The sequence below is a fragment of the Bacillus sp. 22190 genome (assembly GCF_052045575.1).
Taxonomy (GTDB): Bacteria; Bacillota; Bacilli; order Bacillales; family Bacillaceae; genus Bacillus; species Bacillus altitudinis.
In genome coordinates this window covers 57,672-114,765 of record NZ_JBQEPF010000001.1, presented here as the reverse complement: position 1 = coordinate 114,765, position 57,094 = coordinate 57,672, and the positions used below count along the sequence as shown (strand labels likewise).

General features: G+C 41.6%; 63 protein-coding genes (2 of these 63 only partly in view). 22 read left to right on the top strand and 41 right to left on the bottom strand.

Annotated features, from left to right (window positions below; translation table 11 throughout):
- The 7 genes in view from ACTJKA_RS00595 to ACTJKA_RS00565 are tightly spaced (at most 21 nt apart) and all read right to left on the bottom strand, a layout consistent with a single transcriptional unit that may run on beyond the window.
- Positions 1-317 carry the start of a glycosyltransferase gene (locus ACTJKA_RS00595; RefSeq protein ID WP_322536084.1) on the bottom strand. Its footprint begins 712 nt before the window's first position, so the window shows 317 of its 1,029 coding nt (coding positions 1-317); the start codon lies at positions 315-317; the stop codon falls past the left edge of the window.
- Positions 314-1,054 carry a glycosyltransferase family protein gene (locus tag ACTJKA_RS00590; protein ID WP_171465888.1) on the bottom strand — a complete coding sequence of 247 codons (741 nt, stop codon included), beginning with the start codon at positions 1,052-1,054 and terminating at the stop codon, positions 314-316. The genes ACTJKA_RS00595 and ACTJKA_RS00590 overlap by 4 nt, the downstream gene beginning before the upstream one ends.
- A complete protein-coding gene (locus ACTJKA_RS00585; protein WP_017368267.1) occupies positions 1,044-2,168 on the bottom strand; it encodes an N-acetylneuraminate synthase family protein in 1,125 nt (374 codons plus the stop codon). Before ACTJKA_RS00585 ends, ACTJKA_RS00590 begins: the two co-directional genes overlap by 11 nt.
- Position 2,169: 1 nt before the next feature.
- On the bottom strand, positions 2,170-3,045 hold the full coding sequence (locus ACTJKA_RS00580; protein ID WP_265154594.1) for a GNAT family N-acetyltransferase: 876 nt from the start codon (positions 3,043-3,045) through the stop codon (positions 2,170-2,172).
- Positions 3,042-4,220, bottom strand: a complete 1,179-nt coding sequence (locus ACTJKA_RS00575) for a DegT/DnrJ/EryC1/StrS family aminotransferase (protein ID WP_171465890.1) — start codon at positions 4,218-4,220, stop codon at positions 3,042-3,044. The genes ACTJKA_RS00580 and ACTJKA_RS00575 overlap by 4 nt, the downstream gene beginning before the upstream one ends.
- Before the next feature lie 21 nt (positions 4,221-4,241).
- Positions 4,242-5,654 (bottom strand): capsular polysaccharide export protein, LipB/KpsS family, encoded by a 1,413-nt coding sequence (locus ACTJKA_RS00570; RefSeq protein ID WP_171465891.1) that lies wholly within the window; start codon positions 5,652-5,654, stop codon positions 4,242-4,244.
- A 6-nt stretch (positions 5,655-5,660) separates the two neighbouring features.
- On the bottom strand, positions 5,661-6,431 hold the full coding sequence (locus ACTJKA_RS00565) for a glycosyltransferase family 2 protein (protein WP_171465892.1): 771 nt from the start codon (positions 6,429-6,431) through the stop codon (positions 5,661-5,663).
- Between the two features lie 184 nt (positions 6,432-6,615).
- Between ACTJKA_RS00565 and ACTJKA_RS00560 the strand changes: the two genes are divergently transcribed.
- From ACTJKA_RS00560 to ACTJKA_RS00550, 3 genes are all read left to right on the top strand, one after another.
- Positions 6,616-7,281 carry a hypothetical protein gene (locus tag ACTJKA_RS00560; RefSeq protein WP_234900746.1) on the top strand — a complete coding sequence of 222 codons (666 nt, stop codon included), beginning with the start codon at positions 6,616-6,618 and terminating at the stop codon, positions 7,279-7,281.
- Between the two features lie 292 nt (positions 7,282-7,573).
- The gene (gene gerQ / locus ACTJKA_RS00555) at positions 7,574-8,116 is read left to right on the top strand and encodes a spore coat protein GerQ (RefSeq protein ID WP_007497781.1); all 543 of its coding nucleotides are present in this window, start codon (positions 7,574-7,576) and stop codon (positions 8,114-8,116) included.
- A 131-nt stretch (positions 8,117-8,247) separates the two neighbouring features.
- Entirely contained in the window at positions 8,248-8,865 is a 618-nt protein-coding gene (locus ACTJKA_RS00550) for a cupin domain-containing protein (RefSeq protein WP_007497783.1), read from the top strand.
- A gap of 42 nt (positions 8,866-8,907) precedes the next feature.
- On the opposite strand, the gene ACTJKA_RS00545 is transcribed toward ACTJKA_RS00550, so the two are convergent.
- The 3 genes from ACTJKA_RS00545 to ACTJKA_RS00535 form a co-directional block, all read right to left on the bottom strand.
- Complete coding sequence (locus tag ACTJKA_RS00545; protein WP_003215282.1) at positions 8,908-9,279, bottom strand: DUF423 domain-containing protein; 372 nt, start codon at positions 9,277-9,279, stop codon at positions 8,908-8,910.
- 67 nt (positions 9,280-9,346) lie between these two features.
- Entirely contained in the window at positions 9,347-10,657 is a 1,311-nt protein-coding gene (locus tag ACTJKA_RS00540; protein WP_007497786.1) for a purine/pyrimidine permease, read from the bottom strand.
- 33 nt (positions 10,658-10,690) lie between these two features.
- Complete coding sequence (locus ACTJKA_RS00535) at positions 10,691-11,023, bottom strand: YwdI family protein (protein ID WP_268358323.1); 333 nt, start codon at positions 11,021-11,023, stop codon at positions 10,691-10,693.
- Between the two features lie 172 nt (positions 11,024-11,195).
- On the opposite strand from ACTJKA_RS00535, the gene ACTJKA_RS00530 reads away from it, so the two are divergent.
- Positions 11,196-12,554 carry an aldehyde dehydrogenase gene (locus ACTJKA_RS00530; RefSeq protein WP_074041781.1) on the top strand — a complete coding sequence of 453 codons (1,359 nt, stop codon included), beginning with the start codon at positions 11,196-11,198 and terminating at the stop codon, positions 12,552-12,554.
- 26 nt (positions 12,555-12,580) lie between these two features.
- Here the strand turns inward: ACTJKA_RS00530 and ACTJKA_RS00525 are convergent, their stop codons facing one another.
- Both ACTJKA_RS00525 and ACTJKA_RS00520 read right to left on the bottom strand, forming a co-directional pair.
- Positions 12,581-13,267, bottom strand: a complete 687-nt coding sequence (locus ACTJKA_RS00525; protein WP_017360124.1) for a uracil-DNA glycosylase — start codon at positions 13,265-13,267, stop codon at positions 12,581-12,583.
- Complete coding sequence (locus tag ACTJKA_RS00520; protein WP_035702458.1) at positions 13,264-14,091, bottom strand: glycosyltransferase family 2 protein; 828 nt, start codon at positions 14,089-14,091, stop codon at positions 13,264-13,266. The genes ACTJKA_RS00525 and ACTJKA_RS00520 overlap by 4 nt, the downstream gene beginning before the upstream one ends.
- Positions 14,092-14,218: 127 nt before the next feature.
- Between ACTJKA_RS00520 and ACTJKA_RS00515 the strand changes: the two genes are divergently transcribed.
- The 3 genes from ACTJKA_RS00515 to ACTJKA_RS00505 all read left to right on the top strand — a co-directional run bounded on the left by ACTJKA_RS00515 (position 14,219) and on the right by ACTJKA_RS00505 (position 17,122).
- On the top strand, positions 14,219-14,524 hold the full coding sequence (locus ACTJKA_RS00515; RefSeq protein WP_025208177.1) for a general stress protein: 306 nt from the start codon (positions 14,219-14,221) through the stop codon (positions 14,522-14,524).
- A 126-nt stretch (positions 14,525-14,650) separates the two neighbouring features.
- On the top strand, positions 14,651-15,460 hold the full coding sequence (locus ACTJKA_RS00510) for a bifunctional hydroxymethylpyrimidine kinase/phosphomethylpyrimidine kinase (protein WP_008343648.1): 810 nt from the start codon (positions 14,651-14,653) through the stop codon (positions 15,458-15,460).
- Positions 15,461-16,267: 807 nt separating this feature from the next.
- Positions 16,268-17,122: a hypothetical protein gene (locus ACTJKA_RS00505; RefSeq protein WP_440607582.1), complete on the top strand. Its 855-nt coding sequence runs from the start codon at positions 16,268-16,270 to the stop codon at positions 17,120-17,122.
- A 378-nt stretch (positions 17,123-17,500) separates the two neighbouring features.
- On the opposite strand, the gene ACTJKA_RS00500 is transcribed toward ACTJKA_RS00505, so the two are convergent.
- From ACTJKA_RS00500 to ACTJKA_RS00480, 5 genes are all read right to left on the bottom strand, one after another.
- Positions 17,501-17,755 carry a hypothetical protein gene (locus tag ACTJKA_RS00500; RefSeq protein ID WP_008359596.1) on the bottom strand — a complete coding sequence of 85 codons (255 nt, stop codon included), beginning with the start codon at positions 17,753-17,755 and terminating at the stop codon, positions 17,501-17,503.
- A gap of 188 nt (positions 17,756-17,943) precedes the next feature.
- Positions 17,944-19,401 carry a sucrose-6-phosphate hydrolase gene (locus ACTJKA_RS00495; RefSeq protein ID WP_268358317.1) on the bottom strand — a complete coding sequence of 486 codons (1,458 nt, stop codon included), beginning with the start codon at positions 19,399-19,401 and terminating at the stop codon, positions 17,944-17,946.
- A 19-nt stretch (positions 19,402-19,420) separates the two neighbouring features.
- Positions 19,421-20,809 (bottom strand): sucrose-specific PTS transporter subunit IIBC, encoded by a 1,389-nt coding sequence (locus ACTJKA_RS00490; RefSeq protein WP_035702471.1) that lies wholly within the window; start codon positions 20,807-20,809, stop codon positions 19,421-19,423.
- Between the two features lie 255 nt (positions 20,810-21,064).
- On the bottom strand, positions 21,065-21,898 hold the full coding sequence (locus tag ACTJKA_RS00485) for a PRD domain-containing protein (protein ID WP_056704118.1): 834 nt from the start codon (positions 21,896-21,898) through the stop codon (positions 21,065-21,067).
- Positions 21,899-21,949: 51 nt separating this feature from the next.
- Positions 21,950-22,228 (bottom strand): hypothetical protein, encoded by a 279-nt coding sequence (locus tag ACTJKA_RS00480; protein WP_144716440.1) that lies wholly within the window; start codon positions 22,226-22,228, stop codon positions 21,950-21,952.
- Positions 22,229-22,729: 501 nt separating this feature from the next.
- Here ACTJKA_RS00480 and ACTJKA_RS00475 point away from each other — a divergent pair.
- Entirely contained in the window at positions 22,730-25,153 is a 2,424-nt protein-coding gene (locus ACTJKA_RS00475; RefSeq protein ID WP_048002997.1) for a S8 family peptidase, read from the top strand.
- A gap of 81 nt (positions 25,154-25,234) precedes the next feature.
- The gene (locus tag ACTJKA_RS00470; RefSeq protein WP_268358312.1) at positions 25,235-25,462 is read left to right on the top strand and encodes a hypothetical protein; all 228 of its coding nucleotides are present in this window, start codon (positions 25,235-25,237) and stop codon (positions 25,460-25,462) included.
- A gap of 11 nt (positions 25,463-25,473) precedes the next feature.
- Here ACTJKA_RS00470 and ACTJKA_RS00465 read toward each other — a convergent pair whose 3' ends face one another.
- The 3 genes from ACTJKA_RS00465 to ACTJKA_RS00455 all read right to left on the bottom strand — a co-directional run bounded on the left by ACTJKA_RS00465 (position 25,474) and on the right by ACTJKA_RS00455 (position 28,604).
- Positions 25,474-26,478 carry an LLM class flavin-dependent oxidoreductase gene (locus ACTJKA_RS00465; protein ID WP_322536449.1) on the bottom strand — a complete coding sequence of 335 codons (1,005 nt, stop codon included), beginning with the start codon at positions 26,476-26,478 and terminating at the stop codon, positions 25,474-25,476.
- A gap of 54 nt (positions 26,479-26,532) precedes the next feature.
- On the bottom strand, positions 26,533-27,282 hold the full coding sequence (gene nfsA, locus ACTJKA_RS00460) for an oxygen-insensitive NADPH nitroreductase (protein WP_017368283.1): 750 nt from the start codon (positions 27,280-27,282) through the stop codon (positions 26,533-26,535).
- Between the two features lie 110 nt (positions 27,283-27,392).
- Positions 27,393-28,604: an FtsW/RodA/SpoVE family cell cycle protein gene (locus ACTJKA_RS00455; protein ID WP_017368284.1), complete on the bottom strand. Its 1,212-nt coding sequence runs from the start codon at positions 28,602-28,604 to the stop codon at positions 27,393-27,395.
- A 472-nt stretch (positions 28,605-29,076) separates the two neighbouring features.
- Here ACTJKA_RS00455 and ACTJKA_RS00450 point away from each other — a divergent pair, with 472 nt between their 5' ends.
- On the top strand, positions 29,077-29,340 hold the full coding sequence (locus ACTJKA_RS00450; RefSeq protein WP_008345491.1) for a spore morphogenesis/germination protein YwcE: 264 nt from the start codon (positions 29,077-29,079) through the stop codon (positions 29,338-29,340).
- A gap of 77 nt (positions 29,341-29,417) precedes the next feature.
- Here ACTJKA_RS00450 and qoxD read toward each other — a convergent pair whose 3' ends face one another.
- The 8 genes from qoxD to ACTJKA_RS00410 all read right to left on the bottom strand — a co-directional run bounded on the left by qoxD (position 29,418) and on the right by ACTJKA_RS00410 (position 38,685).
- A complete protein-coding gene (qoxD, locus tag ACTJKA_RS00445) occupies positions 29,418-29,798 on the bottom strand; it encodes a cytochrome aa3 quinol oxidase subunit IV (protein ID WP_007497818.1) in 381 nt (126 codons plus the stop codon).
- A gap of 1 nt (position 29,799) precedes the next feature.
- Positions 29,800-30,417, bottom strand: coding sequence for a cytochrome aa3 quinol oxidase subunit III (gene qoxC / locus ACTJKA_RS00440; protein ID WP_007497820.1), 618 nt, complete (start codon positions 30,415-30,417; stop codon positions 29,800-29,802).
- The gene (gene qoxB / locus ACTJKA_RS00435) at positions 30,417-32,375 is read right to left on the bottom strand and encodes a cytochrome aa3 quinol oxidase subunit I (RefSeq protein ID WP_008345496.1); all 1,959 of its coding nucleotides are present in this window, start codon (positions 32,373-32,375) and stop codon (positions 30,417-30,419) included. Before qoxB ends, qoxC begins: the two co-directional genes overlap by 1 nt.
- Positions 32,376-32,402: 27 nt before the next feature.
- Positions 32,403-33,359 carry a cytochrome aa3 quinol oxidase subunit II gene (qoxA, locus tag ACTJKA_RS00430; RefSeq protein ID WP_089374137.1) on the bottom strand — a complete coding sequence of 319 codons (957 nt, stop codon included), beginning with the start codon at positions 33,357-33,359 and terminating at the stop codon, positions 32,403-32,405.
- 513 nt (positions 33,360-33,872) lie between these two features.
- Complete coding sequence (locus ACTJKA_RS00425) at positions 33,873-34,955, bottom strand: M24 family metallopeptidase (RefSeq protein WP_322536088.1); 1,083 nt, start codon at positions 34,953-34,955, stop codon at positions 33,873-33,875.
- Between the two features lie 7 nt (positions 34,956-34,962).
- The gene (gene galT / locus ACTJKA_RS00420) at positions 34,963-36,483 is read right to left on the bottom strand and encodes a UDP-glucose--hexose-1-phosphate uridylyltransferase (protein WP_322536089.1); all 1,521 of its coding nucleotides are present in this window, start codon (positions 36,481-36,483) and stop codon (positions 34,963-34,965) included.
- 31 nt (positions 36,484-36,514) lie between these two features.
- On the bottom strand, positions 36,515-37,507 hold the full coding sequence (galE, locus tag ACTJKA_RS00415) for a UDP-glucose 4-epimerase GalE (RefSeq protein WP_017368288.1): 993 nt from the start codon (positions 37,505-37,507) through the stop codon (positions 36,515-36,517).
- Positions 37,507-38,685: a galactokinase gene (locus ACTJKA_RS00410; protein ID WP_419715772.1), complete on the bottom strand. Its 1,179-nt coding sequence runs from the start codon at positions 38,683-38,685 to the stop codon at positions 37,507-37,509. Before ACTJKA_RS00410 ends, galE begins: the two co-directional genes overlap by 1 nt.
- A 181-nt stretch (positions 38,686-38,866) precedes the next feature.
- Between ACTJKA_RS00410 and ACTJKA_RS00405 the strand changes: the two genes are divergently transcribed.
- Entirely contained in the window at positions 38,867-39,712 is an 846-nt protein-coding gene (locus ACTJKA_RS00405; RefSeq protein WP_007497828.1) for an AraC family transcriptional regulator, read from the top strand.
- Between the two features lie 34 nt (positions 39,713-39,746).
- Here ACTJKA_RS00405 and ACTJKA_RS00400 read toward each other — a convergent pair whose 3' ends face one another.
- The gene (locus tag ACTJKA_RS00400) at positions 39,747-40,004 is read right to left on the bottom strand and encodes a hypothetical protein (protein WP_008345502.1); all 258 of its coding nucleotides are present in this window, start codon (positions 40,002-40,004) and stop codon (positions 39,747-39,749) included.
- Positions 40,005-40,030: 26 nt separating this feature from the next.
- Complete coding sequence (locus ACTJKA_RS00395) at positions 40,031-40,414, bottom strand: GtrA family protein (RefSeq protein ID WP_024719496.1); 384 nt, start codon at positions 40,412-40,414, stop codon at positions 40,031-40,033.
- 458 nt (positions 40,415-40,872) lie between these two features.
- On the opposite strand from ACTJKA_RS00395, the gene ACTJKA_RS00390 reads away from it, so the two are divergent.
- From ACTJKA_RS00390 to ACTJKA_RS00380, 3 genes are all read left to right on the top strand, one after another.
- Positions 40,873-41,013, top strand: coding sequence for an anti-repressor SinI family protein (locus ACTJKA_RS00390; RefSeq protein WP_008345506.1), 141 nt, complete (start codon positions 40,873-40,875; stop codon positions 41,011-41,013).
- Positions 41,014-41,311: 298 nt separating this feature from the next.
- Positions 41,312-42,001: a class I SAM-dependent methyltransferase gene (locus ACTJKA_RS00385; protein WP_017368290.1), complete on the top strand. Its 690-nt coding sequence runs from the start codon at positions 41,312-41,314 to the stop codon at positions 41,999-42,001.
- Positions 41,994-42,662 carry a glycosyltransferase family protein gene (locus ACTJKA_RS00380; RefSeq protein ID WP_336750239.1) on the top strand — a complete coding sequence of 223 codons (669 nt, stop codon included), beginning with the start codon at positions 41,994-41,996 and terminating at the stop codon, positions 42,660-42,662. Before ACTJKA_RS00385 ends, ACTJKA_RS00380 begins: the two co-directional genes overlap by 8 nt.
- A gap of 342 nt (positions 42,663-43,004) precedes the next feature.
- Here ACTJKA_RS00380 and ACTJKA_RS00375 read toward each other — a convergent pair whose 3' ends face one another.
- The 3 genes from ACTJKA_RS00375 to ACTJKA_RS00365 form a co-directional block, all read right to left on the bottom strand.
- The gene (locus ACTJKA_RS00375) at positions 43,005-43,289 is read right to left on the bottom strand and encodes a hypothetical protein (RefSeq protein ID WP_048003004.1); all 285 of its coding nucleotides are present in this window, start codon (positions 43,287-43,289) and stop codon (positions 43,005-43,007) included.
- Complete coding sequence (locus ACTJKA_RS00370) at positions 43,279-44,406, bottom strand: tetratricopeptide repeat protein (protein WP_047946596.1); 1,128 nt, start codon at positions 44,404-44,406, stop codon at positions 43,279-43,281. Before ACTJKA_RS00370 ends, ACTJKA_RS00375 begins: the two co-directional genes overlap by 11 nt.
- Positions 44,407-44,617: 211 nt before the next feature.
- A complete protein-coding gene (locus ACTJKA_RS00365; protein WP_155403686.1) occupies positions 44,618-44,785 on the bottom strand; it encodes a hypothetical protein in 168 nt (55 codons plus the stop codon).
- 412 nt (positions 44,786-45,197) lie between these two features.
- Here ACTJKA_RS00365 and ACTJKA_RS00360 point away from each other — a divergent pair, with 412 nt between their 5' ends.
- The 5 genes from ACTJKA_RS00360 to ACTJKA_RS00340 all read left to right on the top strand — a co-directional run bounded on the left by ACTJKA_RS00360 (position 45,198) and on the right by ACTJKA_RS00340 (position 49,357).
- The gene (locus tag ACTJKA_RS00360) at positions 45,198-45,869 is read left to right on the top strand and encodes a hypothetical protein (protein WP_048001151.1); all 672 of its coding nucleotides are present in this window, start codon (positions 45,198-45,200) and stop codon (positions 45,867-45,869) included.
- Between the two features lie 335 nt (positions 45,870-46,204).
- Complete coding sequence (locus ACTJKA_RS00355) at positions 46,205-46,519, top strand: DUF485 domain-containing protein (protein WP_024719499.1); 315 nt, start codon at positions 46,205-46,207, stop codon at positions 46,517-46,519.
- Positions 46,516-48,054, top strand: a complete 1,539-nt coding sequence (locus ACTJKA_RS00350) for a solute symporter family protein (protein WP_017360150.1) — start codon at positions 46,516-46,518, stop codon at positions 48,052-48,054. Before ACTJKA_RS00355 ends, ACTJKA_RS00350 begins: the two co-directional genes overlap by 4 nt.
- A 302-nt stretch (positions 48,055-48,356) precedes the next feature.
- Positions 48,357-48,695: a DUF4288 domain-containing protein gene (locus tag ACTJKA_RS00345; protein ID WP_017360152.1), complete on the top strand. Its 339-nt coding sequence runs from the start codon at positions 48,357-48,359 to the stop codon at positions 48,693-48,695.
- 500 nt (positions 48,696-49,195) lie between these two features.
- Positions 49,196-49,357 carry a hypothetical protein gene (locus tag ACTJKA_RS00340; RefSeq protein ID WP_345912335.1) on the top strand — a complete coding sequence of 54 codons (162 nt, stop codon included), beginning with the start codon at positions 49,196-49,198 and terminating at the stop codon, positions 49,355-49,357.
- An 82-nt stretch (positions 49,358-49,439) separates the two neighbouring features.
- Here the strand turns inward: ACTJKA_RS00340 and ACTJKA_RS00335 are convergent, their stop codons facing one another.
- The 4 genes from ACTJKA_RS00335 to cidR all read right to left on the bottom strand — a co-directional run bounded on the left by ACTJKA_RS00335 (position 49,440) and on the right by cidR (position 52,534).
- A complete protein-coding gene (locus ACTJKA_RS00335; protein WP_008345523.1) occupies positions 49,440-49,814 on the bottom strand; it encodes a nuclear transport factor 2 family protein in 375 nt (124 codons plus the stop codon).
- Positions 49,815-50,128: 314 nt separating this feature from the next.
- Complete coding sequence (gene thiE, locus ACTJKA_RS00330) at positions 50,129-50,818, bottom strand: thiamine phosphate synthase (protein WP_047946593.1); 690 nt, start codon at positions 50,816-50,818, stop codon at positions 50,129-50,131.
- A complete protein-coding gene (thiM, locus tag ACTJKA_RS00325) occupies positions 50,805-51,629 on the bottom strand; it encodes a hydroxyethylthiazole kinase (protein WP_336750242.1) in 825 nt (274 codons plus the stop codon). Before thiM ends, thiE begins: the two co-directional genes overlap by 14 nt.
- Before the next feature lie 17 nt (positions 51,630-51,646).
- Positions 51,647-52,534, bottom strand: a complete 888-nt coding sequence (gene cidR, locus ACTJKA_RS00320; RefSeq protein ID WP_017360156.1) for a cidABC operon transcriptional activator CidR — start codon at positions 52,532-52,534, stop codon at positions 51,647-51,649.
- 165 nt (positions 52,535-52,699) lie between these two features.
- On the opposite strand from cidR, the gene ACTJKA_RS00315 reads away from it, so the two are divergent.
- Together ACTJKA_RS00315 and ACTJKA_RS00310 are read left to right on the top strand one after the other, a co-directional pair.
- Positions 52,700-53,083, top strand: coding sequence for a CidA/LrgA family holin-like protein (locus ACTJKA_RS00315; RefSeq protein WP_017368298.1), 384 nt, complete (start codon positions 52,700-52,702; stop codon positions 53,081-53,083).
- The gene (locus ACTJKA_RS00310; protein ID WP_007497850.1) at positions 53,077-53,757 is read left to right on the top strand and encodes a CidB/LrgB family autolysis modulator; all 681 of its coding nucleotides are present in this window, start codon (positions 53,077-53,079) and stop codon (positions 53,755-53,757) included. The genes ACTJKA_RS00315 and ACTJKA_RS00310 overlap by 7 nt, the downstream gene beginning before the upstream one ends.
- A 37-nt stretch (positions 53,758-53,794) precedes the next feature.
- Here the strand turns inward: ACTJKA_RS00310 and ACTJKA_RS00305 are convergent, their stop codons facing one another.
- Positions 53,795-54,976 carry a class I SAM-dependent rRNA methyltransferase gene (locus ACTJKA_RS00305; RefSeq protein ID WP_217816035.1) on the bottom strand — a complete coding sequence of 394 codons (1,182 nt, stop codon included), beginning with the start codon at positions 54,974-54,976 and terminating at the stop codon, positions 53,795-53,797.
- Between the two features lie 117 nt (positions 54,977-55,093).
- Here ACTJKA_RS00305 and ACTJKA_RS00300 point away from each other — a divergent pair, with 117 nt between their 5' ends.
- Complete coding sequence (locus ACTJKA_RS00300; RefSeq protein ID WP_008345541.1) at positions 55,094-55,477, top strand: VOC family protein; 384 nt, start codon at positions 55,094-55,096, stop codon at positions 55,475-55,477.
- Between the two features lie 87 nt (positions 55,478-55,564).
- Here ACTJKA_RS00300 and ACTJKA_RS00295 read toward each other — a convergent pair whose 3' ends face one another.
- From ACTJKA_RS00295 to ACTJKA_RS00285, 3 genes are all read right to left on the bottom strand, one after another.
- A complete protein-coding gene (locus ACTJKA_RS00295) occupies positions 55,565-56,293 on the bottom strand; it encodes an amino acid ABC transporter ATP-binding protein (RefSeq protein WP_025208197.1) in 729 nt (242 codons plus the stop codon).
- Positions 56,290-56,934 carry an amino acid ABC transporter permease gene (locus ACTJKA_RS00290; protein WP_007497860.1) on the bottom strand — a complete coding sequence of 215 codons (645 nt, stop codon included), beginning with the start codon at positions 56,932-56,934 and terminating at the stop codon, positions 56,290-56,292. Before ACTJKA_RS00290 ends, ACTJKA_RS00295 begins: the two co-directional genes overlap by 4 nt.
- A 70-nt stretch (positions 56,935-57,004) precedes the next feature.
- Positions 57,005-57,094 carry the 3' portion of a transporter substrate-binding domain-containing protein gene (locus ACTJKA_RS00285; RefSeq protein ID WP_045033805.1) on the bottom strand. Its footprint extends 675 nt past the window's final position, so 90 of the gene's 765 nt are visible here — the last part of the coding sequence; its start codon lies beyond the right edge, outside the window; the stop codon is at positions 57,005-57,007.

Genomic DNA, 57,094 nt, shown 5'->3' with positions numbered 1-57,094 from the left:
ACCAGCCTCGCACTGCCACAGGAGTCTTTGATCGTTTGAAGAAACTGAAGATCACAATCAAGGACATCTATGACTAAAAGGTCAGGCTTTAGCTTTTTGATGTCTTGTTGGACCTGGAGAAGCGCATTCGACTCATGCACCATCTGAACGTGCCACTCTGGGTGCGAAAGCATTTCTACACAAATCTGATCATTTGTATAGAAATATAAGTTGTTCCCTTCCTGAAGCAGTTCTTTTGCCAAACGTTTCATTCTGACGACATGACCCATTCCTCTTAAAAAACCCCCATAAACAACAATCATGATTTTTTTGTTCATTCAGCATCCTTCTGTCTCACAGATTGATTCAAACGAACAATGTCTGGATGTTGTTCACAGATGGAAATGAGCTCAGCTGTCGGCACAGCAATAGAACCACCAGCTTTCTCTAATAAACAGGTAGCAAACACATAATCTTCTTCTGTATCAATCGTGAATCGATAAGCAGGATATGCAAGTTCTTTGGGCGGTGTGAATAATTGAAGGTGAAATTGCTCGGGATGCTTTCTGATATACAGCGTGACATGCTCACGTTCTGAATAAGTGAGGGGAAATTTGTCGATTTCACATAAAATAGATGCCTCAATCATTTCCCCGGAAATACCGAGTGGTGTTCCGTTCGTATATGTGTAGTCAGCCTTTTCCTGTCTATGTTTTTCAAGCATTTTCGACAAAAGCGAAGGATCTATAAATGGATTGTCTCCCGTTAAACGTACAACCGTTTTAGGTTCAAATTGGCGAACAATCTGCGCAAACCGCTCAAGCACATCTGCCTCACTGCCTCGAAACACCTTATAGCCCTTTGACATACAGTATTGAGCCAAATAGTCATCCTCTGGCTCAACCGTTGTGGCAATCATAAGGTTTTGCATTTTGTGATGGTAATCATCTGATTGCTTCACCCGCTCCACAATCAAATCAATCAGCGCCATGCTGCCGATCGGTTTCATCACTTTTTTAGGCAGTCTTGTTGACCCCATCCTAGCCTGAATGACAAAAAGTACATCATGCATCATCTCGAGACTCCTGCATGAGTACGTCTTTCCACGAAACACCTGTATGAGCTGGGATGTCTCTCACAGCCTTTGTGCCAAGTAAAATCGGCATATATCGCGGATGCAACCCCTGATTTTTTTGTCCAGGGCGCAGCACAGCTACATTTTCTGACGTGAGGGTCTCTCCCTTTGCAATGCCTTTGGTCGTAAAAATTCCTCGATACGCAAATTCTCGAATCTGCCCTTCAATGGCTGTTGTCGTTTTATAAGAACTGCCAAGAAGCTCCTCTGGTAATGAATGAACGTCTATTTCCGCTTGATTCCGCTGCTTTTCTGCTGCTCGAATGTGCTGAACCATTTCCTTTAATTCTTCAGGACTAAGAGCAAATGAATGATCCGCTCCGGGTAATGTTTTATCTATTGTAAAATGTTTTTCAATCATTGCTGCCCCGAGCTTCACAGCGGCTACTGGCGCTTCCGTCGGGTGTTCACTATGATCTGAAAAGCCAATGACTGCTTCAGGGAAAGCGGACCTTAAGGTTTGAATTACCCGCAGGTTCGTATATGCTCTAGGTGCTGGATACTTTGCCACACAATGCATGATGGCGACTTGCTTATTTTGCTGGCTCGTAATCGTTTCGTATGCTTCATGAACATCAGCAATGGTGGCCCCAGCTGTTGAAAAAATGATCGGCTTGTGAAAAGAAGCCGTATGACGCAAAAGAGGCAAATGGTTGATTTCATAGGATGCCAGTTTAAAAGCAGGCGGATTCGTTTGATTCAATAAATCAGCCGATTCTTCATCACACACGGTGCTTAAAAACATCAGTCCTTTTTCCTTACAACGTCTCAATAAGACAGGCAGCCATTCTGGCGGCAGCTCCATTTGTTCCACTAAAGAAAAAATAGACACTTCTTCTCCTTTGGCCGTTTCGTATAACCCCGGTTCCTTTTGATACATCCGATCCGCTTGAAACATTTGAAACTTCACCGCATCAGCCCCTGCTTCTTTTGCCACATCAATTAAAGCAAGTGCCTGATCCAGCTTTCCATCATGGTTAATGCCTGCCTCTGCAATGATAAAGACAGGCGCACCATCTCCCACTTTGCGATCTCCGATATAGAAATGCGCCATCTTACCTCTCTCCTTTTTTCGGCCACACATGGTAATACAAAAAGGCATTTGTTGTCCTAAACCCCATCTTTTCGTACAGCTGGATAGCTGTTGTATTATGAAGCTGTGTCCCCGCAGAAATGAAGTGATGCCCTCTGTCATGAGACACTTTCATCATCTCAATAAACAGCTTTTTTCCGATCCCTTTTCCTTGAACATCCGGTCTAATCGCAAAAAGCTCAAGCCCCATCTCATGACCCTTTGTCATACCTTGAATCAAGCCAACCACTTCATCATTCACCTTGGCAACGAGGTTAATATCTGCGCGTCCAAGTAGGTTGTTTCTCATCCATTCCTGATAAAAATGCTGAACAACACGCTGGTCTAAATATGGATCAAGGGCATAACGGCTTTTCACAAAAGCCTGATTACCTAGTAAGACCGCCTCATCGTAATCCTTTTCATCTGGCACACCCATCACCACATCTTGATCTGATGATGGCATCTCCATGAGGGCAGGCGGTGCCTCAAGCCTAGTGAGACCACCGACATAATACACATGGGATAGTTTTTGAACAATGCGGTTTTTTTCAAGATCAGCCGCCTCAAGACGTAAAAAGAAAAAATCACATTTTTCTGTTCTCATCCAATTGATGAATCTCTCCATCAATTCTTTAAAGAGCAGCGCTGATTCAGCTTCCACAAACTTCACATGAAAAATATGCTTGTCAAAAATACCGCTCTCCCATTTGGACCATTCGTATAGCAGCACTGCTTTGAGCTTAGCGCCGCTGACAAGAGCAAACTGCTTGAATCCTGCCATGCGTTCCGCTTCAAGACCATATGTTTTCAGCCAAGCTGCCAGCACCTGATCGTCTATTGCATGAACGACTTTCATGAAGAGGCCTTCTTGTCTTTTAAAATTGACACGACTGCGGTGATGACATCCTGCACATCTTCATCTGTCATACTTGGATAGAGCGGGAGCGAAAGCGTTCGTTTGTAATAAGTGAGTGCCTCAGGGAAATCCTCTGGTGAATGGTTATAGGTCTCTTGATAATATGGATGCAAGTGAACGGGAATAAAATGAACACTCGTGCCGATTTTATATTCCTTTTGCAGCTGATCAATCATGTCATCGCGTGTGATCATTGCTTCTTTTGGATCAACTTGCAGCACATATAAATGCCACGCATGTCTTCCCTCATCATGTACAGGCGGCAAGATGAGACCAGCTTCATGTTGAAATGCCTGATTGTATATCTTCGCAATCTGTTCTCTGCGTGTCTGCATCTCCTTCAACCGGCTTAGCTGAACGAGCCCTAACGATGCTTGCACGTCAAACATGTTCATTTTATAGCCCGGTTCCTCGACCTCGTAATACCATGTTCCCTTTTCTCCATAACGATTCCACGCTCCCTTGCTCATCCCGTGAAGCGCCAGCCTTCTGATTCTAGCCGCAAGTGCATCATCATTTGTCGTCAGCATGCCGCCTTCACCAGTCGCTATGTTTTTCGTTGCATAGAAGCTAAAAGCGGTCGCATCACCAATTGATCCAATCGGTTGATCATGATAGGTCGTATAGAGGGCATGAGCGGCATCCTCCAACACGAACAAATCATATTTTCTGGCAATCGCTAAAATTTGGTCCATATCACACGATTGACCAGCAAAATGTACAGGGACAACCGCTTTCGTATGTGGTGTAATGGCCGCTTCTAATTTTTTCGCATCTAGATTGAGTGTCGCCGGATCAATATCCACGAAAATAGGGGCTGCCCCCGTATGGATGATCGTATTGGCTGTTGCGCAGAACGTCAGAGGCGTTGTGATGACCTCATCACCAGCTCCAATGCCTCTCGCCTTTAACGCTAAAAATAGAGCAGCTGTACATGAATTGACTGCTATTGCGTGCTTCGCTCCAGTCAGCTGCCTAAACTCTTCTTCAAACTGTCTCACTTTTGGTCCGGTGGACAACCAGCCGGACTTTAATGTTCCAATGACTTCATCAATTTCTTCCTGTTCAATAAAAGGCAGTGCATAAGGAAGAAATTGTGCTCTCTTTTGTCCCATATCGCTTGCACACCCCTATCTTCATCTCTGAAAATCCACGCCTGTTTTTGTTTTGAGCAGAGAAAGCAGAACATCGGTCGATTGTGCATGCGGATAATGCTCTTGAATGAAACGAGCTCCTTGCTGTTTCGCCAGCTTCATTTCTTGTTCATCCGATAAAATACGGATCGCTTTCTCGGCCAACTCAATAGGGTTTTCCATGTGGCAGCTGCCAAGCGACTCGTAATAAGGGTATCTTCTGCCTTCTGTCATTTTTCCAATCAGTACACTCTTTTTAAAGAGCATTGCTTCCAGACCAACTGTTGATGTGAGCGTAATGACCATATCCATATACGGCAGAAGGTCATACAAGTCGATCTCTTTTTTAATTAATCTCACATGGTTCCCCGCACGTTCAATCGCTGTGTAGTCATTTAATCGATTTCGAGCGATTTCCCACGGATGCGGCTTCATAATCAGCTGAATATCTTTCCGTTTTGCAATCGTTTTAAGAACATCACCGTAAAAGACTTCTGAAAACGGCTGTGTTGCCACGAGCACAGTCTTTTTGGCAGGATTGAAGTTCAATTTACGAAAGACCATTTCCTGTTGAAGCGGTGTTCGCTCCTGCACCAAATCAAATCTCGGGTGACCTGTGATCTCCACCTGCTCAGGCTGACAGCCTTTGTCTACATACCAGTCCTTTTCATATTTTCCAAACACTCCGTGGCAGGTGGTGAAAATCGGCAAAAAGGCTTCGTCTCCCATGAGCGCACCGTGCTGAAGACAAATACTTGTGAGATGGCGCTTCACGGTTTGCAAGGCGAGCACACGGCTATATGCATCCTCCGTCGTACCAACCACGACAGCTGTGATCGGCTGCATCTCAAATAGCGTTTCTATTTGGTCAATCACATCAATAAATTGCACAATGTCCTTCCGAAGCTTTTCTCTAAAAAAGACATTGCCAAAGACAGGATGGTGGGCGTAAGGTTTCAATAGAGCATTTGCTTTTTCAATATATTCAACATGGGCTTCTTTATTAACCTCTCCGGCTAATTCCGGCTTGCTGATCACCGGTAATCCGAAATAATCAGCCTTCTTCCAGCGCGCGAGCACCACTGTTTGGTTCGGATGGAACCGCGTGTAATTTTGTTCAGTAAAACGCAGGTGTTCAAAGTGAAGCAGCACCTTTCCATGACTCGGACGATAAGGGATACGCTTGATCTGCTGTTTATGCTGATCAAAAAAGGGCTGAATGTCTTGCGGCTTTGGACAAGTCGTTGTCAGCTCTTCACCAAACGCCTCATCTTCCATACGTTCCCTCACTTCAGGGCTGATGTATTGATAAAAATTACTGATTAATCCAAGGGGGATGTGGCGATAGGTTAAGTCTTTCATCAGATTCACATACTCAAAGTACACCTGCCAATAATGATGAATATAATGCGACACTTAAGGTCACCTCCCATGTCTTTGTTTTAATATATGACGGAGCTCCCTGCAGGTAGACTGCGGAGGAAGTGCTTGAATAAAGGCACTTTTCTCTTCTTCTGCCAGCTGATAGTGAATCGACTGTTCCGTGATGTAATTGATATCTAATACTTCATCAAAGGGATAGAACGGATAAAAATGATTCAATCGAAAAAAGAACCGGGCGTCCCCTATTCGATAAAAATGTGGACTCTCATCCCAGTAAGACCCAAATTCAGCATGAATTTTTGTTAAAATAGAAGCACGATGAACAACCGAACAATGATCTATAGCGCAAGGTGCATTCCAGTGCACTGTTTGCGCAGGTCGAATTGTTTCCTTTATTGGCTCTTTTTTGCTATTTAAATAGATTACTTTCGATCCAGAATAGACAATATCTTCACATGGGCGGGCATCTAGGTAACGAGTGAGCTTCTCTAAACGATCCAGAGCATAGACATTGTCATCTGTGGCATAGGAAATATACTCGCCCTTTGCCAGTTCTAACGCTTGATTAATCAGGACGGCGTATCGGGTTTTCGCTGTTCTCTCCTCCAGCGTTTTGACACCGCTTTGGATAAAATGAACGCGTGAATCTTTACGGAAAGGCTCAATAGCAGCAAGGGTTTTTTCGTTTGAACCATCGTCCATGATGAATAGCTCAAAGTCTGACAGCGTCTGCTGCAGGATCGCTTCAATTGATCTACCGACGTAAGCCGACTTGTTGTAGCTCGTCATAATGACAGTTACTTTTGTCAAAGTTTTCACCTCAGTCTCTTTCAAACTATGGTTATCATATGTGTTTCCTCTTAAAGAGACTGTAGAGTGACCTATTTTTTATAAAATTGGATTTTTTTATCGATCTATCTTTGAAAAACGTGAACACTTTGGTAATATTAGTAATCATTTATGTGTATTAAAGGAGTAAAGAACATTGGAAGTTATGAAGAATGATCTCCCCAAAGAAGAGGAAGCAAAAGGATTTTTTCGGTTTTTAAAAATTTTCGTCGCGACTAAAACAATTATTCGCTCATATCAACATTCCTCTATTCCAATTTGGCTGATGATGCTCCTTGCAAGTATCGCTGGTACGGGCTGGGTCTACGAAGGGTATTTTAGCGAATATATGGGCAATCATATTCCATTTCCTTTTATTCTGTTACAAGGTGCAGGATATGGTATTTTAGCAGGCAATCTCGGTCTATTTTTCGGTGTACTCATCCTAAAGTTGTTAGGACGCCTTTTTTTCGGCAGTCAAACCGCGTATCGAGATGTACTGAAAGCCTGCTCGCTGTCGATCTTTTTCCCTTCTGCTTTATTTGCACTCAGTTGGATTTTCACGATTGGCATGCTCGGTCCGTATACGTTTGTCAAAATCTCACCCTATTTAGATCAGCATTATGAAATTTGGTATTATCTCGATCTTTTTACTGTTATTGACGCTTATGCAAAGACGTGGATATTGGGAATGGCTATTTTAAGCATTGCCGCTGTGATGAAGCTAAAATTATGGCAAGCCTTTCTCGTTGTGATCACACCGCTTGCGGCATCTTTTCTCATCGTGACACTTTCATCTGATCTCCAGCGAGCTATAAATTGGATAATGTAAGATTGATCACCTGATCGAAATGAATTTCGTATCTTGTGCACTGAATCACAGACCTAACGAAGAACGCGGGGGGTTTTCTATAACACTGAAAAGAAAACAAAGGGCTAAAATAAACATCATTTTAGCCCTTTGTCAACAATCTGCGGGACTGCATGGCAGTTCCTTTTTTTCGTTCAATGTACATATTCTCTCTTCCTGTCTCATAGTGTGAAAGAGAAAAAGAATGCTATGGAAACAACAGGCGCTTTTCTGCCTTCTGTTTAGAACACCATGAGGAAAGAGGAGGAACGTTATGAAATTGAAAAATCAATTTGGGCAAGGTTCGGGTTTCGAAGGTCAAGATTTTCGCCAGCAACAATATGGAGCAAATCCGTATCCTGCGCAGCAGATGGGTTATTCAGTCCCTCCCCAAACGCAGGGTCAAATGCAAGGTCAAATGCAGCAGGGGTATTCGCCAATGCCGTCTACTGGTACTTCACAAGGAGGCCAAGGTGGGCAAAGTGGCGGGCAGCCCTATCAAATTCCTTCTGGACCGATTTATCAGCAGAACGTCACCGGTCAGCTGCCGCTTGAGCAGTCCTATATTGAAAATATTTTACGATTAAACCGCGGCAAAGTAGCCACGATCTATATGACGTTTGAGGCAAGTAAAGAATGGAACTCTAAGATTTTTAGAGGGGTCATTGAGGCCGCAGGACGTGATCACATTATCATCAGTGATAACAAAACAGGGACACGATACTTATTGTTAACGATCTATCTTGATTACATTACGTTTGATGGGGAAATTCAATATGACTATCCATACTCGATGTCTACGTATTCTCCGAGATAACCTCAAGTTCATATCAACAGCAAGGTGCAGACGCCCTTGCTTTTTTCTTTTGTCTAGGTTTTTGACACACCTTCGGGGGAAGGCTCATAAGATGCCTAGTAGTTTTTATTAAACGCCTAGAGGTGACATCAATGACTGTTGAGCTGGATTATACATCGCCGAATGTCAAATATTCATTTGATTTGAATCAAAGCCCCCTTGTGAAATATGACCAACACAACCTGATTAATGTTTTAGGAAAAAAACAATTAAATTCGCTCGATCAAGTATCTCTGCTGGATATATATTTGAGTAAAAGCAAAGTAGTAGAGCCTCATTATCATCAAAATGCTGCCGAGCTTGTTTATTGTATCGCCGGCTCTGCTGCTGTATCCATGCTGAACCCTTTTACAAAAAAGCTGTCCACCTACACCATTACCCCCGGGCAGGTAGCCAATGTGCCACAAGGCTGGTGGCATTACGAAGTCGCCTTACAGGACAAAACCCATTTGTTAGCCATTTTTAACGCATCGACACCAGAAGTCATCTTAGGTTCAGACCTTCTAACCCTCACGCCTTCTCACATCATGGCACATACTTATTGCATGAACGAAACGCAGTGGAAACAGGCGACGCAGCCTGTGAAGCCTGGTGTGTTTATCGGACCTTTCTGCCACCGGGAGGAAGAGGCACAAACTCACCCTGTCCCCCCTTCCCACTATGTACCTTATTATCAAGCACCTCCGAACTATTCTCCTTATTGGAGTTAAGAAAAAAACCGATGCCCCTATGAGAGCATCGGTTTTCCTAGCTTATAAATTTTTTGCTGCTGCAATCACTAGCATGATCCAAGAAGCGATAAATGCCACTCCGCCAATTGGTGTAATGGCACCTAATATCTTCACCTGAGTCAAGGCAAGCACATAAAGGCTTCCTGAGAAGAAAAGAATGCCTGCCAGCATCACCCAGCCAGCGGTCGGCACTAGGGAAACACCTGACAGCTTATCTGCCAGAAAGGCGACAATAAACAGGCCAATGGCATGGAACATCTGATATTGAACCCCTTTATTCCATATCTCAATATACTTTTCAGGAATTTTCCCTTCCAGTCCATGTGCACCGAAGGCTCCAAGACCAACCGCAAGCATGGCGTTAATGGCACCTAATATGAAAAATAGTTTCATTCGTCATTCTCCTTATCTCGTCAATTATGTTTATCATAGCGCGGGTCTTATCCAACATTCAACTTTCCTATGATGCTGACACGAGATTGTCGGATTTCTTCTTCTTTCGCAGCAGCACTTGATCGACCACAATTGCAATCAGCGTGCCAAGCACAAGACCATTGCTCAATAAAGAAATCAGCACAGGATGCATGCCTTTCAATGCCCCCTGCGGCACAAACATTGCGCCCACGCCTGCTAAAACAGCGATGCCAAGCACAAATCGAATGCGCGGGATGTCTTCTTTTTCATACTGATCGAATTCAGACATAGCAATCCCAATCATAGAAGAGAACACCACAAAGTTCACAGCCAGCCCCACAGGTGAAGGCAATGCAGAGAAAAAGCTCATCAATAATGGAAATAAACTAATGAGGACAATGAGCAGACTGCCAAGGAAAAATGGCTTTCTCGATGGAATTTTGGTTGTTTGTATAAAACCCGCTGCCCCTGAAATAGGAACAGGCGCAATCGCACCAATCAGTCCGCTCAGCAAATGACCAAATGCGGCGACAAAACCAGCCGGTCTGGCTCGTTTCCGCTCACGCAGTTCACCAAATGCCTTGACGGAACTTTCCACAATTCGAATACTTGCCAACATATTCACAATGAGTAAGATCGTAATAAAAAAGGACGTGACAAGCAGTCCACTGTCAAAGACCGGCATGCCAAACGGAAACAGTTTTGGAAACTCAATGATCTGCTCAGGAATGCGAACAGGCTTCGCTAGTCCGAGTAAAGCAAATAACAGCCAGCCGCCTGCAAGTGCAAATAACACAGAAAACTGTCTTAAATAATGCCATTTTGAGCGGCTGATCATGAAGGTGATGACAATAATCAAGATCGATAGACAAAAGACAAGCCCATCTACCTGATTTCCCCGATAGCCGATCCCCATCAGCCCTTTCATGATTGGCTGACTTAACTGCACAACAAGCAGCAGCAAATAAATACCTGTGACAACCGGCGTAAATAAAGACGCAAGCCAATTAATGATTTTAAAAAGACTAAAAATAAAAAAGAACGCAGCACTAAAAATTAACGCCCCTTGTAACGCTTGCAAGGTTTCAGGATATGTAGCAAAAATCGTCCCTGTCATGCCTGCATAAAGGGTATATACCCCCCACCACAGCCCTGCTGGACTTTCATTGATCGGCAGCATATGACCGCATAAACACTGCACCATCGCCACAAGTCCAAGTGAAAAGAATGTACTCTGAATCAGTTCCGCCGACTGCACTTGATTTAATTCAAATGCTTGTGCAATCGCAATCGGCACAGCAATAGAAGCTGCGATAAAAAATGCCATCCACTGAATGGCGCCCAAAAATAGTTTCAACCCGATCACCTTCCCTTTGTCGTGACAAGACCATTAAAAATCAAAAATAGAGTCACCGTTGCCATCTTTCTCTTGTTGACCCTCTTCTTTATGCTGAAATTTCTTTGCACCGCTAATGCCCATCAATTTCTCTAGCATGGCTTGATCCGTAGACACAGCCGGTGCAGATGGTGTCTGTATAGATGGAGGTGGTGAAATAACCGAAGACTGCGGCATTTGCACCTGTGATGATGTGTCGAGAATGACATCACATAGTGAAGAAATGACCGCCGCTTGACGTTTCACCTCTTCATCATTTCCACTTTGTTTTGCTTTTTGAATGGCTTCCTCCATTTTTTGAAGCAGACTTGATATATGAATATTCAAGGGTAGACCCTCCAATCTAAAAAATTCGTTTTCCAACATTATTTTACCAAATGAACAAACCGAATGGGCTCATTTTTTCAAAGCTGTGTGCTTCTGTTCCTCTTATTTGACCCTTCCCCATGATTCACACATAATAAAAAAGAAACAATATCGTCTTTGAAAGGACTGAAAGATGAGCAAACTCACTGAACTCATTCACAAACAAAAAAACGTGCAAACACCAGCGGTTCAAGATCGAATCCGTCTTCTTAACGATTTAAAAAAAGCCATTAAACATCATGAAAAGGACATATTACAAGCCTTAGCCCATGATTTACATAAATCCGAACAGGAAGCCTATACAACAGAAATTGGCATGGTATATGAAGAGATCAATCATACCGTCAAACATCTTCACAAATGGGCCAAACCATCTCGCGCGAAAACACCTCTGACCCATATCGGATCAAAAAGTATGATCATTAAGGAACCGTACGGAAGCGTTCTAATTATTGCCCCTTGGAACTATCCTTTCCAATTGGCCCTTTCGCCATTAGTTGGAGCCATTTCTGCGGGAAATGCCGTTACTTTAAAACCGTCAGAATTAACGCCGCACGTCTCAAACGTGATTGGCACGATTGTGGAAAGCGTGTTTCAAGAAGATCTTGCAGCGGTCGTTGAAGGCGGTGTGGATGTCAGCACAGAGCTTCTGAAACTGCCTTTTGATTATATTTTCTTTACTGGGAGTGTAGCCGTCGGCAAAGTCGTCATGGAAGCGGCCGCAAAACATCTCACACCTGTCACACTTGAGCTCGGCGGAAAAAGTCCATGCATTGTCATGCCTGATGCAGACATCAAACTCGCTGCGAAACGAATCACCTTTGGTAAATTCACAAATGCTGGTCAAACATGTATTGCACCAGACTATTTACTTGTTCATGAATCGATCAAAGAGGACCTATTGCGTGAAATGACGACCTGTATCCGTGACTTTTACGGGGACCAACCTGAAACAAATCCGCATTTCGGAAAAAATGTCAGCCAGCGTCATTTTGATCGACTTTCACAATTTCTCTCAAATGGCACGATTGTGACAGGCGGACAGCGCAATGAACAAGAGCACAAAATCGCACCGACCATTCTAGATCATATTACATGGGAAGATCCTGTGATGCAGGAGGAAATTTTCGGACCTATTTTGCCTGTCATCACATTTGACTCTCTTCAAGAGGCAGCTGACATGATTAAGGCAAGACCGAAGCCCCTCGCTCTTTACTTATTTACAACAAATAATGAAACAGAAGCTTATATTCTAGACAACCTCTCATTTGGCGGGGGCTGCATTAATGATACGCTGATGCATGTCGCCACTCCATACTTACCATTTGGTGGCGTTGGCGAAAGCGGTATCGGACGATATCATGGAAAAGAAAGCTTTTTCACCTTTACCCATGAAAAAAGCGTCCTACGCCAGACCAATCGCTTTGATTTTTCTTTCCGCTATCCAAATGCGAAAAACGGACTCGACATTGTCCGTAAATTTTTAAAATAAACAGGACGAAGGGATTTCCCCTCGTCCTATTTTGATTCGATGTCCTTGATACACCAGTTGATTTCATCGATCCCCATTTGCTTTAAATAGGCGTTTACTTTTGAGAACGGACGGCTGCCAAAAAAGCCGTTTCTTGCAGAAAAAGGACTTGGATGGGGTGATTCAATGATGTAATGCTTGCTTTGATCAATACGTTCTTTTTTATTTTGCGCATGTCTGCCCCAAAGCACAAAAACGACTGGCTGATCTCGGTCATTCAGGACGTCGATGACGCGGTCTGTCACACGTTCCCAGCCTTTTCCTTTATGCGAGTTCGCTTCTCCTTTTCTTACAGTGAGCACAGTGTTTAACAGCAAGACACCCTGCTCTGCCCAGCTGACAAGCGAGCCATGGTTAGGGACCGGACAGCCGAGGTCATCCTTTAGCTCCTGAAAAATATTTCTCAAAGATGGCGGATGCTTGACACCAGGCTGAACAGAAAAGCTTAATCCGTGTGCCTGTCCTGGGCCATGATAAGGGTCTTGTCCCAAAATCACGACCTTCACATCTTCATACGACGTCAAATGGAGGGCACGATAAATGTCATCTGGCTTTGGAAACACGATCTGCGTACGATATTCTTCCTTTACCCACTCACGTAATTCCTGATAATATGGCTGTTCAAATTCACTTTTCATCACAGCCCACCAGCTATCATTTAAAAATGGCTTCATTGCGGTTGTCCTCCTTCTGTCTGCTGTGCCAATCTTGAGATCATCGGTTTTCCATCCCATACAATCTCACTCTCTGATTCTCGATTTTTCATCGCTGGTTCTTCTAATAGGACAGCAAAATTCGCTGTTGGCAAATCACCGAGCCCATGCTTTTCACTCAGGTCATCTAAATAGTTCTTCCTTGTTTCACCAAGATCACTCGACTGATTGCCCCCACCATCAAAGAACGCATAGATCACACTGGCAGCTGGCACTCGTTTGGCTCGTGCATGCTGCGTAACACGCAGGAAAAAGTCCCAGTCCCAGTAGTGATGCATCGCTGGATCAAAATAGCCGATCTCATCATGTATGCGGCGTTTGTACATACTGCCAGAAGGAACATATGTAGAAAAAACACGCATGTCCTCAATGTCCGCTGTATAAGCAAACAAACGTCTTGATACTGGAAAACGAGTCGCACCTCGTTCTTCAAACGAAACAATTTCCGCATCCGAAAAGACAAAATCAGCGTCTTCCAGCGCCTTGCTCATACGTTCAATATGACAAGGTGTAAAATAATCATCGTCATCACTCAGCATAATGACGTCACCTGTCAGCTCACGCACGCCAACATTTCTTGCGTTCACATGCTGGACATTCTCATCTAAATGAATCAAGCGAATTGGCAGCTCTGGATAGAGTTCCTGAATCACGTCCACTCGCTCTCCTGCATCATTTACGACCACAATTTCAAAAGGCTGTACGCTTTGTCTCGAGATGGATTCAAGCAGTTCACACAATGCGCTCAGCCGGTTATGTGTCACAATTAGTAAAGAAATCTTCATATCGGCCTAACTCCTTTAATAGATTCGTCTTTTTCATTAAAACATAAATCGGCTTTCTTCTCATGATATAAAAGGCGGTTTGATTGATCGAGAAAATGGGAATTTTTGATGAAAAGGAGTGATGATGATGGAATTTTTCACAGTTGAGAATAGTAAAGAAGCCAAACAGACGATCGAACAGATACAATCCACAAAGGACGATGTGTTTGTGTTTGCGTATGACCCCGAACGCTCTGATACCGTTACTGAGTACACGGAAGCAAAGAGCATGACAGCTGTCGATCAAGGGATTTTAGATCAGATCGCCAATGTCATTCGCACCAGGGATGATGAACTGATGGCCAAAATCATGTCGACCGGCGCCGATCAAGAATTAGCCTTAACGCTTTTAGAGGAGCTGAAAAAAGGGAAATTGGTGATTTGTAAAAGATAAAGAATGAGGCGTTCCATGAAGAGTGGAACGCTTTTTTATGCCGTTTCATTGTGATAAATGGAAAAGCTGATTATAATAAGGGATAGAACAGTAACTGTTACACATCACATTGGAGGTTCAGCAACTATGTCTATGAATAAAGCACTCACCATCGCAGGTTCGGATTCAAGCGGCGGTGCAGGTATCCAAGCAGATTTAAAAACGTTTCAAGAAAAAAACGTCTACGGGATGACAGCTTTAACCGTTGTCGTTGCAATGGATCCTCATAACAACTGGGATCATCAAGTGTTTCCAATCGATACATCAACAATCCGCGCGCAGCTCTCGACGATCGTGGAAGGCATCGGTGTAGATGCGTTAAAAACAGGTATGCTGCCAACAGTTGACGTCATTGAACTCGCAGCTGAAACGATCAAAACATATGAGCTGAAAAATGTCGTCATTGATCCTGTTATGGTATGTAAAGGTGCGAACGAAGTCCTTTACCCAGAGCACGCTGAAGCATTGCGCGAAAAGCTCACACCACTGGCAACAGTGATCACACCTAACCTTTTCGAAGCAGGTCAATTAAGCGGCATTGGCGAAATCAAAACGATGGAACAAATGGAAGAAGCCGCAAAACGCATCCATGAACTTGGTGCAAAATATGTGGTCATCACTGGCGGCGGTAAGCTAAGCCCAGATAAAGCGATTGACTTGCTTTATGATGGACAAACCTTCGAACGCCTTGAAACAGATAAGATCGACACAGAATACACACACGGCGCAGGCTGCACATTCTCAGCCGCAGTCACAGCTGAACTAGCCAACGGCTCAGACGTGAAAGAAGCCATTTATGCAGCAAAAGAATTCATCACAGCTGCCATTAAAGGCTCTTTCCAACTAAACGAATACATCGGACCAACGAAACATTCCGCACATCGTTTGGACAAATAAGTGGAAAACTCAAAGGATACAGAAGCAGCGCAATAAACCATATGTATAAATAAATTTCAAAGTAATTTATAAAACTTACAGAGCGTATTGATGTGTAAACTAGTCATTCCTTTAATATTGCACAATTCATAAACAGTTGAACTCCCTTTTTATATTTGTTGCATTCTATATGTAATAAGTAAATTTTGGGGGTTCAACTTATATCAGTATTACAAGCCTTCCACTCAGTCATTATAAGAGTTCTTCCACTTAGATATTTCCTGGATTCTCCTATTTTTATAAACTCCGAATGTTCCATTCATTTGATTTAATCAATCTTAATTCGTTTTGATACTATCTTTTCCAAAGATACCTTTCCACATCTTCCGTGGAACATAGAGTTCACATAAAGCGACAATTTTTGGTACTCTTTAAGTCGAACTTCTCCTGATTTCATCTCGTAGCAGTTATTAATATTAGGCGAGAAATCATCATCACGACAAATATTCTTATTTCAACCCGCAAAATAAACACAATTTTAATACTCAAATAAATATTAAACCAAGGTCAAGGAAAATAAGAAAAATTGTCGCCATTATGAATACATATGATGTTTTTCTATCTTCATTCCAAAAATTAAAAATTAAAATAAAAGATACTATTGTAGTGATTAAAGCCCAAATTATCATTTAGTCAACCCTCCTCTATATTTGTAATGCTGTTTATAAATAGTTCTCTACGCTTTTTTCAATTTCCAGGATTTATTATATTATGGTGTAAACCATTCATAACATTTTAGTCAAATAAGACTGAAAGGGGACATTAAAATTGCTTAACAATATAGGACAGACTATGCGATCAATTAGAAAGAACAAAGGATATACTCAGCATTATGTTTCTAGTGGTTTACTATCACAAAGTGCTTATTCAAAGTTTGAACTACATCGAATCGACATACTTGCGTCATCTTTTATGGCTTTACTGGAAAAAGTAGACGTTTCTTTAGATGAGTTTCACTATATTATGAACGATTTTCAATATACTCGAAGGCAAAAGTTTATTAACGATTTTTTTCGTACGACTTTCAATCATCCAAACAAATTAAGAAAATTGATAACAGAATCTGAAAGGTTGCTATCAGATTCGGAGGACCAATTGGTCAGTGATATTCAATGTATTTGTACAGCTTTAATAGTGCTCCATGAAACGGGTAGTATTGAACAAGCACGCAATCACGTAGATACTGTTTGGGAACGTCTTTCTAAGCATGAAAATTGGTACCTGATTGATATTAGACTGATAAACTCTATACTTTTTATATTTCCTATAGAAACGGCTATACATATAGCAAAGAATACATTGAAAAGACTTAATAAATATAAGAATTTTCAAGATGCTTATAAAATTGAAATTAATATTCGAGTTAATTTTTCGCTTCTTTTAATAAAATACAATAAATTTAAGTCGGCATTATTTGTATTAGAAGAAGCAATCCCTCTCTGTAAAAGACATGGTGCATACAGGGAGATGGCCATCTGCTATGGTCGTAAAGGGATATGTCTAAAAAACTTAAACATGGCTTCACCTGAAGAGTATACTGAAAAAGCTGTAACAGTCCTTAGTATACTAGAGGAAAAAAAACTAGAAGAGATGTTATATACGGAGATCAAAAACTATTATTAAAGCCATAAAAATAAATTCCACAATTCAATAAGATACAAAATACAATAATTGATCTCACTTTACTGGATTGAAAGTGGGTTCAAGAAATACATAAAAGAATCTCAAAAAATAATCCTAAGACAACCTTAGGATTATTTTTACTATCTACTCATATATTAAATAAAATATGGATATCAGTTCTCTGTTTTGAGAAGAATGGTTATCCTTCCGCATTGTAATGTTTCTTGCACTTTTATAACTCATATACATTAAATATTCTATCTACAAATTTCTATTTATCTTCATACATTAAGATTTAGAATAAAACTGACATAGATAATCTTTAAATAAAAAAAGCATACCCGCACCCAGGTACACTCTTTCACCATAATTTTTCACCTACTTTTGCTGATCAGATTCTTTCGCCATTTTTCGAATAAAGGCTTCAATGGATTCAACAAATAAGGCATATTCTTTCATTTGTTTATACGTATCTGACAGCTTCTCTTTTAATTCTTCCTGCTCTAGAGAAGGTTCACCGAGAATAGATTGGACTTGAATCAGCAATTCTTTATATTCTTCACGTTTATCTTCAACATGATCTGCCATTGTCTCCAAGCGTTTTCTAGTCGTCGGCTGCTGTTTTGAATTCAAAGTAAACAACCCCTTTTTGTCCTACCGCATTTGGATAAACGTCAGCCTCAGCTGTATATATTTTAAAATGATACCATAATCGAACCTGTTATCATATATGTAAAACGTCATCAAACCGCTTCAGGCCAACCTTGTATATACATGATATAGGCTTTAAGATACAGGCTGATCTCACTAGAAAAAGCAGATCAATGATCTGCTTCTTTTTGCAAATGCCACGTCTTCAATTTAAGCTTCGTTTCATTTCTACCACTGATGGAGATTGATTTATTTCCCGGGGAAGGAAAGTAACGTGCAGTAAATACTTCCCGGCCTCCGTTGACAAAAATCTCAATCGATGATGCATCAATAAAGATATGCAAATCCTGTAATTCATCAATTTCTACTTCACGAACTTCCTTTGTTCGATCTTCAAATCGATCTCGCTCTAACGTTAGTTTGCCTTCATCTTTATCATAAATGATACGAGCAGCAGCACGGATACAGCATTCAAATCCTTTTTGTGTTTCAATTTGATCAATGAATACCTCTGCGCTCGTCAAATCTTCAACAGGAATGGAGTGAACAGATCGTTTAACGTGAAAAACATGCTCCTGCTCATTTGTCCGCATAGATCGAAGTTCACTTACCGGCTGTTGAATAAGATGCCCTTCATCATCTAAACGAAGCTCTCTCGGAATCGTCAAACAATGGATCCATTGATAAGAGACAGTTGGGTGATGCTCTTCCCCTTGATCTGGTACACCCATCCATCCCATTAAAATGCGTCTGCCCGATTCATCTTGGAAAGTCTGCTGTGCATAAAAGTCAAAGCCACGATCCAGCTCCTCAAACGCTCCATGCGTATATTGGTAGGTACGATCATCCAATGTACCAACAAAATAACCAGATTGATGTGTATTGTTGTATTTGAATCCATCAGGCTTCAGCCCCTGTGGTGACACGATCAATACATCCTGACCGTCTAATTCAAATAGATCTGGACATTCCCACATGTATCCGAAATGATCTAATCCATTCTTTCCACTGCCTGCAATAATGCCTTGAAACGTCCAATTGTCTAATGTATCAGATGTAAATAAGACAAGATGTCCTTTGAGATCTTCACTTTGTGCTCCAAGGACCATGTACCACTTTCCATTCCGCTTCCACACCTTCGGGTCACGAAAATGTGCAGTGAATCCCGCTGGCAAAGTCGCCACGACACCTTTTTTCTCAAAATGAACCCCATCCTCTGACACAGCTAAACATTGATATGTCTCACGATTCCCTTGCTCGTCACGGACATTTCCGGTATACATCACGTACATACGACCATCGTCAATGACTGCACTGCCAGAATAACAGCCATTTTGATCAAACCAATCACTTGGCGTGAGAGCAGCCTCTTCATGCTGCCAATTCACTAGATCGGTTGATGTGTAGTGACCCCAAAATTTTGCCCCATGTCCTGTTTTAAATGGCTGCCATTGATAAAACACATGGTAGACTCCCTTCCACTGAATCAATCCATTCGGGTCATTTAAAAGACCGACTGGCGGCATTAAATGGAAGTTCTGACGGTACACATCTTTTTTCACCAAATGCTCATAGTTTCGAATACGATCTGTTACCTTTTGACGAAGTGCTGCGTCCGTTGTTGTCATCACTGTGACCACTCCTTGATTATTTTTCGACTTCTTTGATTTTAAAGATGATGGTAAGAATAAATGAAACAGCAACAGCTATTAACATACCAATAACATAATTTACCACATTTTGTAAACCAAATGGAGCTGCAATTGCAATCATCGGAATCCCTGTTAAACCATAAGCGTTGGCGGCTACCTTCGTGAAGACGACAAACGCCCCGCCTAATGCACCTCCGATCATTGCAGCAATAAATGGCTTACGATAACGAAGATTCACACCGAATATGACCGGCTCTGTAATACCTAAGAAAGCAGAAAATGCTGCTGGTAATGCAATTTCTTTCGTTTTTGCACGCTTTGCTAAGAAAAAGACCGCTAGCCCAGCTCCGCCTTGAGCGACGTTTGACATGGCCCAGATCGGCAGCAAATAATTCCGTCCAATATCATTTAGAAGTCCTGCCTCAATCGCATGGAAGCTGTGATGAACACCTGTCAGTACAATTAAAGAATAAGCGCCTCCAAAAATCAGTCCGGCTAAGAATCCTGCATGGTCATAAACATAAGTGAGTGCATTTGAGATTCCTGTACCGAGCATTCTCCCTAGCGGTCCTACAGCTATAAACGTCACAAATCCAGTCACAATCACCGTCACAAACGGTGTCACAAGTAAATCAATACTGTTCGGCACAACTTTTCTTAAATTCTTTTCAATCACGCACATGATATACACAGTCAATAACACGGGAATGACCGTTCCTTGGTAACCAAGAAGCGCAATATCAAAGTTGAATAGATGCATATATTCTGGTTTTGCGTCTGTCAGTCCCCATGGATTCAGCAAGCTCGGGTGAATCATAATGCCCCCAATGACAGCTCCTAAATATGGATTTCCACCAAACTCTTTGGCTGCACTAACCCCAATTAAAATCGGTAAAATGATAAAGGCAGCACTTGAGAACATATCTAGCATTTGGAAGATGGCAGAGCTTGGATCAGCCCATTTGAAGGCTTTCATCATACCTAATAGGCCCATTAATAAACCGCTTGCTACAATCGCTGGAATGATTGGTACAAAAATATTCGATAGCGTCTTAGCAAAACGTGCAAGTGGATTCATTTTTTGCTTCACGGCTTCATCATGGCTGGCAGGTTTTTGATTCTCGTCGTCTGCCTCAAGACCCGCCTCACGAGCAAAAGGCTCATATACTTTGTTGACAGAACCTGTTCCAAATATGATCTGGAATTGACCCGAGCTTGAGAAGGCACCCTTCACACCCTCAAGTTCTTCAATGGCATCTTTGTCAATCAACGCCTCATCTTTCATCACCAATCGGAGTCGTGTGGCACAATGTGTTGCGCTAATGACATTTTCTTTGCCGCCTAATAATGTTGTTAATTCTTTGGCTGTTTTTTGATAATCCATGTTGTCTCCCCCTTTTTTTAAAACAAAAAAGACCTAAAATTCACTAACGATTAAAGGACATACACGTCCCCTCGTTACGCAAATTTTAGGTCTTGCCTGCCTGACAGTCACAATCCCACGATATTGGTTTTTGATTACGCTTTCATCATAGTATAAGAGCGTGACCTGCGTCAACCTATTTTTTCGAATCAAATGACCCATATACACTAATTAGAGTAGTGTGCATAAAAAAAAGCCTGCGGACAGGCACAACCTTTACGACAATTCGGCATCCTGCAGACGCTGGACATGCAGCGTGATGTAGCCGATCTCCGATTCAGGGAGATGAAGTCCATATTCTTTTTTCAGCAAATCAGCCAGTCCAAGTGCACACCGGTAAGCCGAATCATACTTTGTTTGGATAAAAGTCAGCATGTCATCGTCCATGATTTGAAATGCTTCATTCGCTTCCAACCTGCCTAATGCATACCTCAAATGTGTCACAAGCCGCTGATATGAAATACTATCCTCATCAATCGAGCGCTCAAAAACGCTTTCGACATGCTCGATCATTTCTTTGATCATCGTTGTGTATTTGACCGTCTTCTTCATGGACTCCGTATTCATTTTGGCCGTATGAATATGAAGTGCCACATACCCTGCCTCATCGTCCGGCAGGTCAACCCCAAGCCGCTCCTTTACATAACGAATGGCATACTTTCCAATATCATATTCCTGCTTATATAAGACTTTGATCTCACCAAGCAATTTATTATATAAGACAATGCCTTTTTGAACGCGTTCAATGGCAAAGGATAAATGATCTGTCAGTGAAATGTGGATATGATCACTGAGCGGCATCATGAGTTCACCCTCTGCATAACTAATAATATGCTCTGCCACCTCAATATGCGCTTCTGGCAATGTCGCAAGAATTTGTTTGAATTTCTCATTTTCTTCACGCACAACAAAAATCTTCTCTATTTTTTGAACGGGAACGACGTCATTTTTCCCCTTCTGAAAAGCAATTCCGGGCCCCATCACAATTTTCTCCTGATCACCCTCCTTTACAACCACTGCATTGTTATTCAATATTTTATATATCTTCAAGGGGCATCCTCTCCCACAGATAACGTGTCTTATGTGGGATTTTACCCTGTTTCAACTTTTCTGTAAAGATAAGAACGGACCGGCACGCGCCTCTCTCGTTGTCTTTTCATAACGCATCATCAGACTTTCTTGAAACGGCTTTTCTGTCCTGCACTTCTTCTTCTTTTCATCTGCCAGTTTCTCTAGCTTTCTCTCATTCACCGCAAGAAAGAATCCTCCATCCACTGCTGTCACTTTCACCCCTTGCTTCTTCAGCAGCTCACCAGGATTCACAAGCACATTCATCACAAAACCAAACCATACACTCAACCAGTTCTTCCATTTCTTCACTGAACATCCCTCCGATTTCCTTAGAATCTAGCAGTTCTAGCAAATTAACTGTTCCTATCATATCCCGAGAAAAAAGAGAGGTTTGTCACAATCTGGGTGAAAAAACGAACTAGTTTTCAGAAGTTTTGTTGAAAAGTGCAGAAGATGATCATGTTCCACAATGTTTCTATGAAAATTTTATACACACACTATCCCAAAGATAAGCACATCTTATCAACAGGGTTTATCCACATATCAACACCCTCTTACTAGATTTTGTGTATGAGATTTTTTTATTTTCCATATATATATCTGAATAATCGAGTTATCAACAGATTATTGTGCATAAGTGTGACTTTATGAACAAAATAGTTCTTTATGACTATGTAAAATAAGACCATTTCAGTAAAGGAATTGGTTTCATCGTATGGAATACTTAATAACGGGCAGTGAATCTTTCCTATTTATCCACAAAAAGAAAGGCTATCTCCCTAAATACACAGCTAGAAAGGGGAAAATTAATTGAAAAAAGTAATCTCTCGTTCTTCTGTTCTATTGTTCTCCACTATTTTTACCTTATCCACATTCTTTTCAGGTCAGGCTGCTGCCGCTCCATCGAACAAACAGGTGGAACTGGAAAAAGCAGAAATCTTCGGCGAAATCAATGTTAAGTCTAGAAAACACACCACTGTCATTGTTGAATTAAAGGAAAAATCCTTAGTTGAAGCCAAGCAAGAAGGCGAAGCACAAACAAAAGCCTCCCTCAAAAAATCTCGAACGAAAGTAAAGAATGCAGCACTCAAAAAGTTAGATAAAGCGAGTGTTCGTCAAGAATATGAAAAAGTCTTCTCTGGTTTCTCTATGAAACTTCCTGCAAACGAAATCCCGAAACTGCTCGCAGTTGACGGAGTAAAAGCCGTTTATCCGGATGTTACATATCAAACAGATGAAGTGAAAAAGGAAAGCGTCCAGCTTCCTAATGAGGATGTCTCTCCACTCATGGATAAAAGTGCTCCATTTATCGGTGCCCCAAAAGCATGGGATGCCGGCTACTCTGGAAAAGGGGTAAAAGTCGCTGTCATTGATACTGGAGTAGACTATACCCACCCTGATTTAAAAGGAAACTTCGGATTATACAAAGGCTATGACTTTGTTGATAATGACTATTCTCCACAAGAAACACCAAAAGGAGATCCTAGAGGCGAATCGACAGATCATGGTACACATGTCGCAGGAACAATTGCGGCAAATGGACAAATTAAAGGTGTCGCAAAAGATGCTACCCTTCTCGCCTATCGTGTCCTTGGACCAGGCGGATCAGGAACAACTGAAAATGTTCTTGCAGGCATCGATCGGGCTGTCACTGACGGAGCCGATGTCATGAACCTTTCTCTTGGAAACAGTGTGAATAACCCTGATTATGCAACAAGCATCGCACTGGATTGGGCCATGTCTGAAGGGGTTGTCGCTGTGACATCAAATGGAAACAGCGGGCCGAACAGCTGGACCGTTGGATCTCCTGGGACATCAAGAGATGCTATTTCTGTCGGAGCCACTCAGCTTCCGTACAGTTTATACAACGTGAAATTCCCGAACTATTCAACAGCAAAAGTGATGGGCTACTATCAAGAAAATGATTTAAAAGCACTTGACCAAAAACAAGTCACACTCGTCCAAGCAGGCATCGGTGACGAAAAAGCTTTTGAAAACATCGATGTCAAAGGAAAGGTGGCAGTGATTGAACGTGGAGCCATTGCCTTTGTTGATAAAGTGGACAATGCAAAGGCTGCTGGTGCGATCGGCGTTGTCATGTACAACAATACCGATGGAGAAATCCCTGTGGATGTACCAGGTCTAGCCCTTCCGACGATTAAGCTGTCAAAAGCGGAAGGAACAGCGCTTGTTAAAGCCATTGAGGCTGGTAACAATACAACGACTTTCTCGATTCAATTTGTAAAAGAGTTAAGTGAACAAGTCGCTGACTTCTCATCTCGTGGACCTGTTGTCGATACGTGGATGATCAAACCAGATCTTTCAGCACCTGGCGTGAGTATTGTCAGCACCATTCCGACACACGATCCTTCTCAGCCATACGGCTATGGATCGAAGCAAGGAACAAGCATGGCATCTCCTCATGTAGCCGGAGTAGCAGCGATTATTAAACAAGCAAAACCATCCTATTCTACAGAACAAATTAAAGCGTTAATGATGAATACAGCAGAAACGTTGTATGACCCAAATGGTAACCCGTTCCCTCACAATACGCAGGGCGCAGGCAGCGTTCGAATCATCGAATCACTTCAAGCGTCTTCTATTGTGTCTGATGCAAGCTATTCGTACGGCACTTTCTTAAAAGAAAAGGGCGTTCAAATCAAAACGAAAAAGTTCAAGGTAGAAAACCTGTCAAAAGCACCGAAAACCTATACCATTGATTATAAGTTCGATGGCAACGGCATTAGCACAAACGGCACGAAAAAAATCACAGTGAAAGGGAATTCCACAGGGTCCTTTACTTCCGCAGTACAAGTGAATTATGGGAAAACGAAAAAAGGAACGTACCAAGGCAGTATCACCATTCGCGAAAATGGCAGAAAGGTCACTGAAATCCCTACTTTATTGATTGTAAAAGAGCCTGATTACCCGCGCGTCACTTCGGTTTCTGTAGAGCCGGATAACCGTGCTGGAAGCTATGTTATTAGCAGCTATCTCCCAGGCGGTGCTGAGAACCTTGCATTCCTCGTCTACTCGACAGATGGAGAGTATTTAGGTGAAGCAGGAGTTTATCAACATGTTGATAAAGGAGAGCATCGTGTGAAATGGAATGGCACGATCAATAAAGGACAGAAGTTAGAAGCAGGTGAGTATACAATGCTTGCGTATGCGAGCCTGAAAGGTAAATCAGATACGGTTCAAACGAAAGAACCATTCGATATTTATCCTGAATAAACAAGAATCACATAAAAAGCCTTGTATGAGCCCATCAGCTCAACAAGGCTTTTCTATCATGTCTGGAGGAAAGAGAAATTCATGTTGATATGGCTATGGATCGTTTCTTTTATGACGACTTTTTTTCTCACGATCACCTTGGTTTATTTTTTTACCTTTTTACATGCAAAACAGCCTCGTCCTTTTCATCAAGCATGTGAACTGACTGTCTATACCACCTGCATTTATCCGCTTAGCTTGGCGGTGACAGCTGCCTTTATTCTCACCATGATGCTCCTCTATCCCTTTTATTGGCTGCGCAAATTGTAAAATGACATACGTTATGCATCAAAAGCTTCTTTTAATAAACGATACGATGTGAGACGGTCTTGTATGTGATGTGTGATGGTCACAGCGATCACTTCATCTGTACGATACGCCTTTGCGAGTGCTGTCAGCTGCTGCTTCACAGAGGATGGCGTGCCAACAACCATTCTCTGTCGATTGGCTGCTACTCGTTTTTGTTCATATGGACTGTAGGAATAGGCCTTTGCCTGTTCAAATGAAGGAAAGCTGCCAAGGTTCTGTCCTTGTTCGTTAGCTAATAATGATAAATCTAAGCTAACAGCCAATTTTTCTGCCTGTTCCTCTGTTTCTGCACATAAAACGAAGACCGCAAGACTGACACGCGGCTCAGCACCAAATTCTGAAGGTTCAAATCGGTTGATATACTGCGACACAGAGTCTTCTCCGCCTTCTCCATTAATGAAAAGAGCAAACGTATAGCCTGCACCTGCTTTTGCGGCAAGACGTGCACTTCCTCCAGAGGAACCTAGCATCCATACCTCTGGGGCAGTATCTACCTTCGGAGAAGCGGTCAGGTGAGGCAGCGGATAAAATTCATCGGCTAAATCATGTAAATACACCCTTAATTCTTCTATCTGCTCAGGGTATTGATCACCAAGTCGCTTCCGTTCTCCATGATGAAGGGCAATGGAGGAGATCGGCATACCTCCAGGAGCACGTCCAATGCCAAGATCAATTCTGCCCGGAGCCAAGGCTTCGAGCACTCTGAAGTTCTCTGCTACTTTATAGGCACTGTAGTGGGGCAGCATGACGCCGCCTGAACCAATACGGATATGTGACGTCACAGCAGATAAATGACCGAGAAGCACCTCTGGACTCGATCCTGCGAGCCGGTTTGAAAAGTGATGCTCTGATACCCAAAAACGATGATAACCCCATTTCTCTGCCTGCTTCGCCAGCTCGACGGTTTGCTTCATTGCCTCAGCAGGCGTCGCATCTCCAATCAAAGGAGATTGATCCAGTATACTTAATTTCATGATGTCGCACCTCTTACAGAAATCCCCCTCTCTCACTCGAAAGGGGGATTTCCTGATTTATTTTCGATTAAAGCCCTTCTCTTTCACAAAATCTCCGAGGAAAGCACGTTTTGGCTGGCTAAAGCCTCGAAGCATTTGCTCAGACCATGTATCTTTTCTCTCACCGTTTGTTCGTTCTTCATAATATGATGAAATACGATCATCGTATTCTTTTAAATAACGATCCACATGAGCTTCGTCTTGCTGATATGTGTTTTCATGGTAGATCAGCTCAACGGGCAGCCGTTCCTTTTGAGATGATGGATTGGCAGGATGTCCTATGGCCAGACCGAATAGCGGCAGCACATAGGAAGGCGTTTCAAGTAATTCTGATACTTCCTTCAGCTGATTACGAAGTCCGCCGATATAGCAGATGCCAAGTCCCATAGATTCTGCGGCGACACTGACATTTTGCGCTGCGAGCGCCGCATCAATCACACTGATAAGAAAGGCTTCAGTATTCTCAAGCGCTTCTTGATGGTTTTTTCCTGCTTTTTTTGCGATATAGTCATGGCGTTTCAAGTCTGCACAGAAAACAAAAAAATGCCCATTCTTCTCAACGTATGGCTGATTTCCAGCCAGTTCAGCAAGCTTCGCCTTCTTCTCCTGATCTGTTACACCAATGATACTATACGCCTGTACATAGCTTGATGTCGAAGCAGCCTGGGCACTTTTGATAAGTGTCAGCACTTCTTCCTCTGTCAGACGCTCATCTGTAAACGAACGGATGGACCGATGATTTAAGATGGTTTCTATCGTTTTATTCAATTCGAAGACCTCCTTCACTCCTACTATCATAAGTCAAATGAATATTGCTTTTCAAAAGTTAGAACTCACGCCAAAAAGGCAGCCTACGCTTAGACTGCCCTTTACCCGTTTTATTTAAATAAATAACTTTGATACTTCGTTAACTGAACACTTGCATTATAGGCGATACCAAATCCAATCAGAACTGATAAAACAGAGCTTCCCCCGAAGCTGATGAATAAGAGTGGTATCCCCGTTACAGGCATGACGCCTATGTTCATGCCAATGTTCTGGAATGTATGGATGACAATCAATGCTGTATATCCTACACAGAAAAATGACGCAAACCGGCTATAAGGATGGATACGGTCAATCAACACAACAAGCCTGTAAATCAGGAAGAAGAACATGATCACAACAAATGCGCAGCCGACAAAACCAAAGGCTTCCCCTATGATAGAGAAAATCATATCTGTCTGTGCTTCTGGAACATACACTTTTAAGTTTTTAACACCGTTCCCGAAAATTTGTCCTGCCCCAATTGCCATAATGGCTTGCTCGACTTGATATTTATCAGATCCAGATGCATCCTGTGTCTGGGCTTGGTTGGCTGTCGAAGAACTATCAGGCAGCCAAGCGGTAATCCGATTGATCTGATACTGCTGAATCCCGATCTTTTGTGCGAAATCAGGGAATAGAATAATCACCGCTAACACAGCGGCAACTAAGAGCACAACCACTGAACCGATGAGAGAGATCAATTTCCAGTTGATTCCTGACAAAAAGACCATAACAACAACAATAAACATACATACCGCAGCCGTACCTGCATCTTGCATAAAGATGAGTCCAACCGGCACAGCAGCCACCCCGACAATTTTTAATAGTAGGAAAATATCATCTTCTAATGTTCGTTTCCCCCTAGGTGTAGACTTCCCGATGACAGACGCGAGCATCATAATTAAACCAATTTTCATAAACTCTGAAGGCTGAAGCGTTCCAATTCCTGGAAGTATAAACCAACTTTTAGCTCCATTTTTTATAGGAGCAAAGTCTTTACCTGCAATCTGAGCTGGACTCAACTTTAAAATAATTAGAAGAAGTATCCCACCTAGAAAGATGTATATACTCAATTTTTCAAGCTGTTCAAGGTCAAAATAATTAATGGCTACAATGCAAATTGCTCCAATGAGATAATAAATGATTTGCCTTGACCATGCACCACTACCATATTGTTCAAACTGTCCCGCAGCATAAATAGCGATGACACTGATGGCAAAGAAGGCTAAAAATATAAAAATCAAATCTCCCTGATAGTAAGGAGATGTATTCTGCTTGTTCATGAACTAACCACCCTTACAAAACATAAAAGCCCTTATTTATATTAGATTGAAATTTTCACAAAAGCAACTCACCTTAAATATGACGGAAGTGACACCTGAAAGGTTCCATTCTATTTTCAAAAAATGAAATACTTTTCATCCTAACAATAGGAAAAAATTCCTTTCCACTCTATCATGACAACCGATCATAAGTCCTTTAAAAAGATTATTTTACAGATTTTAAGGGGAAAATTCAATGACTTATGTGGCGATATGAAAGGTGCACATCTTGCCAGCATAAGCTTAACTGAGGTATAAGAAAAAAACAATTTCTGCGGAATAAGGCCCATTTTCCAATTATTGAGTTTACTTCAAAGTCAATTGTGGTATAATATTTGTAACAAAATGTTCACAATATCTCCTAAAAACAGACACAATTGCATCCTGACCTCTCATTTGAATTGAACATCAACTTACAAAGGAGTTGGATACGATGGATATGTTCTTTGCGTACCTATGTATTGCAACAGCTACACCCCTGTTTTTATGGTTAGAAAACAGAAAGATTGCATTAGCATCTATTCCACCCATCATGATTATGTGGATTTTCTTCGGTCTTTACATGACAAGCAGTTTATCTCCAGCAGGACATACCTTCATGATCGCATTCTTTGCCATTAACGTGATTCTGGCTCATATTGCAGCTTTCCTCATCTATGGACTTCCATTCATTCGCAAAAGATTCAGTAGCAGATAGATATTGCATCATCAATTGGAAGCGTTATCACAATCAGCATAAAAACCACTCATCTATGAAAGATGAGTGGTTTTTTATTATTTCTCTGAATGCTCAGACTGCTTTGGCGCAGATGGTGAATAACCGTCTTTGCTGTTCTCTCCATGGCTGTAGTGAGCCGCGAAGATCCAAACAGACCCGATGACGAAAATGATCGCACAGAACAGACCAAACAAAGTATTTCCGACTTGAACAGTCCCGTTCTCACTCTCTGTCATGTGCATGAACATGAACAGCTGCAAGAATGCTTGAATGAAGGCAAAACCAAAGATAATCCATAGTTTTGCGGAACTGCCAATTTCAGCTCCGATAGCAATCCAGAATGCTAAGATGGTTAGCACAATGGAGAGAATGAAGCCGACTACGTGTTTCCAAGGGAAGTGTTCGTGCTCTGCTGAGGAATGTGTTTTTCCAGCCATATCACAAAAGCCCCCCTAATCCGATCAAGTACACAGCTGTGAAGATGAAAATCCATACAACATCAAGGAAATGCCAGTATAGACTTGAGATAAAGATCTTCGCTGCTGTTTGTGGTGTTAATCCACGTTTTTTAATTTGGAACAAGACGCCCGTAATCCAGAAGATACCAATGGATACGTGTAATCCGTGAGTTCCTAAAAGAACAAAGAATGCAGACCAGTATGCACTTGTATGGATGCTCGCACCCTCATGTACATAATGGAAGAATTCGAAAATCTCAAAACCAACGAAGCCTGCACCTAGAAGCAGTGTCAGAATCGTCCAAATGACAACCCCTTTTGTACTTCCACGGCGCATTTCATGAACGGCAATCCCGCATGTAAATGAACTCACCAATAGCAGGAATGTCATGATCAATACAAGCTTCATATCAAATAGCTCAGCTGGCAAAACGCCGCCAGCTGTTCTGCCATGAAGAACAAAGTAGGTCGCAAAAAGTGTTGAGAATAACACGATTTCCGCGCCAAGGAATATCCAGAAACCAAGGATGTTTAAACGTCCTGTTTCAGACTGATATTCAAGCGGTGCATTTGCATAGCTGCTATCATTATGTCCCATTACTTCTGCGCCTCCTTATTCTTTTTCTCTGTTTCAATCACTTCTTCAACAGGAATATAGTAGCCATCGTCATATTCAAATGAACGTAAAATCATTGTTGCGAATACACCGATTAAGCCGATAACGCCAATCCAGTACCATTCAAATACAAGACCGAATGCACCAAGTCCGAAGAATGCAGACATGATAAGCGGTCTGCCTGAATTGTGCGGCATGTGAATTTTCTTGAATTCTTTTTCAGGATGAACGTCTACATTGTTTTGCTTCCAATGATGGAATGCATCTGGTGACGTCACTTCTGGAAGTGCTGCAAAGTTATAATGCGGCGGAATTGCAGAAGATGTCGCCCAGTCAAGCGTACGTCCTTCTCCCCAGCTGTCTCCAGACACTTCACGTTTCGCATGTCTCCAGCTGTAGTAAATGTTATAGCAAAGGATGATAAATCCGATACCCATCATGAATGCACCAATTGTTGAAATAAAGTTTAGTGCAGTCCAGCCATCTTCTGGTCCATACGTATAAATACGTCTTGGCATTCCTTGCAGTCCTAAGAAGTACTGCGGGAAGAAACAGATGTTAAATCCGATCATGAATACCCAGAAGAACCATTTGCCGATTCGTTCGTTTAACTTGTAACCAAACATTTTCGGATACCAGAAAACAAGACCTGCAAAACAAGCAAATACAGTACCTGCGATTAATACATAGTGGAAGTGGGATACTAAGAAGTACGTGTTATGGTACTGGTAATCCGCAGCTGCCATCGCAAGCATAACCCCAGTCACACCACCGATTACGAAGTTCGGGATGAAACCAAGTGCCCAAAGCATTGGGGATGTAAAACTGATACGGCCTCGATACATTGTAAAGAGCCAGTTAAAGATTTTCACACCTGTTGGTACAGAAATCGCCATTGTTGTGATTGAGAAGAATGAGTTAACCGCTGCACTGTTCCCCATTGTAAAGAAGTGGTGAACCCACACAAGGAAACTAAGAACAGAGATTGCCACAATCGATACAACCATCGCTTTGTAACCAAACAACTGCTTTCTTGAGAACGTCGCAAAGATTTCTGAGAAAATACCGAAAGCCGGCAGGATAACGATATATACCTCAGGATGTCCCCAAATCCAGAAAAGGTTCGCCCAAAGCATTGGCATTCCGCCCGCTTCGAGTGTAAAGAATGCTGAACCGAATAAACGATCGAATGTCATAAGTGCTAAAGCAACTGTTAAAACAGGGAATGCGAAAACGATAATGACAGACGTGATCAATGTTGTCCATGTAAACATCGGCATACGCATAAGCGTCATACCTTTGGTACGCATTTTTAAGATGGTCACCATGAAGTTAATACCTGTCATTAGTGTACCAATACCTGCAATTTGGAGCCCGAGCAAGTAGTAGTTCTGTCCAGGTCCTGGTGAGAAATCATTTCCGGCGAGCGGCATGTAACTCGTCCAGCCTGCACTTGGTGATCCTCCAATAACGAAGGAAATGTTGAACAGCATTGCTCCGACCATAAATGTCCAGAAGCTCAAGTTGTTCAAATACGGGAATGCAACGTCACGTGCACCAATTTGAAGAGGAACCACGACGTTGATTAAACCAATTAAGAATGGCATCGCCATGAATAAAATCATGATCGTACCATGCGTTGTGAAAATTTCATTATAGTGGTTTGAATCTAAAAACGTATTATTAGGAAGCGCCAGCTGCGCGCGCATCATCAGTCCGTCTACCCCACCGCGGAAGAACATAATCACAGCAGCAAGGATATACATGATTCCAAGCTTTTTATGATCAACTGATGTCAGCCATTCTTTCCAGAGCCATTTCCACTTTTTGAAGTAGGTTAAAACAAACACAATGGCAATGGAAGTAAGAGCGATAGAAATTTGCGCACCAAGAATTAATGGGTCTCCAGTTACAAAAAACTCATCCCATTTTAAATGCATAACGGCCTCCTCCTTTCCTTAGTCAGTTTATTCGTTTTCTAGTTTTCTTTTATAGTTCTTCACATTCTCGAAAGGATCTGTCTTGGAATGCGGAGAAACTGATTGGTAACCTAAACGTTTGCGTGCTTGGAGTGCATATTCAGAATCCTCTCCGTGCTTCGCAAAAGATAAATGTGTTGATGAGAATGTCTGCACATCTGCAGCATCAGGAAGCATCAAGTAGTCATACGTTTTCTTCGTTAACTTTGGTGCTTCTTTTTTCGTTTTATTTACCCATTTATCATAGTCAGACTGCGTCATCGCATTGACTTTGAATTTTTGCTGAGCAAAGCCTTCTCCTGTGAAGTTGGCGTTTCTTCCTTCATATGTGCCTACTTCATCAGCTTGAAGATATTGTTCCATTTCCATTCCAGCCATCGCATACTTCTCCCCGCCTAGCTGAGGAATCCATAGAGATGCCATTGTATCAGCGGAAGTGATTTTGAATAAAACCGGCTGATCTTTTGGAATGTTTAAGTAGTTCACTGTTTCAATATTTTCCTCTGGATAGCTGAAGATCCATTTCCAATCAACTGCTGTAGCATAAACGACAAGTGGATCTTTATGACTTGTTGCTTGAGGCGCCTCTTCCAAAGAGTAAATGGTTTTTACAGTTGGAACTGAAAGGGCAGCAACGATTAATATTGGGATCACTGTCCAGACAACTTCTAGAAGCGTATTCCCGTGTAGTTCTGGGTTATAAGAGGCGTTTCCAACGTCCTTACGCTCACGGTATTTAACCAAAATGATGGTAAACAGTACAAATACCGCACCAACGATAAAGAGCATGAATCCAATAGATAAAAGGATTAAGTCTTTTTGTTGTGCTGCGACTGGTCCTTTAGGATCTAAAACAGCGATATTGCTGCAACCTCCTAATACAAAAACACTCACGAGCATCGCTAATAAAAGCATAGGTTTAATGGCTCTGAACAAGAAGATCACCATCCTTCCTTAAATAATGTATAAATTGCTGAATAATTGTGAAAAGCCATCTGCCTTCGAAAACTTTTCTTCCCTTTGTAATGCTATCAAAATCTGTTGGAGTTAGCTCCCCTTTTTTCAAAAGTTCATTTATTTTTCAACAGATTTCTATTGAAATGTCATAAATTCGCCATAAATTTATATTATTGCACACACAATAAATTTCTAGGAATTTGAAAAGTTGAGAGTTGAAGGCAAAGGACAAACAATCAAGAACTTTGTCAAATTTAGGTTTACCACAATAAAAAAGTTTGGTCAAATTTCAATTTAACTTTATGAAATTTTATCTAGGTAAACAATTCTAAAATAGGTATCCCCATATTTAACAAAAACCTTACTCATTTTAACGCAAGTCGACAAGAAAAGAAAGTATCGATCCTCCCCCTATGCGCTGTAATGATTGGTAATGGTGATAAATGAGTGGAAACTCACTAAAGACTTCCAGCAAAAAACCGGCTCATCGCCGGCTTCTCATTATTCGTCTCTCACCAAAATGTCTGGTCGTCTATAGATGCTTCCTTCATGTTCTACGTCTATATACGTCCACTTGCCTGTATAGGTTAAAAAGCGATTTCCTTCTTTCTCAACGACCATCGTATCTTCTGATTTCAATCCTGGTAAGGAAGGATTCCAAGTGAATACTTGATGAAACTGGATCTCTTCCACCGATGTAGGAACTGCAATGATCTCTCTAGACACAAATCCAGTCTTGCCACCTTGGTGAAGCTTTTTCCAGCTATCAGGAAATCCTTCTTTTTCATATTGAGCAATGCCGGCCTTCAATACATCTCCAATGGTGTTCCCTGGACGAGTAGCCGCATTCATGACCGTGTCAATTCGCGCAAGCCTTTCCTTGCTTTCTTCAAGCTCCTTTGGTAGCTGTCCAAAGTAAACGGATCTTGTGACATTTGCCACAAGCCCATGCCGTTCAGCACAAAGGACAACCAGTGCATGCTTTTGAAGTGCTTTTTCTGTTGGGATCGGGTGGCGATATTGATGAATCCGGTCATCTGTCGCCACAAGCAGCACTTCTATCGTCATCCCCTGCCCGATCGCTCTTTGAGCAACAAGCGAAGCAATTTCATGCTCCGTCTGTCCTGGAACGATTTCTTGACAGACACTTTCTACAATAACAGCTGTGTCATGACAAAGGGTTTCGTATTGGCTGAGCTGTGGCGCTGAAAGGATCGATCGAACACGAGACAAATCAGGTTCGATCCATTCCACTCCTTCCATGTGAATGTCCGCACCGATTCGTTTGTCTTTTATGAGTGTTTGAATGTAAGGAGTCTCATCCTCAAACCAATCCATTGTGACGACTTGAAAGGGATGGTCAAAATACGCCATTTCTTCTTCAATGATTCGTTTTTCTTCCATTTGATTCACAACTAGGACAATATCGTCTTTCAACACAAGTAGCTGACAAACGCCCTCTGGCGTGTTTAACACAATGTGGTTTCTTCTTCCTCCTGTAAGCCAAGAAAAGTTATTACGCTTTTGAATGAGAACACCATCGAGTTGTTTTTCTTCCATTAAAGTTCTTACCTGTTCAATCATCAACTCATCACCTGCCTGTATGGAGTGTTTGAATGAAACGTTTAAATGCTGTTTTCCCTTGCTCTGTTCTTTTAAACACACCTGCCTGCGCAAGTATACGAGAAAAAATGAGGCCGATTTCTTTTTGTAAAATGGCTTCTACGTTGTCCTTCGTAAAGGTATTCTCTTCGATCAGACGCTCTGCCCATGACTCGTGCTTCATGATAGACGGGCAGGCTTTGATTTCTTCAAGAGGTTTTTTGGATAGCAGCGCCGCTTTTAGCTGGCTTAATTCCGCTGCTAATCTTCCAGGAAGGACGGCGAGACCCATGACCTCAATTAATCCGATATTCTCTTTTTTAATATGATGAACTTCTTTGTGCGGGTGGAAGATTCCATCGGGGTGCTGCTTGTCTGTACGGTTATTTCGTAGCACGAGATCTAATTCGTACTCATCCCCATGACGGCGTGCAATTGGTGTAATGGTATTGTGCGGGGTCTCTCCTGTATGAGAGAACAGCCCCGCTTCTGGATCTGAATACATTTTCCACTCATGTAATATAAAATCAGCTGCCTCCACAAGCGTCTGCTGGTCGCTGCTTTGAAGCCTGATCACTGACATCGGCCATTTCACAATACCCGCCTTCACCCTCGGAAACTTTTCGAGAGAAAACACTTCTTCCATCTTTGCTTTCGCCATCGGAAATTCATGAGCACCACCTTGAAAGTGGTCATGACTTAATATGCTGCCTCCAACAATGGGAAGATCAGCATTTGATCCTATGAAATAGTGCGGATATATAAATATGAAGGAAAGCAGACGCTCGAAGGTCTTTTTAGATATCTGCATTGGTTCATGCTCGCCCTTGAACACAATACAATGTTCGTTGTAATACACATACGGCGAGAATTGCATAAACCACGACTCATTTGTAAGTGTCACCGGAATAATCCGGTGATTCTGTCTTGCTGGGTGATTGATGCGTCCCCCAAACCCAACGTTTTCTTTACAAAGGAGACAAAGAGGATATTGCTTTTGACTAAGCTTTTTGGCTTCAGCGATCGCTTTTGGGTCCTTTTCCGGTTTCGATAGATTAATCGTGATCTCAAGCTCACCATCTTCTGTCGGTGTAAACCACTGCACATTTTTGGCGATTCTGCCAGTATGAATATAGTGGGCATGCTGCTGCATTTCATAAAACCAGCTTGTCGCTGCCTTTGGTCCGCAATGCTTGCGTTTCTCTTCAAACTTTGCATAGATGACACTCGGAGGCGCCACCAAGCAACCCATGATTTTGGCATCTAATAAATCACGATACGTATCTGTCCCGTCAGGAATAAGGCCTGTTTCAACTGCCCAATCGAGCATCGGCATTAAGATGTCTTCAAGGTCACTGTCTCCTGAGACTGTTCTTGCCTCAGCATCGTCGAGACCAAGCACCTCTAGTAGCCGGTTCCTTGTATAATCCATATCCAGTGGTGATATTAGCTCTTTATTGATCCCGTATTGAATCAGCTGTTCTAGCTTTTCAAAAATATCAATCGCCATTCCCTTTGTCTCCTCCCCTGCCTGCTACACGTTACTCACTTTGATAGCCATCTGGATGTTTCTGAAACCAATCCCATGCACTTTGAATGATGGTGTGGAGATCTGCATATTGCGGCTTCCATCCTAGTTCTTTCAGCGCTTTTTCTGATGAAGCAATCAGCTTAGCTGGATCACCCGCACGTCTTTCTGCCACCTGTGCTGGAATGGCATGCCCCGTCACTTCTCTTGCAGCTTCTACGACCTGCTTTACAGAGAAACCTGTGCCGTTCCCTAAGTTGTACGTCGCGCTTCCTTTTCCTTCACGCAGACGCTCAACCGCTAGAATGTGCGCCTCTACTAAATCCATGACATGAATGTAGTCTCTAATGCATGTGCCATCCTCTGTTTCATAATCCTCACCGTAAATCATGATTTGATCACGCTTTCCTAAAGCCACTTGTAGAATAATCGGGATTAAATGCGTTTCTGGCTGATGATCTTCACCGACAATCCCTTCTGTATGAGCACCGGCTACATTAAAATAGCGAAGCACAACGTATTCGATACCATATGCCTGCTCAGACCACTTCAGCATTTTCTCAATCGCGAGCTTCGTTTCCCCATAAGGATTTGTTGGGTTCGTCTCATCCGTTTCAACGATCGGTACACGCTTTGGTTCACCATATGTCGCAGCAGTTGAAGAGAATACAATACGTTTCACATCAAATTCATTCATCACCTGAAGTAAAGCCGTTGCCCCTCCGACGTTGTTGTCATAGTACTTCAGCGGGTCTGTTACACTTTCTCCAACAAGTGAATCTGCCGCAAAGTGCATGACCGCTTCAATGTCATGCGTTTGAAACACCCGTCTTAAAAAAGCGTGATCCCTTAAATCTCCCTCTTCTAATACGGCACCCTTTACGACTGCCTCTTTATGACCTGTCTGCAAATTATCCACAATCACCACTTGTTCTCCTTTAGCCAAAAGAGCCGCTACCGCATGACTGCCAATAAAACCTGCTCCCCCACATACTAAAATTGCCATCAAAATTCCTCCTTCGTTAATTCTCTAGCGCCGCCTCCAATTCCAGCTGTGTAAAAAGAGGCTTGAATGCCTGTTTTTTCTTGATAAATCGCACCTGTTTCTTCTATAAATGAGTCCAGTAGCTCTTCTTTCACAATGCTGACGGTACAGCCCCCAAAGCCAGCACCTGTCATACGAGAACCAATCGCCCCTGGATGCTGCCATGCGGCTTCAGCCAGTGCATCTAGCTCAAGCCCAGTGACTTCATAATCATTCTTTAAAGAAAGGTGAGATGCCTTCATGAGTGCACCTAGTTCTTCCATTTTATCATCTTTCAGAAAAATTACTGCTTTCATGGTCCTCTCGTTTTCCGTGATGGCATGTCTTGCACGTCTTTTACACGTTTCATCTTGTATCAAATGTTCATGCTTAGCGAATTCATTCACCGTGAGCTCACATAAATGACCGATATCTAATTCTTTTCTAAGATCGTTTAAAGCAGATTGACATTCCGAACGGCGTTCATTGTATTTGGAATCTGCAAGTGTTCGTTTTTTATTTGTATTGGCAATGACAAGTGCCAGACCCTCTTGCCGAAATGGGCTGTATTCAAAGGAAAGTGTGTCACAATTGAGCAAAATAGCGTGACCATCTTTTCCAAGACTAATTGAAAATTGATCCATGATGCCGCAATTCACACCAATAAACTCATTTTCAGCACGCTGCGCAAGAAGGGCCAGGTCGATTTGCGTTACGCCAAATGACGACCATTCATTGATCAAGACAGCCGTGACGAGCTCAATAGAGGCAGAAGATGACAGACCTGCGCCATTTGGAATATTGCCAGCATACACAATATCAAAGCCTTCTTTCACATCCATGCCTGCTTCGATAAACTGTTGGAATACTCCCTTCGGATAGTTCGCCCAGCCGTCCGATTCTGAGAAAGCGATTTCAAAAAGATCGAACTCTTTCATACCTTCTTCTTCAAAATTCAAGGAATACATTCTGACGCGTCCATCTGATCGTCTTGCTCCCGCAGCATATGTACCAAGAGTGAGTGCACATGGAAAGACATGGCCTCCATTATAATCTGTGTGTTCACCAATCAGATTGACTCTGCCTGGGGCGAAAAAATAGCGGAGTTCTTCCTGATCTCCAAATTGCTGGTGAAATGCTGCTCGTAATGTGTCGATCATATCCATTCCCCTTTTCTCTTCTGATAATCTTATTTTAGTTGCCCTGTCAGCTGAAGTTCAATGGTAAAAAAATCGTTAAAAAATACCCTTTTTTTGCTGTGAATGGTACGATGTGATATGAGGTGTAACATGATTCAAAATAGAAAAAGGTTGTTTTTTGCTGTGAAGGAGGGTTTCCAATTTGAAGAAGGAAGCATTTGCATTTCGTTTTCACCATTCTGATGTGACATTGCCGGCCCAAATCTGGTCTGTTGGCTGGGAAGTTCAATCATCTTCGTTATACAGCTGGAATGGCGTAGAGCGGAAGGATCAGGGCAAGTGCATCTTTCAGCTCACACTGTCTGGACACGGCATGATTGAAATCGGACAGAAACGATTCAAAGTATTGCCTGGACAGGCCTTTCTGGTGAAAAGCCCCAGTGCTTATCAATACTATTTTCCAGAAGACAGTGAACATTGGGAATTTCTCTATTTAACACTTTATGGGGAAGCCTGTGACCTTTGCTTTGATCAATTTATCGATCAAGGAAAGCAGGTCATGCGTTTTCATCCGAATTCCAAACCGATCCGCCTGCTAAAGAAGATTTATGATGAAGCCAGTGAAAGACGGATTACCAATCCATTTGAGGGGTCTAGCCTTGCTTATCAATTTGTCATGGAACTGTATTCATATTTGCCAAAGCTTGAGGGACAAATGGAGAAATGGCCTGAGCCCATCGTCCAAGCGGCCTTATTTGCAAGCCACCATTTTCACGAGGAGATTGGGCCTGACGATATGGCAGCTGCGGCACGTTTATCCAAAAGTCATTTTACGAGGGAATTCAAAAAGGCAACTGGCTTCACACCGATTCATTATTTAACCAATATTCGTTTAGAAAAGGCGGAAACGTTACTGAAAACAACGAAATACTCGATTGAAGAAATCGCCATACAGTGCGGCTACCGAAACGCGAATTACTTGAATAAAGTCTTTCGAAAGAAAATCGGCATGTCTCCAAAGCAACTCCGGGAAACAAGCGATGCATAATAAAAAGCAGCCGCTTTTCAATTGGCTGCTTCTTTTACGCTTTCGTCAGGTCAACACGAATTCTCCCTTGTCTTAAAACAATGGTCATTTGCGTATCAGGGGTCATTAAATTTTCTAAAATGTCCGTTGCCGTTTGAAGAGCAATGTCCATCCGGTTGATCTTTTCCTTTTCTTGTTCAGAAAATGCTTCTGGATGTGCGGTCATTTCTTTGACTAGCCTCAACACTTGTTCATGCTGCTTTTCTGTTTGTTGATATATGGCATCATATAATTCGTCTGGCCTGCTGCTCATTTCACATCACCTATCTTTTTCATGTGTTAAATCGCATCTTCTTTTGTTTTCTTGAAGACGAACCATTTACTGGCGACATAATTGACCACGACAATCACAAAGTTAACAAGGATTTTTGCGACGGTTTCGTTGAGCGCCATTTGGCTCACAAATAAAATCATCAGCCCCAGATCTACACCTAGAGACATGAGACGGACACTAAAAAATGAAGAAAGCTCACGCATCAGGCTTTTTGTGTCACGAGCCTTTTGCTTGAAGACATACTTCTTATTGGTGATATAAGCAAAGAGCACAGCAAATACCCATGAAACAACCGTTGCTGTTTTGTAATCCATAGAAAACATCTCAACGAATAAATAGAAGCTGACTATGTTGACAATGGTTGTACACACACCCATGATCAGATACATGACAACTTCTTGATATTTTTGAAAAAGGCTATACATGTCTTTCTTCATTCCTTCTTGGTGAATTCTGTTTCTTTTAGAATACCATCTTAAGAAGAACTTCCCAAACGAACAATATGTGCGTCCTGCAAAGATGAAATTTGTTCTCGCTGATGGCATATGTCAACCTTATGGGTTTATATGAGTCAAATGATTTAGGTCTTTATCATTATTTTAATTTATAATCTTTTAACTGACTTTACAATTGTTTATTATGAGAAGTAAGAATTCAATATTTATGGGTTTTTTAGTCATTTTTTTAGGGACGTGGTAGGTGATAGATTTTACAAAATAGGTTAAATGTCATCATTTTTCGACAAAAATCTATTTTTGTACTCCATTCACATACACGTACAGTTACTAGACGGTTTGTTCAAGTCATTGGTTGCAGATGAATATGTCTTATTGAACTGGAGGATATTATGGATACGCAAGTGAAAAGAAGAGTTGACGAAGAGTGGGTTTATTTGATTCAAGAAGCGAAAAAAATTGGACTAGGCATCGAGGAAATACAAGCTTTTTTAACATCCAACGGTGATCAGAAGATGATAAACAAACCGTAATCAACGCCGTTATCCTTTGTCTTTCAGATTGCTTTGGCTAAAGTTCTAACCTGTCAATTGACCTTTTAAACATCCTTTCATGACGATACGCTACAATAATTGAACACCTCATCATACCAATCCCTTCCACTCAATGGGGTTCTGTCTTTCTATTTTTAGGAGGACAGTCCGTTCCCTGTTCTTTATATGACCCCTTTTTAGCTGTCATTCATGAAAATTGCCCATTTTCGTTATAAAACCAAGCTCCCCACCCATATATTAAGCATAAGACACAAGAAAGAAGAAAGGTGGGTGGCGCGTGAGTTCAGATTCCCTATCTTATTATCATCAAAAGAAGGATCAATATTATCACGGTGTGAACCCTGTGATTGTCCATCGTATTCGCAAGGAATGGACGTCTATCTTGGATATCGGATGCGGCACAGGTCAGCTTGGCAAAGTCCTAAAACAACAAGACCGTACCATATATGGAATTGAATCTTTTGAAGATGCGGCAAAGCAGGCTGAGAAAGCGCTGGATCATGTTTTATGCGGCAATATTGAACAGATGGCGCTGCCTTATCAGCATGAACAATTTGACTGCATCATTTTCGGAGATGTTCTTGAACATTTATTGGACCCTTGGGCCGTTTTAAAAAAGGTCAAACCTTTTCTGAAAAAGGAAGGGGTCATCTTGTCTTCCATTCCGAATATTGGTCATATTTCAACGGTTTTAGAATTACTGGCTGGGAGATTTTCTTATACAGATGCAGGATTAATGGATCAAACACATTTACGCTTCTTTACCCTTCACGAAATTCATGCCCTCTTTCAGTCAGCCGGGTTTCATGTTCGTGAGCTTGAAACCATTCGTGTACAACACCCTTCCTATACGGGCGTCATGAATGATCTACATGAATTACTCGTAAAACATGGCATCCGTTTTGATTTTAACGAGGCAGCGACAGCCTATCAATACGTGGTTGAGGCGGTTCAACTCAATGAGTAGCCCCACCATCTTATTTGTTTTATGTGTAAATGATGAGTCGATGTTTCAAGCTTGCTTCCGGCAGCTCGCTTCACTTCCTGCTCCGCACGGGTATCATGTAGAGGTTTTGCCCATTAGACATGCATCAAGTATGGCCTCTGGATACAATGAAGCTCTCACTCATCCTGCACAGTTTAAAATTTATCTTCATCAAGATACACTCATCGTCAAACAGCATATGCTTCTCGAGCTGATCCCACTTTTCTTGCAAAATCCGTCACTTGGCATGCTTGGGGTAATAGGTGCAGAAAGTGTGCCAGACAATGGAATCTGGTGGGAGAGCCATGATTGCAGAGGGAAAGTCATTGAATATCGGCACGACACCTATCAGCTACTGACGTTTGAATCTGGTCATCCACAGACAGAAACCCAAGGCTATATCAAAGCTTCTGCTATTGACGGTCTTTTTATGGCAACACAATATGATATCAAGTGGCGTGAGGATCTCTTAGACGGGTTTCATTTTTATGATGTGTCACAATCTTTTGAGTTTGCACAGCAGGGATATGAGGTTGGGATTGCAAGGCAAGAAGAGCCCTGGTGTTTACACAAATGTGGAGATCATTTTGATGCAGAAGCATATGAAAAAGCAAGACAAACATTTCTTGCGCATTATCGGTAGAAAGCACCCTTTTCGGGTGCCCAGAATGTAGAGAAACTCATGTTTTTCTACATTCTTTTTTTATTTTCCACGTCATGATGTTAGGTGAGCATGAATGAAAATGCCTCCCACACATGTCTTGAAATGGCCTTTTGGTGCTTTTGAGATCTTGTGCAGCTTTCAAGAAAAGGACACGGAGCTCATACTTTCGGATCTGATTTGTAGAACCGATAACCTTTCCGATCCGTTGTTGTATATGCTTTTCTCTATTATAAAATGGGGAGATGTAAGTTTTAATGGGGACAATAAAGCTGTCGAGATTTTCTCGACAGCCTGACAGACCCTAAAGGTCTGTTTGATTCATCAAGTAGATAATCTAGAATCACGGGTTCCAAAACGAACATCAGGATTTTCACTAGAACGGGTTCCATTCCTCACAGCAAAATCGTTATCTTGTTGAGATAAAGTTATAAGAGGAAAATCCTCAGTAGTAACGCTACTGCCTGTAGCATTTCTTACAGTCAGATCAGTGGATTCTGGAGAAGTAGCATTTCTTGAATTCACATCAAAATCGACAGATGATAATGAGATCACACCTAGCAATGTTGAAGCACTCAAAAAACCAGTAAGAACCGTTTTAAAATTCATATGAACAGTCGCCCCTTTGGATTTGTTTTCGGGCGTACATCACTTTTTCATACATTTTTACAGATTCATCCATACGCCCATTCTCATTATAGTACCGAGCCGCTTCGAGCGCTAGGTCTTCCATGTATGGATAACCCCTCTCATTCTCTAATTTTTCCAATGAGCTCATGACTTCACTTAAGTTTGCTGTTTTTAAAAATAAAATTTCCAATACCATCAGTAACGATAAAAATAGATCATTTTTTCTATTCTTCGCTTCTTCCCAGCCTCTTTTGAAAAATCTTTCACCCTCAATAAATTCCTTTTGACTCAAATGAAATAACGATAATTCATAATAAACCAAAAGCAACTCTGTAGCATTAATAGGCTCTCCTTCTAGAATAACCTGATTAAAATAAGCTAGTGCCCTATTAAAATCACCTAATCCTTTAAAACAACACCCAATATTAAATAATGACTTCACAATCATTGGCTTATTAGACATTGCCTTAGATTTTTCTAAAGCTGACAATAAATGAGGAAGCGCCTTTTCTCTGCATTCAAAATCAATGAAATTACCTGCCATAACAGTTAGACAATTAATTTCTCGAATCATATAAAGGGAATTGCTCTTATGTGCCTTATAAGTATCATAAGAAAGACCAACGTAATACATAGATACGTGTGTCTGTTTCATGTGATAAAACACTTCTGATAATTTGTAATAAAATTCAGCTCTTTCTAACTCATCCCCTACTTGCTCCAGGCGCTTTTCCGCGCGCTTATAGAACACAATAGCTCTAATAAACTCACCTTTTTTAAATTCATACATTCCTTGAAAAAAATTAAAATAGTATTCAAGAATGGCTGACATCTTCTTGCCTTGTCCTTCTACAGCTTTCAAGTAATCCGATTTTTCAAGTGGTTCTTTAGAAGGCTGCACATAGTCTGTCATCAATTGATGACGGAACTCCATCAACTGAAAATAAAGAACCGCCTGTTCATCTTCTTCCATGACATCGATTTCTTTTCTAACCTCTTCTCTTAGCTTCTGAGCCTCTTTAACATTGAATCTTTTTATTTGCTTATACCATTCATTTATCTTGATCGCTACAACTGGAGACGGTATAGAAGCCATTTACAATCCCCCTAGAAAACCAATTTTTAATAAATGTTAGCATAACAACTCCTAATAAAACCCTATTTATCCATTTATTTGTAAAATTTTCGGCATAGCGCAAGCACTTTTTAAGCAAGTAGGGCCCAAGACATATCGATTTTTATACGTAATCGCAGTGGTGTTTTTGTATTTTAAGTAACAAAAAACAGGCTCTTCAGCCTGTTCTTTATTATCCAGTAATGACCATATTGATGAATGGGACACTCAATAAAAAGAAAACAACAGCAAAAATAACTTTATACCCCATCTCTTTTTCTTTATTATTCTTACGTTTTTTCATATAAACAGCAAAATAACAAGCACCATTTAACATCATCAATACTGATATTACCGTCATCATACTTTCGCCTCCCATATAAAAGAACCTAAATTGCGGTCACCGCAACCCAAAAAGAAATTTTCCAATGAATTCCCAAATTCAAACCGATCAATGATAGGATGAAAACATGTCAAAAAAGGAGCGAGTACTATGAATTATTATGCTGTTGTATTTTTTTACGCCGCCACTTAATAAAAGCCACTGAAAACACAAGAAGTAAAATCGCAATAAGCTTGAAAATAAAGCGAGTGAAGAAAGTAGCATCTTCGAACTCCGTTGCAAAGATACAAGCCCCTATGATTATCCCGATCATGCCTACTACCCAATTCCAAAACACATCAATCACTCCTCAATTAACTTTTTTTTAAAGAAAAGCATTTTTTATCCATATGTTTATTATTGCACAAAAAACAAGGGGGAAATATCCAAAATGAAAAAGTTCATAATCGGGCTTTTAGGCATGACGCTATTTTTAACAGTTCCATTACAAACCGTAGCCGCAGTAACCCTAGAACCTCAAGGAATTAAAGAATCTTATCAAACTGAAATTGAAGGCAAACTACATACTTTCAATTCTGTAGTTAAAGGCAGCACTCAAACAATAACGATTGATAATGGTGAACAAATAGATACCGTCTCTTTTGATCGGGCAACAGAAGAACTTCGTATCAACAATGAACTAGTAGACATTAAAGAATTTAAAGAAGCTGGACCAGAATTATTAAGTGAAGACGGCGAATTTAACACAAAATCAAACAAAGATTATCAATGGAGACTTGTAAAAACCTATAAAAACAAATTCAACGTTACTCTTGCTATTGTCGTTCTTGTGACAACAACAATTTTGGCATTACCGACAGGGACCGGTGCTGTAGCTGGCGCAGTCTTGACACTAAAAGTAATAGCCATACTCGCTACAACAGTAACTACAGCTTCAGGATCAACCGGTCAAAAAGTCTTTCATTACACATTCAAAACATACTACAGCCCGAAAAATGGATACTGGAACAACAAATTTGTCTTATCTGTCTACAAAGATTCCAAGCGTAAAAAGCATGTTAAAACAGTTTCACATACGACACGTCTTGGGAAAAAATATTAAAAGAGAAGCAGGCTCCATCAGCCTGCTTCTCTACATGTTTATGTAATGTAATTCTTGATATTAATATGCCAACGCATTATGACCTCAAATGTTTCATTTGCTAAATCGAATCTACAGACCATGTGACAATGGATATCATAGAGTTTTTTTCTTTGATCTTATATTTGATTTCCAGCTTCTTGTGTTTATTTTCATTTTCCCAATATTTATATCCACAATTGATCAGGCTAAACACCCTTTTCGGGTGCCTTTTTTATGATATACTGTCATAAACAACCAGATCGGCTCATATGCATTGGAGTACCTTGTCCCTAATTCGTACAAAGGAGGAAACAATGGCAGACAAAAACGTTCATTATAAGAAGGTTGCCGCTTCAAAGGATTTTCGAAAACTTCTTGAGGAAAAACGCAGATTTATCGTACCGATGACGATTTTCTTTTTTCTCTTTTACTTTTCACTTCCGGTTGCTACATCCTACTTCACCTTTTTGAACACGCCAGCAATTGGAGCGATCACGTGGGCTTGGTTATTTGCCCTCACGCAATTTGTGATGACATGGGTTTTATGTGGACTTTATGCAAAAAAAGCAGCTCAGTTCGACAAATATGTAAGCGCTTTAAAAGTTGAATCAAGAGGTGATGACGAATGAGTATGACCGCTTTTATTTTATTCATAGCGATCGTAGGGCTCACATTGGTCATCACGTATTTTGCTGCGAAAAAAACAAGCAATGCGAGTGATTTTTACACAGCAGGCGGCGGTCTGACTGGGTTTCAGAACGGCCTTGCCATTGCCGGGGACTATATGTCTGCTGCTTCATTTTTAGGGATCGCCGGCATGATCGCCTTAAATGGATTTGACGGCTTTTTCTATAGTATTGGCTTTCTTGTAGCGTATCTTGTCGTCCTTTATGTCGTGGCTGAACCACTGCGAAATCTAGGAAAATATACGATGGCTGATATGATTGCTGCACGATTTAAGCGTCCTGCCATTCGAGGGGTAGCCGCATTTAACACAATCACAGTCTCAACTTTTTATATGATTGCACAGCTTGTTGGGGCAGGCGCATTAATCAAACTGCTTCTTGGCATTGATTACTGGATTGCGGTGCTGATCGTAGGTGTCTTGATGACCATTTATGTCGTGTTTGGCGGCATGATCGCAACAAGCTGGGTACAGATCACGAAAGCTGTGCTTCTCATGCTGGGCACGCTGATTATTTCGCTGCTTGTGTTTGCCAAGTTTGATTTTAGCCTGCTGAAGATGTTTGAGCAGATGAAAACAGCGACCCCGCTTGGTGGGGCATTTCTTCACCCGGGAAATAAATATGATGTGCCTTTAGAGACCCTGTCTCTGAACCTTGCCCTTGTGCTAGGAACAGCAGGTTTGCCGCATATTTTGATCCGTTTTTATACGGTAAAGGATGCCATTTCTGCGCGTAAATCTGTTCTATCTGCTACGTGGATCATCGGGATTTTTTATTTAATGACGGTTTTCCTCGGCTTCGGTGCCGCTGCTTTTGTCGGAACAGATGCAATTACGGCAGCCGATGCAGCAGGTAACATGGCAGCGCCACTGCTTGCACAGGCACTGGGGGGAGATTTATTATTTGCCTTTGTTTCCGCTATTGCCTTTGCGACTATACTGGCAGTGGTCACCGGTCTCGTTTTATCCGCCGCGTCTGCCTTTGCTCATGACTTTTATAGCCAGATTATCCGCAAAGGAAAAGCGAGTGAACGTGAACAGGTGAAGGCGGCACGCTTTGCTTCTATCGGCGTGGCCATCCTTTCCATCATTCTTGCATTATTTGCGCAATCTTTAAACGTCGCTTTTCTTGTATCACTTGCCTTCGCAGTGGCAGCAAGTGCGAATTTACCGTTGATTATCTTCACTGTCTTTTGGAAACGATTTAACTCAACAGGTGCTATCGCAGGAAGCTTAACAGGCCTTCTGAGCGCACTCCTGATCGTGTCACTCAGCCCAAGCGTCTGGGACCCATCAGGGGCAGCCATTTTCACAGGAGAACCGCTTATCCCACTATCGAACCCTGGGATTATCTCGATCCCGCTCGGATTCCTTGCGGCTTACTTAGGCACCATTTTCTCCTCTGAAAAAGCAGATGAAGACACCTTTACAGAAATTCAAGTAAAAGCACACACAGGTATGCATATGGATACAGATTGATGAGAAAAAGCCGGCTGCTCTGCCGGCTTTTTCAGTGTTCTTGCTATTTCAAAACTGTACTCAATATGGGATAAATTGGCCTTTTAATCTCTCTTTATATCTTTCTAACTTATCACATTTCCTCAACGTGATCAACGAACAGCATGTGATGATGATCAGCAGAATTTCATGAACTTCTCCTCTGTTATCAATGATTCTTTTCAACCCTATTACCCCCATAGACTTCAATTCTCTTGTTATTCCTATGTTATCATGTTAAACATATACTGGGAAATTCACCCCACAAGAAAGAAGTGAAACATATGCATAAATTGTACTCAGCAAAATTATTATTTGAATCTAGCTCCTCACCAAAGGTGAGACCGGATAAAATCTTTGAGGAACGAATCATTTTAGTGAGAGCAAAAAACAATCGAAAAGTGAAACAAATCGTCAAAGACCATTTTCCAGATGAGACATTTGAAAATGGAGATCATGGACAAACAACCACAAAACTAGTAGCCGTACTAGATATCTTTGAGCTAGTTGAAAACTTAGACGAAGGTCCCCTGCATTTAAGCGAAGTGTACAGCCGATATCTTCTTTTTGATCAAGAAACATCTGCTAAAGAAGCGATTGACGCTTATTCGTTAGACAAATAAAAGAAGTCTAAGCTACCAGTGTGTGACGGTATTCTACGGAGCACACTGGTTTAATTTTTTCTGGAATCGATCGTGATTATAGAATTGAATGGAATGATTAATTGACAGCAGCACAAAAAGAGATAGTGGAGGGAATAAATGATGCCAACACTAGAAGAGAATGATGATTTTGTATTTGCTAAAGATGTATTTGTTTCTTCTTTTGAAGTGAAAGAAATTCAAGTTGCTATCATTAGAGATAAAGGTCGGTGTGCCTGTTAAGTTTGCAGGTGCAGTTTTCAATGCAGTGATTGGTTTTGCTGTAGGGGTGGTGTAGGTGTTATACAATCATTTATTATTAAAAAAGTAAAGCGGAAGCTAAAAAATTAGCGATCTCTATTGGTGTTGCTGTCGCAATTTCATTAAATGATTTGGATATCGGAACTCAAATTGCTAAACAGTTAGATAAGAGGGATAAGCGCGCTAATAATGGTTGGTAGATATATATTAGGAGGAATGTTGTGAAGAGTATGATCAAGTATGCAGTGATGCTTTTATTTATGAGTGTATTTTTCTATTATTACAATATGTTTGTACCTAAAAACGTTCTGTACATTTTCATTGCATTTCCATTTTGTTTTGTTGCTATAAGTTTGATTGATAAGCTATTTACGGATAAATAAATCTAATAATAAGCAAGCCTCATGCTTGCTTATTATCTCATACTGTCTAATTAGAGGGGATAATATCTGCTCTGCCGGCTTTTTAATATCGCTGGAATAACTCTGGGTTTTTCGGGACGTTTTCTAAATAAACGATCTTTCCTTGATCATCCAGCTCCGCAATATCAATGCCTTCTGCTGTATATACACGACCGTCTGTTAACTTTCCGCAAACAGCCCAGTTTGTTTCATACTTCCCATCTTCACGTTTCACCCAGCCATCCCACATGTGCTTAATGTCTTCATGTACGTGGAAAAATGTGTTCAAAAACTGTGTGAACGCTTGGATGCCAGGCTTTTCAGCACCATTTAAGACAATCATGACATCATCAGAAAACAATGCCAGCAATTCGTTCATTTGCTCTTGCCCTTTTCCCGCTTCATCATATCGGCGAAAATACGTATCGAGCACTTCCATGATTCATTCTCCTTTATTTACCTGTCATTTCGAAAACAATCGAACAATTAGATTGTACACAATTGTATCTCTTGTGTCTATTTTTCACGTAGATAAGAAAAGATATGGATGAGTTAATCCATGTCTCAGATTGTTGACAAAGGGCTAAAATGAACTTTATTTTAGCCCTTTGTCTTCTTTTCAGCGTGATAGAAAACCTTTGAAGTCTAGGAAGGACAGCTACTTTCACGGAGCGAATTTGACATTCGTGAGTACCAGCGCGCAGGACTGACACCGAATGCGAGGGTTTGTCTTCACGCTGAGACATGGATGAGTCAATCCATGTCTTTTACAGATGAAAGAGCTGCTTTCTCTGACTCGACAAGAGATGTTAGTTCTTCCGCAGCTTTTTTCGGATCAGCGCTTTGGCTAATGGCGCTAATGATGCTAATGCCATCGGCTCCTGCTTGGATGACTGGTGCAGCATTTTCATACGTGATCCCGCCGATGCCCACAATAGGAATGTGAAGACCGTGTTGACGTACTTCGTTGATTAAAGAAACACCCTGGACACTGCGTGTATCCTTTTTTGTTTCTGTAGGATAGACTGGACCCATCCCTACGTAGTCTGCCCCGTCCTTCATCGCTTGCCTCACTTCATCTAGATTGTGCGTGGACACGCCTAATATTTTATTCCCGATTCTTTGCCGTACATCTTGTGCAAGTGTATCTTCCTGCCCAACATGGACACCATCTGCATCAAGATCGATTGCAAGCTGTACATCATCATTTACGATAAAGGGGATATTCGCTTCTTGGCAAAGTGCTTGAATCTGCTGAGCGATTTTTTTCTTTTCTTCACCTTGCAGAGCACCTTCACCCTTTTCACGAAACTGAAACATCGTGATCCCGCCTTGAATGGCCTCTTTCACCACATCAAGCGGATGCCGGCTTGTATTCGCTGTTCCCATAATAAAATAAACCGATAATTGCTGTTTGATTAGCTGCTGATCAACCTTCGTCATGCAAAACTCCCCCTATTTTTCCTAACGTGATTACATCTTGACCATTTGTATTGGACAGCGCGTTTAGCAATTCGATTTGAAAGGTCCCTGGCCCTTTCTCATCTGTCTGCTGAGCTGCCTTTTCTGCAGCGACACCATAAAACAGCAGAGCTGATGCTGACGCATGAACTGGACGTTCCCCTGTTGCACAAAATGCCCCTATGACAGAGGTGAGTAAACAGCCGGTCCCTGTCACCTTGGTTAACCATTCGTGTCCATTATGAATAGACAGAACCTCTTCTCCATCTGACACGACATCCACTTTCCCTGTAATCGCCACAACGGTTTGAAGTGCTTTTGCCGCCTGCTTTGCTAAAGACAATACATCTCCATTTGCCCCTTGTGCATCAACGCCTTTTGACTGCCAGCCCTCCACTCCAATTAAATGAGCCATTTCAGCAGCATTCCCCCTGACAACGGTCATGTTCACTTGCTCTAACAGCTGTTTTGCCGCATTCGTCCGAAACGTTGTCGCACCAACACCAACAGGATCTAATAGAACCGGTACACCTTTTTCATTGGCCGTTTGTCCAGCAATGACCATTGCCTCCACTGTATCCTTTGTTAGTGTGCCGATATTCAGCACAAGTGCATCCGCTAATTGCGCCATTTCTGCCACTTCTTCTTTGGCGTTTGCCATGACTGGAGAAGCACCTAAAGCAAGCAGTCCATTCGCTGTAAAGTTCGTCACAACTTGGTTGGTGATATTATGGACAAGCGGATTTTCCGCTCGAATCTTTTCCAAAAGATGAGACACGCAGCTTAATTTCATCTGTATCGTCCTCCCTTTTACTCTGCATCCCAGACGTAGGATTTTGTATGCTTTAACCATTCTCTTGCAGCAAAGGACAAGTAGCGGTCCTTTCGCCAAATGACACCCAAATGCCACGGAATAGACGGATTTAAGGATATGATCCTCACTTTATCAGGATCTAGATCACGGCAGATCCGTTCAGGCAGAAGCCCAATCCCAAGATTCTCAGCAACCATTTCACTGATGAAATCCCATTGTGACGTTTCATAAATAACGTTCGGCCTGAATCCAGCATTCATACATTCATTTAAGATTCGGCTGTGCAGAACGAAATCTTCTCGAAAGAAAATAAAAGACTCTTCCTTTAAATCAGCCAAATGAACCTCACCACGTCCTGCCATCGGATGTGATGGATGGGTGACAAGCTTCATATTCTCTTTAATGATGGTGTATGTATGAAAAATTTTATCATTTGCAGGCAGAACAATGACACCAATATCTAATGATCCATCCTCTACCCCTTCCTCTACTTTAATGGAGCCGTGCTCCACCAATTGAAAGGTGACATCTGGATACTGCTGGCGGAATTCCCCCATCACATTTGGGAAAAAGCTTGATCCAATCATGGGCGGCAGTCCTATTCGGATATGTCCTTTTTTCACATTCATTAAATCATTTAATTCACTCGTTAAATTCTGAAAGGATTGTGTGATTTCACTCGCCTGTGTATACATGGTTTGTCCAGCATCTGTCATTTCAACCTGTCTGCCATTACGGTAAAACAACTGCACACCTAGCTCATCCTCTAGGTTTTTGACCATCTTGGAAATGGTCGGCTGCGACACATAGAGCGATTGTGATGCTTTCGTAAAACTCTTTAACCGTGCCACTTCTAAGAAATATGTTAAATGTCTGATGTCCACATGATTCATCCTTTCTATAGACAAAAGGAATACTAACTATTCGATATATGTATTTTACCTATAATAGAACGTGCTGTACACTTTAAAGTAAGCTCACCGATTAGAACGTTGTGTTGTTTTTGTGAAACAGTGAACAATTTATATAGAAAAAGGAGTGAACAGAAAGTGCAATTGCTCAAAACGTCGCTGATTGCTACCCTTCAGATTATGGCTTTATTTGCTTTTGCGAAATTGATGAATGTGCTGGCGGCCTTTTTGCATTTAAGAATTCCGGGCACGATCTTAGGCATTCTTGTCATTTTCTTATTACTTCATTTTAACATCATTAAATTAAAATGGATTGAACTTGGCGCCGTATGGCTGCTCGGAGAACTGCTGCTCTTCTTTATCCCTTCAGCAGTAGGTGTGATTGATTACGGAACATTACTTTCTCAATCTGGCACAAGTATTGTCCTTGTGGTTTTACTTAGTACCTTTGTGGTCATGCTCTCGACTGGCATAATGACGCAGATGATTGCGAAAAGAAAGGAGCGAAAAAAGCTATGTTAGTTGGTGGACTATTCTTGATCCTAACCATTCTGATCTATCTCGGATCAAAAGCGGTTTATAAACGTCACCCGAAAGTCTATGTCTCCCCTTTACTTGTGACACCGGTTGTTCTTGTGGTCTTGCTGTTAATCGTGAACATTCCTTACGATGCTTACAATCAAGGCGGAAAATGGCTGACAAATATGCTTCAACCTGCGACTGTGGCATTTGCCATTCCTTTATATAAGTATTTTCACATTCTGAAGAAGCATGCAGTAGAAATTATTTTAAATGTGGCTTGCGGTTCTATCGTTGCGATTTTATCAACAGCGTTTATCGCCAAATTGTTTCATTTGGATACGAGTCTGATCGAGAGCCTCGTCCCAAGATCCGTCACAACACCCGTTGCGATGAGTGTGTCTGAAATGATTGGCGGGATGCCGTCCGTTACGGCTGTATTCGTCATTTTAACAGCATTATTTGGCTCAATCATTGGACCATTGGTTATCCGTTATTTCCGTATTGATAATGACATTGCAATGGGCGTTCTGCTTGGTACAGGAGCACATGGTGCAGGCACATCGAAGGCCTTTGAACTGAGCTCGGTCTCAGGCACGATCTCAAGTGTGTCCATGATCATTTCGGCCATTATTACATTATGTGCAGCGCCTATCCTGATGTCGTTTGCCTTATAGAAAAAGCCATTTCCCCTTAACGGAAAATGGCTTTTTCTTATGCTTGGATGAAGACAACCTTTAAATAGTTCCCCTCAGGATAATTTTTCGTTGTACGGAAGTCCTCAGGAAGTGTATATTCCTCAAGAATACGATACGTTTTCCCAGATTCTTTAAAGGCCTGTGCAATAAATCCTTTAAACTTTTTCATCCCAAATGCACTGCTATTGGTTGACGCCACAATGACGCCGTTCTCAGCTGTGATCTGGATGGCTTCTTTTAATAGTTTCTTATAATCCTTCGCTGCACTGAATGTGTGTTTCTTCGTTCGTGCAAAGGAAGGTGGGTCCAAGATCACAACATCATAGCTCCAGCCTTTTTTCGCCGCAAACGGGAAATATTTAAAGACATCCATGACTTTGATATCCTGCCCGTCTACATCAATGCCATTCACTTCAAACTGCTCAGATGTTTTTTTCAAACTGCGGTTTGCAACATCTACACTTGTCGTACGGCTTGCCCCGCCAAGCGCTGCTGCTACAGAGAAAGCGCCGGTATAAGAGAATGTATTAAGGACGGTCTTTCCTTTTGCATAGCGATCTCGAATTGCTTTTCGCACATGACGCTGATCAAGGAAAATACCTGTCATCGCACCATCATTTAGATAAACCGCCACGTTCATCCCATTTTCTTTGACGATAAGAGGAAATTCACCTTTCTCCCCTTTTACAAAATCGTCATCTTCGATATATTGTCCAGACGTATCAAATCGTTTCTTTTCATAAATGCCTTTATAGTCAGGGTACACCTGCTCAATCGCAGCCAATACATCTTCTTTTAATGTATAAACACCTTCGCTATACCATTGGATGAGATAGAATCCATCATAATAATCAATCGTGATTCCACCAATTCCATCCCCTTCTCCATTGAACACACGGAAAGCCGTCGTCTGTGCATCACGAAATAGATGCGTTCTGCTTTTGGATGCCTGTTCAAGTTTAGAAACAAAAAAGGGCTGATCTATATTTTCGTTAGCGTCAAAGGAAAGCACCCAACCGATGCCTTTATTTTGCACACCATAATATCCTTTCCCTAAAAAAGAGCCTCTTTCATCTACCCATTCAATGAGTTCGCCTTCCTGTACACCGTTCACACGCGACACAGCATCTTTTGAAATAAGCGGATATCCCTTTTTCACTTGTTCTGCAAATGTTTGTTTTAATGAGATTTTTTTCATTTGTGTCATCCTTATCCTAAATTGACTCTCTCTATCCTACCATATGAATGTATACGTTACTTCTATTATGATAAGATGAGGAGAAAAATATCAACTCGACATAGAGGAGGCTCTTTTTTGACAACATTACGCTTAGATCATACAGGGATTATGGTGACAAATATTGATCAGTCCATTGATTTTTATGAAAAAGTGGTGGGCATGAAATTAAAGGATCGCATCACTCATACAAACGGAGTCATTGAACTTGCCTTTCTTGGCTTTAAAGACGAAGCGGAAACGGAAATTGAACTCATTCAAGGGTATAGCAGTGACCTTCCATCTGAAGGAAAGGTTCACCATCTCGCCTTCACAACAGATAATATTCACGCGGAATTTAACCGTATTCAAAAGCTGCAAATTGAGCTAATAGATGAAGAAATCACAACATTACCCAATGGCTATTGCTACTTCTTTTTCCGAGGGCCAGACCAAGAGTGGATTGAGTTCTTCCAACGATAATATTTCCTAGGAAATGCATGCGAATCGGTATATTCATTCTCGTCACAAAAGAAAAAGAGTAAGAGCATACCTGCTCTTACTCTTTTTTTATAGCACCTTACTAAGAAATGATTTGGTACGCTCATGCTGCGGGTTTCCAAAGAGTGCTTCTGGTTTGTCTTCTTCGACGATATATCCGCCATCCATAAAGATCACTCGGTCTCCCACTTCTCTTGCAAAGCCCATTTCATGTGTGACGACAATCATCGTCATTCCTTCGACTGCTAATTGTTTCATAACAGCTAAAACATCCCCAACGACCTCAGGGTCAAGAGCAGATGTCGGCTCATCGAATAAGAGCACTTTCGGGTCCATCGCCAAGGCTCTTGCAATGGCAACACGCTGTTTTTGTCCACCAGATAATTGGTTAGGGTAACTTTTGGCCTTGTCTTTCAAGCCGACCTTTTCAAGCAAGTCTAATGCTTTATCGACTGCCGCTTTCTTCTCCATCCCTTTTACTTTCACCGGTGCGATCGTGATATTTTCTAACACGGTTTTATGAGGAAATAAATTAAAGTGCTGAAACACCATACCAACTTCTTGTCGTACTTTATTGATATTCACTTTTGGGTCTGTAATCGTATGTCCGTGGACAACAACTTCTCCAGCCGTAATATCCTCTAATTTATTGAGACATCTTAGAAATGTGCTTTTCCCTGATCCTGAAGGACCAATGACACATACAACCTCTTTTTCCTCGATGACTGCATTAATATCCTTTAAGACTTCGTTATCACCAAAGGATTTCTTCAAGTTTTTCACCGTAATCATACTCATTTCACATCAAATCTCCTTTCTGCGTAGCTAGCCAGTAGAGAAAGTAAATAAATGATCACGAAATAAATGACACCGACAATGAGCCAGACATTCAAAGGATCAAATGTAGCCGATGCTTGAACTTGTCCCCGCTGCATGATATCAGCAATACCGATAATCGATAAGAGAGAGGTGTCCTTCAAACTGATGATAGCTTGGTTAGTAATGGCTGGAAGCATACGGCGGAATGCCTGTGGAAGAACGATAAAACGCATGTTTTGTCCACCTGTGAATCCTAAAGAGCGTGCGGCTTCTGTTTGTCCTTTATCAATGGACTGAATCCCTGCACGAATAATTTCTGAGAAATAAGCCCCTGCATTAATCGCTACTGTAATAATCCCTGCTGGCACTCGATCAAGCGAAATGAATTCAAGTGTATTAAGCCCAAAATAAATGAAGAATAGCTGTACGATAAATGGCGTACCTCGAATGGCATTGACAAAAACGAGTGAAATAAAGTTCAAGATTTTAAATGGTGACAGGCGGAATAGCGCCACAATCAACCCGATGATAAAACCTAAAATGATAGCAACAACAAAGATATATAAAGTGGTTTGCAAACCATCCATTAAATACGGAAATGCATTAACAATCGTATCCATGTTTCTCCCTCCCTAATTCACATACGGTTGACACATAAAGAAAGCGCGCTCTGAGCGCGCCTCGCTTGTGTTATGACTTCAAATATTTCTCAATAATTTTGTCATATTCACCGTTTTTCTTTAGGTTTTCAAGCCCTTTATTGATTTTCTTCAATAAGTC

Excerpts from the sequence above, each read along its gene's own strand:
- ACTJKA_RS00590 (WP_171465888.1), bottom strand. The coding sequence starts at position 1,054 with ATGATGCATGATGTACTTTTTGTCATTCAGGCTAGGATGGGGTCAACA.
- ACTJKA_RS00585 (WP_017368267.1), bottom strand. The coding sequence starts at position 2,168 with ATGGCGCATTTCTATATCGGAGATCGCAAAGTGGGAGATGGTGCGCCT.
- ACTJKA_RS00580 (WP_265154594.1), bottom strand. The coding sequence starts at position 3,045 with ATGAAAGTCGTTCATGCAATAGACGATCAGGTGCTGGCAGCTTGGCTG.
- ACTJKA_RS00575 (WP_171465890.1), bottom strand. The coding sequence starts at position 4,220 with ATGGGACAAAAGAGAGCACAATTTCTTCCTTATGCACTGCCTTTTATT.
- ACTJKA_RS00560 (WP_234900746.1), top strand. The coding sequence starts at position 6,616 with ATGAAGAATGATCTCCCCAAAGAAGAGGAAGCAAAAGGATTTTTTCGG.
- gerQ (WP_007497781.1), top strand. The coding sequence starts at position 7,574 with ATGAAATTGAAAAATCAATTTGGGCAAGGTTCGGGTTTCGAAGGTCAA.
- ACTJKA_RS00550 (WP_007497783.1), top strand. The coding sequence starts at position 8,248 with ATGACTGTTGAGCTGGATTATACATCGCCGAATGTCAAATATTCATTT.
- ACTJKA_RS00545 (WP_003215282.1), bottom strand. The coding sequence starts at position 9,279 with ATGAAACTATTTTTCATATTAGGTGCCATTAACGCCATGCTTGCGGTT.
- ACTJKA_RS00530 (WP_074041781.1), top strand. The coding sequence starts at position 11,196 with ATGAGCAAACTCACTGAACTCATTCACAAACAAAAAAACGTGCAAACA.
- ACTJKA_RS00525 (WP_017360124.1), bottom strand. The coding sequence starts at position 13,267 with ATGAAGCCATTTTTAAATGATAGCTGGTGGGCTGTGATGAAAAGTGAA.
- ACTJKA_RS00520 (WP_035702458.1), bottom strand. The coding sequence starts at position 14,091 with ATGAAGATTTCTTTACTAATTGTGACACATAACCGGCTGAGCGCATTG.
- ACTJKA_RS00515 (WP_025208177.1), top strand. The coding sequence starts at position 14,219 with ATGGAATTTTTCACAGTTGAGAATAGTAAAGAAGCCAAACAGACGATC.
- ACTJKA_RS00510 (WP_008343648.1), top strand. The coding sequence starts at position 14,651 with ATGTCTATGAATAAAGCACTCACCATCGCAGGTTCGGATTCAAGCGGC.
- ACTJKA_RS00495 (WP_268358317.1), bottom strand. The coding sequence starts at position 19,401 with ATGACAACAACGGACGCAGCACTTCGTCAAAAGGTAACAGATCGTATT.
- ACTJKA_RS00490 (WP_035702471.1), bottom strand. The coding sequence starts at position 20,809 with ATGGATTATCAAAAAACAGCCAAAGAATTAACAACATTATTAGGCGGC.
- ACTJKA_RS00470 (WP_268358312.1), top strand. The coding sequence starts at position 25,235 with ATGTTGATATGGCTATGGATCGTTTCTTTTATGACGACTTTTTTTCTC.
- ACTJKA_RS00455 (WP_017368284.1), bottom strand. The coding sequence starts at position 28,604 with ATGAACAAGCAGAATACATCTCCTTACTATCAGGGAGATTTGATTTTT.
- ACTJKA_RS00450 (WP_008345491.1), top strand. The coding sequence starts at position 29,077 with ATGGATATGTTCTTTGCGTACCTATGTATTGCAACAGCTACACCCCTG.
- qoxD (WP_007497818.1), bottom strand. The coding sequence starts at position 29,798 with ATGGCTGGAAAAACACATTCCTCAGCAGAGCACGAACACTTCCCTTGG.
- qoxC (WP_007497820.1), bottom strand. The coding sequence starts at position 30,417 with ATGGGACATAATGATAGCAGCTATGCAAATGCACCGCTTGAATATCAG.
- qoxB (WP_008345496.1), bottom strand. The coding sequence starts at position 32,375 with ATGCATTTAAAATGGGATGAGTTTTTTGTAACTGGAGACCCATTAATT.
- ACTJKA_RS00425 (WP_322536088.1), bottom strand. The coding sequence starts at position 34,955 with ATGATTGAACAGGTAAGAACTTTAATGGAAGAAAAACAACTCGATGGT.
- galT (WP_322536089.1), bottom strand. The coding sequence starts at position 36,483 with ATGGCGATTGATATTTTTGAAAAGCTAGAACAGCTGATTCAATACGGG.
- galE (WP_017368288.1), bottom strand. The coding sequence starts at position 37,507 with ATGGCAATTTTAGTATGTGGGGGAGCAGGTTTTATTGGCAGTCATGCG.
- ACTJKA_RS00410 (WP_419715772.1), bottom strand. The coding sequence starts at position 38,685 with ATGATCGACACATTACGAGCAGCATTTCACCAGCAATTTGGAGATCAG.
- ACTJKA_RS00400 (WP_008345502.1), bottom strand. The coding sequence starts at position 40,004 with ATGAGCAGCAGGCCAGACGAATTATATGATGCCATATATCAACAAACA.
- ACTJKA_RS00395 (WP_024719496.1), bottom strand. The coding sequence starts at position 40,414 with ATGTATCTGATCATGGGTGTGTGTACAACCATTGTCAACATAGTCAGC.
- ACTJKA_RS00390 (WP_008345506.1), top strand. The coding sequence starts at position 40,873 with ATGGATACGCAAGTGAAAAGAAGAGTTGACGAAGAGTGGGTTTATTTG.
- ACTJKA_RS00380 (WP_336750239.1), top strand. The coding sequence starts at position 41,994 with ATGAGTAGCCCCACCATCTTATTTGTTTTATGTGTAAATGATGAGTCG.
- ACTJKA_RS00375 (WP_048003004.1), bottom strand. The coding sequence starts at position 43,289 with ATGAATTTTAAAACGGTTCTTACTGGTTTTTTGAGTGCTTCAACATTG.
- ACTJKA_RS00370 (WP_047946596.1), bottom strand. The coding sequence starts at position 44,406 with ATGGCTTCTATACCGTCTCCAGTTGTAGCGATCAAGATAAATGAATGG.
- ACTJKA_RS00365 (WP_155403686.1), bottom strand. The coding sequence starts at position 44,785 with ATGACGGTAATATCAGTATTGATGATGTTAAATGGTGCTTGTTATTTT.
- ACTJKA_RS00360 (WP_048001151.1), top strand. The coding sequence starts at position 45,198 with ATGAAAAAGTTCATAATCGGGCTTTTAGGCATGACGCTATTTTTAACA.
- ACTJKA_RS00355 (WP_024719499.1), top strand. The coding sequence starts at position 46,205 with ATGGCAGACAAAAACGTTCATTATAAGAAGGTTGCCGCTTCAAAGGAT.
- ACTJKA_RS00350 (WP_017360150.1), top strand. The coding sequence starts at position 46,516 with ATGAGTATGACCGCTTTTATTTTATTCATAGCGATCGTAGGGCTCACA.
- ACTJKA_RS00345 (WP_017360152.1), top strand. The coding sequence starts at position 48,357 with ATGCATAAATTGTACTCAGCAAAATTATTATTTGAATCTAGCTCCTCA.
- ACTJKA_RS00335 (WP_008345523.1), bottom strand. The coding sequence starts at position 49,814 with ATGGAAGTGCTCGATACGTATTTTCGCCGATATGATGAAGCGGGAAAA.
- thiE (WP_047946593.1), bottom strand. The coding sequence starts at position 50,818 with ATGACGAAGGTTGATCAGCAGCTAATCAAACAGCAATTATCGGTTTAT.
- thiM (WP_336750242.1), bottom strand. The coding sequence starts at position 51,629 with ATGAAATTAAGCTGCGTGTCTCATCTTTTGGAAAAGATTCGAGCGGAA.
- ACTJKA_RS00310 (WP_007497850.1), top strand. The coding sequence starts at position 53,077 with ATGTTAGTTGGTGGACTATTCTTGATCCTAACCATTCTGATCTATCTC.
- ACTJKA_RS00305 (WP_217816035.1), bottom strand. The coding sequence starts at position 54,976 with ATGAAAAAAATCTCATTAAAACAAACATTTGCAGAACAAGTGAAAAAG.
- ACTJKA_RS00295 (WP_025208197.1), bottom strand. The coding sequence starts at position 56,293 with ATGAGTATGATTACGGTGAAAAACTTGAAGAAATCCTTTGGTGATAAC.
- ACTJKA_RS00290 (WP_007497860.1), bottom strand. The coding sequence starts at position 56,934 with ATGGATACGATTGTTAATGCATTTCCGTATTTAATGGATGGTTTGCAA.